This is a genomic window from Clostridium sp. chh4-2 (assembly GCF_002899675.1).
GTDB lineage: Bacteria > Bacillota > Clostridia > Lachnospirales > Lachnospiraceae > CHH4-2.
In genome coordinates this window covers 230,686-288,356 of the sequence record NZ_PKUU01000003.1, presented here as the reverse complement: position 1 = coordinate 288,356, position 57,671 = coordinate 230,686, and the positions used below count along the sequence as shown (strand labels likewise).

The 57,671-nt window shown below is 46.4% G+C and carries 51 protein-coding genes, 1 pseudogene and 1 riboswitch (2 of these 53 only partly in view); of the genes and pseudogenes, 10 read left to right on the top strand and 42 right to left on the bottom strand.

Translation table 11 applies throughout. The annotated features are described in order from the left end of the window. The 3 genes in view from C0033_RS04740 to C0033_RS04730 are tightly spaced (at most 40 nt apart) and all read right to left on the bottom strand, a layout consistent with a single transcriptional unit that may run on beyond the window. Positions 1-1,812 carry the 5' portion of a CocE/NonD family hydrolase gene (locus tag C0033_RS04740; protein WP_103226717.1) on the bottom strand. Its footprint begins 12 nt before the window's first position, so only the first 1,812 of its 1,824 coding nucleotides appear in the window; its start codon is at positions 1,810-1,812; its stop codon lies beyond the left edge, outside the window. 40 nt (positions 1,813-1,852) lie between these two features. Then, positions 1,853-3,379, bottom strand: coding sequence for a carboxylesterase family protein (locus C0033_RS04735; RefSeq protein ID WP_103226716.1), 1,527 nt, complete (start codon positions 3,377-3,379; stop codon positions 1,853-1,855). 24 nt (positions 3,380-3,403) lie between these two features. Next, positions 3,404-4,705: an SLC13 family permease gene (locus C0033_RS04730; RefSeq protein WP_103226715.1), complete on the bottom strand. Its 1,302-nt coding sequence runs from the start codon at positions 4,703-4,705 to the stop codon at positions 3,404-3,406. Positions 4,706-4,937: 232 nt separating this feature from the next. Here C0033_RS04730 and C0033_RS04725 point away from each other — a divergent pair, with 232 nt between their 5' ends. After that, a complete protein-coding gene (locus C0033_RS04725; protein WP_103226714.1) occupies positions 4,938-5,924 on the top strand; it encodes a LacI family DNA-binding transcriptional regulator in 987 nt (328 codons plus the stop codon). A 77-nt stretch (positions 5,925-6,001) separates the two neighbouring features. Here the strand turns inward: C0033_RS04725 and C0033_RS04720 are convergent, their stop codons facing one another. From C0033_RS04720 to C0033_RS04705, 4 genes are all read right to left on the bottom strand, one after another. Further along, a complete protein-coding gene (locus tag C0033_RS04720; protein ID WP_103226713.1) occupies positions 6,002-7,123 on the bottom strand; it encodes an aliphatic sulfonate ABC transporter substrate-binding protein in 1,122 nt (373 codons plus the stop codon). A 61-nt stretch (positions 7,124-7,184) separates the two neighbouring features. Further along, positions 7,185-7,973 carry an ABC transporter ATP-binding protein gene (locus tag C0033_RS04715; protein WP_103226712.1) on the bottom strand — a complete coding sequence of 263 codons (789 nt, stop codon included), beginning with the start codon at positions 7,971-7,973 and terminating at the stop codon, positions 7,185-7,187. After that, positions 7,952-8,740, bottom strand: a complete 789-nt coding sequence (locus tag C0033_RS04710) for an ABC transporter permease (RefSeq protein ID WP_103226711.1) — start codon at positions 8,738-8,740, stop codon at positions 7,952-7,954. The genes C0033_RS04715 and C0033_RS04710 overlap by 22 nt, the downstream gene beginning before the upstream one ends. A gap of 98 nt (positions 8,741-8,838) precedes the next feature. Continuing rightward, the gene (locus tag C0033_RS04705; RefSeq protein WP_103226710.1) at positions 8,839-9,708 is read right to left on the bottom strand and encodes a LysR family transcriptional regulator; all 870 of its coding nucleotides are present in this window, start codon (positions 9,706-9,708) and stop codon (positions 8,839-8,841) included. A gap of 121 nt (positions 9,709-9,829) precedes the next feature. On the opposite strand from C0033_RS04705, the gene C0033_RS04700 reads away from it, so the two are divergent. The 4 genes from C0033_RS04700 (at position 9,830) to C0033_RS04685 (ending at position 11,838) form a co-directional block, all read left to right on the top strand. Continuing rightward, positions 9,830-10,552: an AzlC family ABC transporter permease gene (locus C0033_RS04700; protein WP_103226709.1), complete on the top strand. Its 723-nt coding sequence runs from the start codon at positions 9,830-9,832 to the stop codon at positions 10,550-10,552. Then, positions 10,542-10,853: an AzlD domain-containing protein gene (locus C0033_RS04695; protein WP_103226708.1), complete on the top strand. Its 312-nt coding sequence runs from the start codon at positions 10,542-10,544 to the stop codon at positions 10,851-10,853. The genes C0033_RS04700 and C0033_RS04695 overlap by 11 nt, the downstream gene beginning before the upstream one ends. Positions 10,854-10,919: 66 nt before the next feature. Next, the gene (locus tag C0033_RS04690) at positions 10,920-11,279 is read left to right on the top strand and encodes a molecular chaperone Hsp90 (RefSeq protein ID WP_103226777.1); all 360 of its coding nucleotides are present in this window, start codon (positions 10,920-10,922) and stop codon (positions 11,277-11,279) included. A gap of 103 nt (positions 11,280-11,382) precedes the next feature. Next, complete coding sequence (locus tag C0033_RS04685) at positions 11,383-11,838, top strand: GNAT family N-acetyltransferase (RefSeq protein WP_103226776.1); 456 nt, start codon at positions 11,383-11,385, stop codon at positions 11,836-11,838. A 24-nt stretch (positions 11,839-11,862) separates the two neighbouring features. Here the strand turns inward: C0033_RS04685 and C0033_RS26860 are convergent, their stop codons facing one another. The 3 genes from C0033_RS26860 to C0033_RS04675 are packed head-to-tail and all read right to left on the bottom strand — an operon-like array spanning position 11,863 to position 14,468. Then, positions 11,863-12,015 (bottom strand): hypothetical protein, encoded by a 153-nt coding sequence (locus C0033_RS26860; protein WP_180994570.1) that lies wholly within the window; start codon positions 12,013-12,015, stop codon positions 11,863-11,865. A gap of 20 nt (positions 12,016-12,035) precedes the next feature. Then, positions 12,036-13,100, bottom strand: a complete 1,065-nt coding sequence (locus C0033_RS04680) for a C45 family peptidase (RefSeq protein ID WP_103226707.1) — start codon at positions 13,098-13,100, stop codon at positions 12,036-12,038. Between the two features lie 57 nt (positions 13,101-13,157). Then, complete coding sequence (locus tag C0033_RS04675; RefSeq protein ID WP_180994569.1) at positions 13,158-14,468, bottom strand: SLC13 family permease; 1,311 nt, start codon at positions 14,466-14,468, stop codon at positions 13,158-13,160. A gap of 365 nt (positions 14,469-14,833) precedes the next feature. Between C0033_RS04675 and C0033_RS04670 the strand changes: the two genes are divergently transcribed. Both C0033_RS04670 and C0033_RS04665 read left to right on the top strand, forming a co-directional pair. Next, positions 14,834-15,778: a LysR family transcriptional regulator gene (locus C0033_RS04670; protein WP_180994568.1), complete on the top strand. Its 945-nt coding sequence runs from the start codon at positions 14,834-14,836 to the stop codon at positions 15,776-15,778. 85 nt (positions 15,779-15,863) lie between these two features. Beyond that, on the top strand, positions 15,864-16,754 hold the full coding sequence (locus tag C0033_RS04665) for a GyrI-like domain-containing protein (RefSeq protein WP_103226704.1): 891 nt from the start codon (positions 15,864-15,866) through the stop codon (positions 16,752-16,754). 120 nt (positions 16,755-16,874) lie between these two features. Here the strand turns inward: C0033_RS04665 and C0033_RS04660 are convergent, their stop codons facing one another. Both C0033_RS04660 and C0033_RS04655 read right to left on the bottom strand, forming a co-directional pair. Beyond that, on the bottom strand, positions 16,875-18,134 hold the full coding sequence (locus tag C0033_RS04660) for a glucose-6-phosphate isomerase (RefSeq protein ID WP_103226703.1): 1,260 nt from the start codon (positions 18,132-18,134) through the stop codon (positions 16,875-16,877). Positions 18,135-18,375: 241 nt separating this feature from the next. Continuing rightward, entirely contained in the window at positions 18,376-19,143 is a 768-nt protein-coding gene (locus tag C0033_RS04655) for an enhanced serine sensitivity protein SseB C-terminal domain-containing protein (RefSeq protein WP_103226702.1), read from the bottom strand. 168 nt (positions 19,144-19,311) lie between these two features. Further along, positions 19,312-19,388, top strand: a riboswitch (Fluoride riboswitch). Positions 19,389-19,432: 44 nt separating this feature from the next. Here C0033_RS04655 and C0033_RS04650 point away from each other — a divergent pair. Next, the gene (locus C0033_RS04650; protein ID WP_103226701.1) at positions 19,433-20,605 is read left to right on the top strand and encodes a cation:proton antiporter; all 1,173 of its coding nucleotides are present in this window, start codon (positions 19,433-19,435) and stop codon (positions 20,603-20,605) included. Between the two features lie 6 nt (positions 20,606-20,611). On the opposite strand, the gene C0033_RS04645 is transcribed toward C0033_RS04650, so the two are convergent. From C0033_RS04645 to C0033_RS04570, 16 genes are all read right to left on the bottom strand, one after another. Beyond that, positions 20,612-21,508: a carbohydrate ABC transporter permease gene (locus C0033_RS04645; protein ID WP_103226700.1), complete on the bottom strand. Its 897-nt coding sequence runs from the start codon at positions 21,506-21,508 to the stop codon at positions 20,612-20,614. 1 nt (position 21,509) lies between these two features. Continuing rightward, the gene (locus tag C0033_RS04640) at positions 21,510-22,469 is read right to left on the bottom strand and encodes an ABC transporter permease subunit (RefSeq protein ID WP_103226699.1); all 960 of its coding nucleotides are present in this window, start codon (positions 22,467-22,469) and stop codon (positions 21,510-21,512) included. A 24-nt stretch (positions 22,470-22,493) separates the two neighbouring features. Further along, positions 22,494-24,134, bottom strand: a complete 1,641-nt coding sequence (locus tag C0033_RS04635; RefSeq protein ID WP_180994567.1) for an extracellular solute-binding protein — start codon at positions 24,132-24,134, stop codon at positions 22,494-22,496. Between the two features lie 32 nt (positions 24,135-24,166). Then, complete coding sequence (locus C0033_RS04630) at positions 24,167-25,228, bottom strand: sialidase family protein (RefSeq protein WP_103226775.1); 1,062 nt, start codon at positions 25,226-25,228, stop codon at positions 24,167-24,169. A gap of 16 nt (positions 25,229-25,244) precedes the next feature. Then, on the bottom strand, positions 25,245-26,111 hold the full coding sequence (locus C0033_RS04625; RefSeq protein WP_180994566.1) for an N-acetylneuraminate lyase: 867 nt from the start codon (positions 26,109-26,111) through the stop codon (positions 25,245-25,247). Positions 26,112-26,170: 59 nt separating this feature from the next. Next, positions 26,171-27,229: a substrate-binding domain-containing protein gene (locus C0033_RS04620; RefSeq protein ID WP_180994565.1), complete on the bottom strand. Its 1,059-nt coding sequence runs from the start codon at positions 27,227-27,229 to the stop codon at positions 26,171-26,173. Between the two features lie 308 nt (positions 27,230-27,537). Next, the gene (locus C0033_RS04615) at positions 27,538-28,245 is read right to left on the bottom strand and encodes an ABC transporter ATP-binding protein (protein ID WP_103226695.1); all 708 of its coding nucleotides are present in this window, start codon (positions 28,243-28,245) and stop codon (positions 27,538-27,540) included. Positions 28,246-28,269: 24 nt separating this feature from the next. Continuing rightward, a complete protein-coding gene (locus C0033_RS04610; RefSeq protein ID WP_180994564.1) occupies positions 28,270-30,744 on the bottom strand; it encodes an FtsX-like permease family protein in 2,475 nt (824 codons plus the stop codon). Positions 30,745-30,887: 143 nt separating this feature from the next. Next, positions 30,888-32,300 carry a HAMP domain-containing sensor histidine kinase gene (locus C0033_RS04605; RefSeq protein WP_103226694.1) on the bottom strand — a complete coding sequence of 471 codons (1,413 nt, stop codon included), beginning with the start codon at positions 32,298-32,300 and terminating at the stop codon, positions 30,888-30,890. Then, positions 32,301-33,005: a response regulator transcription factor gene (locus C0033_RS04600; protein WP_180994563.1), complete on the bottom strand. Its 705-nt coding sequence runs from the start codon at positions 33,003-33,005 to the stop codon at positions 32,301-32,303. 1,069 nt (positions 33,006-34,074) lie between these two features. Beyond that, positions 34,075-35,232 carry a class II fructose-bisphosphate aldolase gene (locus C0033_RS04595; RefSeq protein WP_103226692.1) on the bottom strand — a complete coding sequence of 386 codons (1,158 nt, stop codon included), beginning with the start codon at positions 35,230-35,232 and terminating at the stop codon, positions 34,075-34,077. 16 nt (positions 35,233-35,248) lie between these two features. Continuing rightward, positions 35,249-36,070 carry a glucosamine-6-phosphate isomerase gene (locus tag C0033_RS04590; RefSeq protein ID WP_103226691.1) on the bottom strand — a complete coding sequence of 274 codons (822 nt, stop codon included), beginning with the start codon at positions 36,068-36,070 and terminating at the stop codon, positions 35,249-35,251. Positions 36,071-36,083: 13 nt separating this feature from the next. After that, entirely contained in the window at positions 36,084-37,583 is a 1,500-nt protein-coding gene (locus C0033_RS04585; RefSeq protein ID WP_103226690.1) for a lactate racemase domain-containing protein, read from the bottom strand. Between the two features lie 77 nt (positions 37,584-37,660). Then, complete coding sequence (locus C0033_RS04580; RefSeq protein ID WP_103226689.1) at positions 37,661-38,494, bottom strand: triose-phosphate isomerase family protein; 834 nt, start codon at positions 38,492-38,494, stop codon at positions 37,661-37,663. A gap of 33 nt (positions 38,495-38,527) precedes the next feature. Continuing rightward, a complete protein-coding gene (locus C0033_RS04575) occupies positions 38,528-39,703 on the bottom strand; it encodes a diphosphate--fructose-6-phosphate 1-phosphotransferase (RefSeq protein ID WP_103226688.1) in 1,176 nt (391 codons plus the stop codon). A gap of 101 nt (positions 39,704-39,804) precedes the next feature. Then, positions 39,805-40,893 carry a type I phosphomannose isomerase catalytic subunit gene (locus C0033_RS04570; protein WP_180994562.1) on the bottom strand — a complete coding sequence of 363 codons (1,089 nt, stop codon included), beginning with the start codon at positions 40,891-40,893 and terminating at the stop codon, positions 39,805-39,807. Between the two features lie 375 nt (positions 40,894-41,268). On the opposite strand from C0033_RS04570, the gene C0033_RS04560 reads away from it, so the two are divergent. Beyond that, the gene (locus C0033_RS04560; RefSeq protein ID WP_103226685.1) at positions 41,269-42,297 is read left to right on the top strand and encodes a LacI family DNA-binding transcriptional regulator; all 1,029 of its coding nucleotides are present in this window, start codon (positions 41,269-41,271) and stop codon (positions 42,295-42,297) included. Positions 42,298-42,349: 52 nt separating this feature from the next. Further along, entirely contained in the window at positions 42,350-43,231 is an 882-nt protein-coding gene (locus tag C0033_RS04555; RefSeq protein WP_103226684.1) for an aldose 1-epimerase family protein, read from the top strand. Positions 43,232-43,448: 217 nt separating this feature from the next. Here the strand turns inward: C0033_RS04555 and C0033_RS27370 are convergent. The 14 genes and pseudogenes from C0033_RS27370 to C0033_RS04485 all read right to left on the bottom strand — a co-directional run. Beyond that, positions 43,449-43,538 (bottom strand): annotated as a pseudogene (locus C0033_RS27370) (phosphoribosylaminoimidazolesuccinocarboxamide synthase); the annotation flags it as partial. 118 nt (positions 43,539-43,656) lie between these two features. Beyond that, positions 43,657-45,321: a PTS system mannose/fructose/sorbose family transporter subunit IID gene (locus C0033_RS27755; protein WP_347501032.1), complete on the bottom strand. Its 1,665-nt coding sequence runs from the start codon at positions 45,319-45,321 to the stop codon at positions 43,657-43,659. Between the two features lie 119 nt (positions 45,322-45,440). After that, on the bottom strand, positions 45,441-46,958 hold the full coding sequence (locus C0033_RS04540; protein WP_103226683.1) for a tripartite tricarboxylate transporter permease: 1,518 nt from the start codon (positions 46,956-46,958) through the stop codon (positions 45,441-45,443). 12 nt (positions 46,959-46,970) lie between these two features. After that, the gene (locus C0033_RS04535; RefSeq protein WP_103226682.1) at positions 46,971-47,414 is read right to left on the bottom strand and encodes a tripartite tricarboxylate transporter TctB family protein; all 444 of its coding nucleotides are present in this window, start codon (positions 47,412-47,414) and stop codon (positions 46,971-46,973) included. 39 nt (positions 47,415-47,453) lie between these two features. Further along, complete coding sequence (locus C0033_RS04530) at positions 47,454-48,563, bottom strand: tripartite tricarboxylate transporter substrate binding protein (protein WP_103226681.1); 1,110 nt, start codon at positions 48,561-48,563, stop codon at positions 47,454-47,456. Between the two features lie 118 nt (positions 48,564-48,681). Further along, the gene (locus C0033_RS04525) at positions 48,682-50,211 is read right to left on the bottom strand and encodes a hypothetical protein (RefSeq protein ID WP_180994561.1); all 1,530 of its coding nucleotides are present in this window, start codon (positions 50,209-50,211) and stop codon (positions 48,682-48,684) included. A gap of 162 nt (positions 50,212-50,373) precedes the next feature. Further along, complete coding sequence (locus C0033_RS04520) at positions 50,374-51,546, bottom strand: ROK family transcriptional regulator (protein WP_103226680.1); 1,173 nt, start codon at positions 51,544-51,546, stop codon at positions 50,374-50,376. Between the two features lie 78 nt (positions 51,547-51,624). Further along, complete coding sequence (locus tag C0033_RS04515) at positions 51,625-52,173, bottom strand: GNAT family N-acetyltransferase (RefSeq protein WP_180994560.1); 549 nt, start codon at positions 52,171-52,173, stop codon at positions 51,625-51,627. A gap of 2 nt (positions 52,174-52,175) precedes the next feature. After that, complete coding sequence (locus C0033_RS04510) at positions 52,176-53,573, bottom strand: MATE family efflux transporter (protein ID WP_103226678.1); 1,398 nt, start codon at positions 53,571-53,573, stop codon at positions 52,176-52,178. After that, on the bottom strand, positions 53,563-54,549 hold the full coding sequence (locus tag C0033_RS04505; RefSeq protein WP_180994559.1) for a glycerophosphodiester phosphodiesterase family protein: 987 nt from the start codon (positions 54,547-54,549) through the stop codon (positions 53,563-53,565). The genes C0033_RS04510 and C0033_RS04505 overlap by 11 nt, the downstream gene beginning before the upstream one ends. After that, positions 54,549-55,391, bottom strand: coding sequence for an ABC transporter permease subunit (locus C0033_RS04500; protein WP_103226676.1), 843 nt, complete (start codon positions 55,389-55,391; stop codon positions 54,549-54,551). The genes C0033_RS04505 and C0033_RS04500 overlap by 1 nt, the downstream gene beginning before the upstream one ends. A 14-nt stretch (positions 55,392-55,405) precedes the next feature. Then, the gene (locus C0033_RS04495; protein ID WP_103226675.1) at positions 55,406-56,560 is read right to left on the bottom strand and encodes an extracellular solute-binding protein; all 1,155 of its coding nucleotides are present in this window, start codon (positions 56,558-56,560) and stop codon (positions 55,406-55,408) included. Between the two features lie 34 nt (positions 56,561-56,594). Next, positions 56,595-57,536, bottom strand: coding sequence for an ABC transporter ATP-binding protein (locus tag C0033_RS04490; protein WP_242984414.1), 942 nt, complete (start codon positions 57,534-57,536; stop codon positions 56,595-56,597). A gap of 34 nt (positions 57,537-57,570) precedes the next feature. Next, a protein-coding gene (locus C0033_RS04485; RefSeq protein ID WP_103226673.1) for an ABC transporter permease subunit crosses the window boundary here: on the bottom strand, positions 57,571-57,671 show its 3' portion. Its footprint extends 739 nt past the window's final position; only the last 101 of its 840 coding nucleotides appear in the window; its start codon lies beyond the right edge, outside the window — the gene reads right to left on this strand; it ends in the stop codon at positions 57,571-57,573.

Genomic DNA, 57,671 nt, shown 5'->3' with positions numbered 1-57,671 from the left:
GATATTCGGAAGGATGATCCTGGAAGGATTTTCTCCTCCGATCTTTAAGCGGATTTGGGGAGGAACGCAATCCTTATCTTTTTCGTATACGTTTCTTCCATAATAATAGGTGCGGTCCAGGGAATTGGTAATGGTTACCATTAAGCGGTGACCTTTTTTTATTCGGTAAAATACGGGTACCAGATCGATACAGAGATGGTATTCCTGGCCTGGTATCAGGTATTCGTTGCTGTTTAACTTGTTTTCATGCCAGGGGAGTCCCAGGAAATTATAGGGGCAGTTGGGGGATTCCCGGCGTAATGAGGAGCGGAGCCAGCCATTGCCGAACTGGAAACTGTCTCCTGTTCTGCTGTCGTAATCGGAAAGCATTATAAAAAAATCAAGATCATATGGTTTTGGCATTGTGCCGGTGTCTTCTAATATAAAGTTTAGATAGGCAAACGGGTGGCCGATGTATTCCTCGTCTTTTTCAAACGGGCAGCTGAGAAAATTCAGCCCTTTCTGCTCTGCGCCCATTCCGTCCTGGCTGTTCAAACACCAGCTTTCCACTCCGGAGCTGATTCCGTATACGGAACGGTATGAAATTTCTCCGATCGGAGGAGCTTCGGAGCCGAGAAGATAATAGTTTTCCATACTGAGATCTGTGGAAACGTCCTTGGAAAGGTAAAAGCTGTCTCTTCTTCCTTCCATCAGGGGCCAGCTGTCTTCCCGGCGGTAATATCCGGTGTTTTCTCCCTGATATGTTTTATTTTCAAAATTGTATTCCATCACTCTCAGCGTTATGGGCTTTTCATCCATGATGCCATTGTCGATTCCTTTAAGCCAATAGTCGCCCCATCTCAGAATCTCGGTCCAGGGCTCCGGCGTCGTTTTGGGGCCTACGTGGTCCCATGGGCCGATAATCAGCTTTCTTTTAAGAGTCAGGTTCTCATAGAGCATGATCGTATCCCGTTTAAATACATCAATCACGCCGCCGTCCAGATAGACCGCCGCTCTCGATTCATTAATCGCATCCAGATACGTGCTGGCGCTTAAAACCTCCCATAAGTTTCCCTTACAGTCCTCTGAATAACTGTCTCTCCAGTTTAAATCCCTAAGCGCCGGGATCTGAAGTCCATTTTCCACATGCTCTGAAACTGCCTGTCTTAAAAGCACCTTGTCTTCGTCGCCATCCACCGGGACCGTATCTTCCACCACATTCGTTATCGTTGTCTCTATCTCTTTTGGGTTTTCGCCCCAATCGATATCCGGTTTGCTGCCAAATGCCCTGGGAATGCCGTTGCGTACCCATCCGTCATACCGGTTAAAATCAGTCTTTCCGATGTAAGCGGCAATTAAATGCTCCGGCTTCTGCGATAAAATTTCCAGCTGGGTCTGGCCATTATATGACTGTCCGGCTGTCATAACCTTACCGTTACAGAATTTTTGTTTTGCCAGCCATTCCACCAGCCAGGCTCCGTCTTCGGCTTCCTGTCGTGAACACACTACTTTTCTCACACCGAACGAAGCGCCGCAGCCCCTGACATGGGCGAATACCACCACATAACCGTACGGGATCAGACTGCAAATTTTGAGACCATCATTGGCGGCAATGCATTTATTTCCTTGGGCATCCTTCTCATAGACCAGATGATCATATGGGGTATACTGCATAACCACCGGAAGCGGTTCCTGTTCACAGATTCCATTTTGGGACGGTATGTAGATTACAACAGAAAGCCGCACGCCGTCTCTGACCGGGACGTAAATGTGTCTGCGCAGATACCCGTCATACCGTTTGGCCTGAATATCTGCTGAATTGATTTGTTTCATCTTCACGAAAACCTCCCTTCTTTCCAATCGCCGCAACCGCTCATGTATTTAATTCCTCATATTCCTGGAAAAATGGGGCAACCAGCTCAAAATCTGCTTTCTTCCAGTCCGTTTCCCTATGCCAATCTCTGTCAATCATCATGCAGCAGGGATCTTCTTTAGTATATGGATTCCATTCACAGATCAAATCATTCTGAGGACTTCCAGTCTCCATAAATTGTTTCCAGGTTCTCTGAATCTGCCTTTTTAGCTGGGGCGGCGCATTCGGAGGGATCAGGCTGTTTCCGAAAACAAAGGCGTTTGGCGCTCCATGAGGGGCCCGTCTTTTATACTGGTCCTCCCACCATTTAAAGCAGTACATATAGCAGGTCCCGCCGCCTTTTACAAATGCATCGGCCATAAAAAGCATTGCCGAATGCATAAATATTTCATTGTAAAGATCCAGATATGCCTGTTTTTTGGTCCGTTCCGGCATATTTTTCACAAAGCCTTTTATGATTTCATCCGTTATGGAAAATTCTTTTGGAATCCTGGATAGAATGTTTTGGAGCATCACCTCTTCATCCGGTTCTCTCATAAACATCTGGTCGTACTCTCCGTCGCTGTAACCGAACATCACCGGTTTATCCGCTAATTTCCCATTCAAAATTTCCTGCATCGGATTCATAGGTATGGTTATTCCATCGGTTACCGGTGAGAACAGCTTGCCGGTAAAGCCCTCAAACGGTATGGTAAACAGCTTCTGCTGGGCTTTCAGAATTTCAGATACCGGAATCCGCTTCATCTCATCCATACTCTTTGCGCCCAAAAGCTCAATCACTTTCCGCCCGATGATCCCGCTCCACTCAAACGGCGTGTGGCCGCAGCCTGTAAAAAATGAGCTCTGGCAGATTGCTTTGGAAAAATACTTTCTGGCTTCTTCAAAGAGCAAAAGGTGGGTCACTGAATTCGATCCTGAAGAATGCCCGTAAATGGTAATATTATCTTTATCTCCACCAAAAGCTTCGATATTCTCATAGCACCATTTAAGAGCCTGTATCTGATCCAGTAAATACAGATTATTGCTGCAGCGATATTCCCCGGACGGATCCAAGGAGGATAAGTTTAGGGTCGCCAAAAGTCCTTCCCTGTGATTTATGGTCACTAAAATAATGTCTTCGCTTGCAGCCAGATCCTCTCCATCGAACAACGGGCTGCTTCCAAAGCCTTGAACAAAAGCCCCGCCATAAATCCAGAACAGCACCGGTTTATTCTTAATCCCATTATCCATTTCCCATATGTTTAAGGTCAGGCAGTCTTCCGACATGTTCTTCGAAAGCTCATACGTTTCAAAATTCATGGGATCGTATACCATATTTTCAGTTTGGCACGGAATTGCGCCGAACTGGTAAGCAGGAAAATCGTTTAATTTGTGCTGCAGCGGAACCGGCGGCTTCCAGCGGAGATCATTAACCGGGGGACAGGCATATGGGATTCCTTTAAAGCAGGCCACTCCGGAACAGAGTTTTTTTCCCAATATTGTTCCTGCGCCGCATGATATTTTCAAAATTTTATTCTGTTCATCCATATTATTCTTCTTTCTTGTTTCATTCTATAGCGGCAAAATACCCGAAACCATCATAAAAATTACAATTAAAATTGAAAATCCCCACGCAGGGAAAAAGGAGTATTTTAAATGGTCTTTCATCTCAACTCCGGCCAGTCCCAAAGCCAGATATGGACTTGCATTAAACAGAGACAGGTTGGCCGCAACCATGCCTGCTGCCCATGTTACCGGCATAACCTGTACGGCTGACAGACCTGTATTGGCTAATACAGCCACCAAGGCCGGAACAATAACAGAACCTTGTGCATTTCCAAATATCATGGTGAACGGAAGGGCAAAAATACAGTAAATCGGAAGTACCCAGCCAATCGATCCGTTTGGAAGATTATTGACGATCAGGTTAGCCAGATCATTCATGGCGCCTGTGGCGGAATTAACTCCAACCAAAACTCCCACCCCTAACATGGTAAAGGCCATATTAAATGCTACAGGAGCATTCCTCTTTATGTATTCCCCCTGATCTTTTGCCTTAGGATAATTCACAAACAGCAGAATAACAAAGCCGATTCCAAAGGCCATATTTGTAGGAAGAATTCCTGCTAAAATGAGGGCGATTAAAATCAATGTAAAAATACCGTCGAAAACAGCTATATTTTTACCAAAAGGAAATTCAACTTCCTTATTTAACTCTGCCTTAATCGACTGAAATTCTGCCTCTGTCATACCTGCTCCATGGCGTTTTTCAACAATAGAAATCGGTATACACATGAGTAAAAATGCGATGATCGCGAAAATCAACACTGGTTTCATATAATTATAAGCTTCATAAACATCTAAATTAACATATGCTGTGCCTTCTACAAAGCCGGGCATATAGGGAAGCAAAAGCAAAACGCCGGAACCCAGTGATTCTACCAGCAGCAAAGCCTCCACCCGAATATGCTGCCGTTCAAAAATAGGGCGCATACTGGGAATGGTGCAAAGAGCCGTGGTAGCTCCCGAACTATCCAGCTGTGTCAGCATAGAAATAATCTGAGCTGTAAAAATCGTACTTGGCACACTATTTTTTAAGAATTTTGTCACAAACCGGATCAGGCTTTTAAACACGCCCGCATCATGCAGCATTCCAAAAAACATCACTGCAAACACCATCAAAAAAATGGTTCCCGAGATGGACTGCAGTCCGCTGCCGATGAATCCGTTAATTTCTTTAGGCGAAAATCCCATCAGAAGAGCCGCAATAATCGGAACTCCTGTAAAGATAATGCCGGGACTGCTGACTCCTTTTAACAGTAAAACGATAATTAGCAAAAACATGAGAAGTGTGATAATAATATTAAATGACATCTCTCAATCCCCCTTTTTTATTTTCTAAACGTTTAGATAATTATAATGTACAATTTATTGATATATTTGTCAATTATAATATTTTAAAATTATATTTTTTATCTATTGTGTATATTTATTTATTTGTTTTTAATGTTATAAATATAAACGTTTATCACTTTTGCTGATTGATCATTCCTTTAATAACGTATATAATAAAATTATTAATTTTTAACTTCCGGAGGAATGCAGAATGAAAGTCAAGATGAAGGATGTTGCCAGGCGGGCCGGTGTTTCCATAGCCACCGTCTCTTATGTTATAAATGGTACGCGCAATGTAAAGGAGGAAACGAGGAAAAAGGTGGAACAGGCCATCGATGAGCTCAACTACTCTCCCGACGTATCCGCCCAAAAGCTGAAATCCGGTCAAAACCGGCTGATCGGCCTGATCACTCCCAGCTGTGCTGGAGCATTCACTTCCGAGATTATTGACGCCTGCGAAAACCGGTTATCCGAAGACGGATATCAGCTCCTGATTCTGAATACGTCATTTAAACCGGAAAGCGAGCGGAATGCGCTTCATACTCTGAGCAGCGGTATTGTGGATGGAATTATTCTGATCAGCCTGTGCGACAGTTCCTATAAAATTCAAAAAGAACTGCCCCTTAACTTTCCCTGCGTCATCGCCAACTGTTCTTACCCGGATTCGCCGGTGGACAGCGTTGGTTTCACAACTTACCGCACCATGCAGGACGCGGTCAGGTATTTTAAAGAGAGAGGACATGAAAAGATCGGGATTTTTACCGGCCCCTCCTATCTGAGCTCTGCCCAGGAACAAAAAATCTCCTTTCAGCATGCCTTAAAAGTCAATCAGATGAATTTTGATTCCGCTTATTATCTTCCTACTACAAGGGCTGAACATAATATCAGGCAGGTCACCAAACAGATGACTGACAAGGGCTGCCGGGCATTTTTTTTCTCTAACTTTAACATGCTGCTGGATACATTTCAGGATACCGACACCGGCTCCTTTGCCATACCTCCTGATTTCGATGTTATTACCTTTTGCGAAGCCCGTAATGACCAGAATTATTTTAAATGGGTCTCTAAAGTTTTATGCCCCACCCATGAACTTGGCAAACTGGCCTGTGAACGGCTGTTGTCCCGTCTGCGGGGCGATCTTGGCCCTGTTCAGAGGATTCTGCTGGATTGTGAATTCAAAGCTATTGATTCCGTTTAAAACAGAATGAAGAGTATAGCAAAAAAATCCCGAAAGGAGCTGTTTCCTTCCGGGATTTTAACATTCAGAATTTAATTTTATTTGTTGTTTGCGTCATATGCTTCCTGCATAATATCGAATAAAACGTATTTATCTACATCCACTTTTTCAGTCAGTCTTCCGCCGTCAATGAATACCTGCTGCTGGTTCTCATAGTATTTCTTAACGGTTCCGTCTGCCAGACCTTTTCCTACGAAATCGCTGGTAAGCCAGTTTCCTTCTCCGGTACATGCCAGCATGGTAGCTTCGTCAACTTCACACTGTTTTGCAACGAACTTAGCAACTTCATCGATGTTGGCTGCTCTGTAATCAGATGCTTTCTGTAATGCGCGTGAAAAACGAACTAACAGGTCATGGTTTGCGTCTGCGTATTTCTGAGTTGTGATAAAGCTGGATGGGAACGTAACTTCGTTAACAAAATCCTGGTTGGTTGCCAGCCAGATCGCTTTGTCGCCTAAAGCGTCTGCGATTGTGGTTGTTCCTGGTGACCAGCTTGCACATGCGTCTACGGCGCCGCTTACCATTGCGGATACGATACCATTGGCATCCATCTCTACGATTTCAAGATCATCGGCTGTTATGCCCTCTTTCTGTAATGCCAGATTTAAGATGATCTCTGCGGAAGTTCCGCTGGTTGCTGCAACTTTTTTACCCTTTAAATCTGCTACGGAATTGATTCCTTTATCCTTGTTTCCGATTACTGCATCTGCAAGGCTGGTACAGTCAATCTGGAAAATTACTGCTTCACCCTCTGCACAAAGTGCATGAGCGCCATGTCCGATCTGGGAGATATCGATGTCACCGGAAGCCATAGCTGCGATTTCAGCAGGGCCGCCCTGGAATTCAACCATCTCTACCGTAAGTCCCATCTCATCGAAATATCCTTTTTCGCGTGCGGTAACTGCCAGAGAACAGCTTCCCATATTCGGCATATAAGCCACGCGGAGTGTTGCAGGCTCAAATGTCTCTGCTTCGGATGCAGCTTCCGTAGAAGCAGCTTCTGTCTTCGCTTCTGCCGCTGTGGTTGTTTCAGCTGCCGCTGCCGTAGTTGGAGCTTCTGTTGGAGCCGCTGTGGTTGGAGCAGGTTTACTGCCGCTGCAGCCTGCCAGCATTGTTGCCACCATCGCTGATGCCAATAATACGCTCATTCTTTTTTTCATATAATTTCCTCCTTCTTGCCGCTGTTATATTTTGATTTTAGGCGGCATTAAAAATTATTTATTATTTACGAACTTCCAGATACTCTTTGTATACTTCGCCCCAGATGTAGCTCTTGAGATCCAGGAACGGAAGTTCCATCTTCATCTCCTGAGTACGCGGATAGGGGAGATCGATATCCACAATCTTTTTAATACGGCCTGGTCTAGCGCTCATGATGATGACCTTAGTTGCCAGGATAACCGCCTCTTCCACATCGTGTGTGATGAAGAAACATGTCTTTTTCTGTTCCTGCCAGGTTTTGATTAACTCTGACTGAAGCTGCGTTCTGGTCTGGGCATCCAGCGCTCCGAACGGCTCATCCATTAAGAGAACCTGAGGGTTAACTGCGTAGGCTCTGGCGATTGCAACACGCTGTTTCATACCGCCTGACAGTTCTTTGGGGTAAGAATCCGCAAACTGATCCAGATCCACCATTTTCAAATATTTCATAGCGGTTTCTTTGGATTCCGCTTCTCCCATTCCCTGAAGCTTTAAACCAAACTGTACATTTTTAAGAACGGTCAGCCATGGGAACAGCGCATACTGCTGAAATACGACGCCGCGCTCCGGGCCCGGGCCTTTTACTTCTTTTCCTTCTACATAAACATGGCCTGAAGTCGGTTCCAGCAAACCTGCGATGATATTTAACAGGGTTGATTTTCCACAGCCGGAAGGTCCTACCACACATACGAACTCATTTTCCATGATATCAAGGCTGACGCCGTTTAAAGCTACCATGTCGCCGTTACGGCCGTTATATATCTTTTCGACTTTGTCGATCTTTACCTTTACTGCATTGTTTCCTGCCATCCTGTCAGCCTCCTCTCTAAGAATTTAACAAGCTGTTCCATCAGCATTCCGATAATACCGATAATCAGAATTCCTAAAAGCACAGTCGCCATATCGTAATATCCCTGGGCTTTCTGAATCATCATACCAAGACCTTTGGATGCGCCAGTAAGCTCTGCGGCCACCAACGTGGTCAGGGAAGCGGAAAGTCCCAGTCTGGCGCCAACCAGGATAAATGGTGTGGAAGCCGGAATTACTACCTTAAAGAAAATATCTCTGTCAGTAGCTCCTAACACTCTGGCCGCTTTAATCAGAGTTACATCTACATTGCATACGCCCTGATAGATGGTAACGACCAACACGAGGAAGGAAGCGATGAAAATTACGATTACTTTTGCCTTTTCGCCAACACCTGCTCCGGTGATTACAAGCGGTATGTAAGCTAACGGCGGAATATTACGAACAAACTGAATCCATGGTGCCACCAGGTTCCTGAACGGTGCATACCAGCCCATCAGAAATGCAATCGGTATTGAGATTACAAACCCCAGTGAAAAACCTGCAATAACACGGAACAAACTGATATAGACATGAGGCCATAACGTTCCGTCTGAAACTTTAGCGACCAACTTTGAAAAAACTTCCCACGGCTCTGCAAAAACAACTCCGCCGGATTCTGTTGACGCGATGACAATCCAAAGGACAAACGCCGATACCAATGATAAAAGCATCCAGGCGCTGTTAGGTATCTGTGCCCAAAAAGACTTTTTCTTTATCCCTGTCTCCATAAGATAAACCTCCTCAAATTTTTGATTCCTGTTTGAATCATTTCTTATCTGTCTTTAGTTTACCTCCATTGGAACAGGAAAAACAGTATGAAATATTATCATACTTTTTTGTGGAAACTCTCCAGGATAAAGTCGATAAAATAGCGGCTGGCCACCGGCAGAACCCTCTTATCTTTATAGGCCAGGCTCAGAGTTCTCACGATAGGCGGAGAGATCTCTTTCAGCACAATGTCGTATCTGCACCTGCTGAGCACCAGTTTTGGAAGAATCGCAACGCCCAGCCCCTTTTCGATCATCGCCATTATGGCATAATCGTCAAATACCCGGTACTGGATTCTGGGATGGATGTTGTAATTGCGGAAAATGTTCAGCGGTTCGCTGAGTTCCCCTTCATCCAAAAGGATATATGGTTCGTTTTCCATCTCTTTTAAGGATACCCTCTCCTTGCCGGCCAGCGGATGCCCCACCGGCAGAACGGCCAGCATCTCATCGTCTTCCAGCGCGATGGTGGTCAGGCCGGAAACCGCTTCCGGATTGACAAATCCGAAATCCACGCTCCCCTCCTTAATCCATCCCGCAATGCTGGTATACTCCCCCTGCTGAAGGTCAAAATAGATGTCCGGATAGCTCTTTTTAAATTCCTTTATCAAACCGGGAAGCCAGTTGCAGGATACGCTTGAAAATGTGCCGATCCGGATAATGCCGCCTTGCAGCCCCTGAAGTTCCTTCTGTTTTTCCAAAAGCTCCCTGTGGGAATGGTATACGCTTTTAATATAAGGAAGAAATTCTTCCCCGTCCGGGGTCAGGGATATCCCCTTTCTGGAACGGGAGATCAAAGTGGTGCACAATTCTTCCTCCAGGGAATGAACCATCTGGCTGACAGCCGACTGGGTATATCCCAGTTCTTCCGCCGCTTTGGAAAAGCTTCCCGTCTCAATTACCTTAATAAATGCATCATAACGTGTCATCCTGTTCCCCCTTTTCTTTATATTAGAAAATCTAATATTTCAATTATAAATATTCGTTTTACTACTGTCAATTGGAATGGTAAACTAATACAAGCATAATAACTCAGGAGGGCTTTTACTGATGGTACAAACGAATTCCGCCTGTTACCGCCGCGGATTAAAGGACGGCATACCGATCGCATTGGGATATATAGCCGTGGCATTTACGCTGGGCATTGCGGCTAAAAACTCAGGTATGACTGCATTTCAGGCAACTTTGATGAGCTTAACCAATAACACTTCCGCCGGAGAATTCGCCGCACTGGGAATCATAGGCGCCGCGTCTCCCTACATAGAGATGGCTATATCGCAGGCGATCATCAATCTGCGGTATCTGCTGATGTCCTGCTCCCTTTCACAGAAACTGGACCCGTCCTTTCCCCTCATCCACCGGTTTTTGATCGGCTATGGGGTGACAGACGAGATTTTCGGCGTTTCCATCGGACAGCCGGGTAATCTGAATCCGTTCTATACTTACGGCGTTATCAGCATGGCCGCCCCGGGATGGGCGCTAGGCACTTGCCTTGGCGTGGTCATGGGAGGCGTTCTCCCGGCCCGGATCGTCAGGGCGCTGAGCGTGGCTTTGTACGGCATGTTCTTAGCAGTGGTCATTCCCCCAGCAAAAAAGAGCCGTATATTGGCAGGTGTGGTGGCAGCTTCCATGGCGGCCAGCTTTCTGTTTGCCAATATTCCCATTTTCAGTTTCATCTCTTCCGGTATGAAAATCATTATTCTAACCGTGGTCATCGCCGGAATTGCAGCCATTTTATTTCCATTAAAGGAGAATCACGCCGATGAAGAATAACGTCTATCTCTATATCCTGGTTATGGCAGGAGTCACTTATCTGATCCGTGTTCTGCCTCTGACCCTGATTCGAAAACAGATTAAAAATGTAACCATACGGTCATTCCTCTTCTACGTCCCCTATGTGACGCTGTCCGTAATGACCTTTCCTGCTATTTTAAGCGCCACCGGAAGCATATGGTCGGCTGTGGCCGGACTGGCTGTGGCCGTAATTCTGGCCTGGAGAGGAAAAAGCCTGTTTTATGTGTCCATCGCAGCCTGTGCAGTGGTATTTCTCGCCGAGCTGGTTCTGTGCAGATAAAATTTGCAAAGACTTCCTAATTATGGTAAAGTATAATTATTCCGGAAGAAAGAAGGTATGTCGATTATGGACAAACATGTATTGGATTTTGCTGTTGAAAAAACACACGAACTGGTGAACGCTCCAACATGCAGCAGTGAGACAAAGGCAGCGGCTCAGGCCTGGCTGGAAGCAGTAAACACGGAGAACGAAGCCGCAGAAACAAGAAAATACATTGAAGAGCTGGAAGCAGATATCATGCCGATTGACAATTTAATCGGATTTGCGGAGTCAGATGCCGGAGCTCAGGTTTTTGGCGCAGAGAAAGCGAAAGATGTTGCAGCTCACGCAAAAGAGATCAAGGCCGCAGGCGCTAAATACTGTGACTGTCCTGCATGCGCAGCCGTAGAGGCGATTCTCAGTAAAAAGGATGACTTACTTAAATAATCATATTCACATAGCATCAGCCGGAAAGGCTGATGCTTTTTTTCAGAAGGTTCGCCGGGAATGCCTAGGAATGGAAACTAAGAAAAGAAAGCAGGAAGATAAAATGAAATTGACTGAAATAACGCTCAGGGAAGAAAAAACTATCAATGATTTGTTTGAAATATGGAAAGAATCGGTTAAAGCAACCCACAATTTCCTGTCTAAACAGGAGATCGATAGAATTGCAGCTTATGTCCCCATGGCTTTACGGGAAGTTCCCCGCTTAATTGCCGCCGTAAATCCTGACGGGATTCCCGTTGCCTTCATGGGGATAGACCAAAATCGGCTGGAAATGCTTTTTATCTCTCCGGCAGAGCGGGGAAAGGGAATTGGGAAACTGCTGCTGAAACACGGAATCGAAGCTTATTCCGTGGACGAATTATGCGTGAATGAGCAGAATCCACAGGCACGTGGATTTTATGAACACATGGGGTTTGAAGTTTATAAAAGAACGGATGTGGATGAGCAGGGAGGGCCTTATCCGCTCTTGTATATGAGATTGTCCGGATTAAATCAGTAAGAATTTCTTCTACCGTTAAATTAATCATTTTGCCAGCTCCTGAAATGCTTCCAGATTTTCATCAATTAATTGATCCGCTGTTTTTTCTATTAAACTTTTTCTATATTCTTGAAAACCATAATAAATCAAGGGGCCGTTTTCCACCCCCGGCCCCTTGATATGCGCACTCTGTCTCATTAAACAATACTCATTTTTTCTTACAATTCATATTTCTCATACTCATTTTCACACGGATTCCCCCATGCGATCCAGGCATATCCTTTATTCAGGCAGTACAGCATGGATGCGATGGTCTGAAGATTTTGATCCCCCGCATGGTTGCACACAGAGGCCGGATATCCGTAATGATCCTTCAGATGTTCCATAAGATCCTCTTCCGTAATCCGCCCCGCCTTTTTCTGGAGCAGATAGTTAAGGCGCTGTCCCCTGAAATGATGGGTGTGGTCCCGGTCTGCCGGAACAAAGCGGTCGATGGTGGGATCTGCCTGAATATCATTTGCCTGTGTCACAATTCCTCTGCATGGATAAACGGTAAAATTCTCCACCGGCGTCGATTCATATACAATCGCTTCTCCTGAAGCCGATCCGATCACATAGTTGATGGAAATACACGGTTTCAGCGCTTCTACCACTCCCCGGGCTTCTTCAAAAGACCGGCTCTGCAGCACTCTGCGTCGTATAAAATTGGTTGGAACGGCAATTCCTCTCACATCTTTTGTGGACAAAAGCGTGCTGCAGTTTACCGAGATTCCATGGCTGTTCATTCCGCTGCGGATCAGCTGGGCAGGCTCGCTGAGGCCCACGATCTTCGTTCCGTTCTCCTCGTCGATATGGAGAACGTACAGATTTTCCCCCATAAATGGAGCATTGTCCCAGTTCTGGCCTGCGATGGTCACTTTATCTCTAGTCGCTTCCGGCAGCACCGCATAGCAGGTGCATTCATTGTGCTCGTGATTGTCCACGCCTTTTTTGAATTTTAAGAGCTCATACCGGGTATTTAATACCATTACAACTGCTAAATCAATCTCTGCTCCGGCTGCAATCCCTCTGGCCTCTTCCATCAGCTCCGGCATCTCTTTTTCCAGATACGGCACATATTCCATTGCCATATCCTTTGTCTCCTCCCACGTATATCCTTTTTTTTCAAATGATTTCTGATACCCCTGGCAGACTCTCTGAATCTCCTCTTTTACCTGGGCTCCGTGCTGGCGGCCGCGCTCAAACGGATCGGCCGATTTTATATAAATTTCTCTAAGTCTCATATGTAATCCTTTCCTCTTTTACAGCATTTTTTAATTACCCGGTTCCTTTCCTGCTCTTTAGAAAAACGGGAAAACAATCGGCAGAATCAGCATACAGCATACGAAGTTAATGATTAACAGCGGCCAGCCGTATTTGGCAAAATCCTGGAATTTCAAATTGGTGAACGGCATGATCAGCTGGTTGGTTCCTGAAGCCATAGGGGTCAGATAAGAGCTGGTTGCCGCCATCGCAATTGCCATAACCATGGCCCTGGGATCTGCGCCCAGATGTTCGGCCAAACCGATTGCCACCGGAGCCAGCACGCCGGCGCATGCCATATTGTTCATAAACTGGGTCATTACAACCGTACCCACCCATAAAATCGCAGTAATCACATAGAGATTGGTGCTTCCGCCAATGGCATTGATAAAAAATGCGCTGAATACGTCGCCTAACGGCGTCACCTTGATAATTGCGATTGCCAGGTTAATACCTGCGCAGAACAGAACCAACTGGGAACTGATGCTGGTAAAAAACTGTTTTGATTTTGCAACTTTTAAGAAATATAATACTGTGATAATAAAATATCCGAAGAAATAAGGGCTGAATCCAGGAATGTCCGCAATGCTGTCCATAGCCAGGCCTACTAAAAATGCGGCAAATCCAACGCATACAAACATCTGCTTTCTCTTCATTTCAGGGGTTGCCGTATCTTTTGCTTCCATCAAAACGGATGCGCTTCCCGGAACTTCTTCCACATAAGACGGGCACATCTTGTTGCAGAGAATCAGATAAATGCCGCCCAATATCATAACCGGAACGCCGACCCATGCGAAATCAAACATGCCCAGCCCCTGAAGGCCGCTGTCCAAAAGGGCTGTGTTTGCATATACGTTGGAAGTGGTTCCAACCAGAGTACATGCGCCTCCGATGGTGGTTGAGAAGATTACAAACAGACACATTTTGGAATAGCTCAGTTTTGTCTTTTTGGCAATGCCGTAAATAACGGGAACTAATGCCATCGCCACATGGTTGTTTGCCAGAAAGAATGAAAAAATATTTCCGAATATGAACAGCACGATCAGAACCATCATTTCCGTTTTGCTGTCGTCGCCGTGAGTTACCTTGTTGGCTGCCGTAACCACCGTATTGCCTATGATGCTGTCCAAGCCCGTGGCGGTCATCAGCCCCATGAAAATACATATGATGTACATGAGCTGCAGGCCGGAACTGGAAAATACCGCGTAAACTTCTTTTGTTGTCATACTTCCTGTGAATACTACAATCGGCGCCACCGCCACAAACGTCAGCCAGTTCGGCAGACGGAACATCAATATTAATATAAATACCGCAACACCTAAAATCGCCCCAAATAGTTCTAATGTCATGCTCATTTCTCCTTGTCGTAATTGATTGTTTTCCCGGCCGAAAAAACAAATAATAGAATGTTTGTTTCTATGCTTTCATTATAGTAAAATAGTCCGCGGCTGACCAATAGTTACCTCATTAATTATTTATAATCATTTTCTTATAGACGGGGAAAATCCTTTATTTATCGGTGTTTTTTAAGGGGCATAACCATTTTCTTATAACTTCTTTATCATTTTCTAATACGTTTGATCTTTGCTGAGATATCAGGCAGATGCAGGAAAACGTAACAGTACAGCGTAAACTCCGTTGCATTTTCTTATTTTATTATGATATGATGGAAATACTTAAACGCCTGGATTTGTCCAAAAAAGGGGGATCTTATATGTTAAATGAACGCAAAATGGATTATTTGCTGAAAATCGCGGAAACACAGTCCATTACCAATGCGGCAAAAGAGCTCTACGTATCCCAGCCGGCTTTAAGCCAGCTGATCACATCCTTGGAAAAGACCTATAACACCAAGATATTTGAATACAAAGGGGGAAAGCTGGTTCCTACCTATACGGGCGAGATCATTCTGGAGACCTTTCAAAAGCAGAAATTTCTGGAAAACTCCCTGCAAAGGGCATTGGATGACGCCAGGGAATCTAAAACCGGACGGATCGCCATCGGAATCTCCAGCGGACGGGCTCCCATGTTCCTGCCCATCATCCTGCCTGACTTTCAAAAAAAATATCCCAACATCCAGCTGACCATTAATACCCGGTCCCACGAGGGGTTTGAAAGCATGGTTTCGGCCGGAAACCTGGATCTGGCTTTTGTTATGGACAAAGCGGATGTGCCCAGCGACGTGCGGCAGTCCCTCACTTATATTCCTCTGTTTGACTATTACTGCCTGCTGGCGGCTCCGCCCACCCATCCGGTCGCCAGGGAGGCCGAAAAAGAGCCGGACTGGCGGCTGCGTCCTCCTGTTGATCTGAATGATTTCCAGAACGAGGTATTTATTAAAACCATTACGCTGGACCGCCACCGCAGCTGGGAGGAATCCATCTACAGCCCGTATCATTTCCAGCCGAAAAATACGATCCTTCTGACGGAAGAAGCGGCCGTATTCAATCTGGTTCAGGCGGGCCTCGGCTTTGCGCTTTTACAGGATTATGTGGCATTTTCCCACCATCACGGCGCATTTTTCCGGTTGAAACGGGATAATTCAAAAGCTACGCTCTGCGTCATTTACCGGAAGAACTTCTATATAACGGAAGCTATGAGATATTTTATCGATCTGGTAAAAGAGCATACGGAAAAGGAATCTTTTTTCAAATTTTAACAAAAGAGAACGGACAGTTTTACGCATAAAATGACAGGATTGTTTTCCTTTTAACTATTATACTGGCATCAGGAGGTAAGGAAATATGGACTGGACACACGACTTACAGAAAGCAATCAGGTATATCGAAGCTCATCTTCTGGATGACATCACTTCCAATGACATTGCGGATGAAGTGCACATATCGCCCTTCTATTTTCAAAAAGGGTTCAAGATCATGACCGGCTACTCCATCGCAGAGTATATCAGAAACAGAAGGCTGTATCTCGCGGCCTTAGAAGCTGCATCAGGAGATGAAAAGATCATCGATCTGGCATACAAATACGGCTACGATACACCGGAAAGCTTCACAAAAGCATACAGCCGGTTCCACGGCATCTCCCCGCTGCGCACCCAAAGCCACACGGAGAAGATTAAGCCCTTCCTGCCCCTGAAAATAACAATATCAATTCAAGGAGGACATGACATGGACTATGTAACAGAGAACGTAAAAGGATTTCAGATAATCGGATTTGAGAAAGAAATTTCATATGATACATCCTACAAGGATATCCCGGAATTCTGGGATGAATTCTGCAAAAAGTATATGAAACCGATGATGGACCAGAAGAAGCCGGAAGGAGAAATCCAGCAGGCAATTCATGACAATGGGATCGGTGAATACGGAATCTGCTATGATACATCAAGCAAAGACGGAGTTTTCCGCTATCTGATCGCAGGAGCTTACCGCGGGGGAACAGTTCCGGAAGGATTGACTCTTTACACATTTCCCGATATGGAATGGGTCAAATTCAGCTGCACCGGGCCTCTGCCGGGAGCTTTGCAGTCGGTCAACACAAAGATCTTCCATGAATGGCTGCCGAATAACCAGGATTTTGAGATCGCGATGGATGCAAATATTGAATGGTATTCTGAGGGAGATACCTCTTCCCAGGATTATAAGAGCGAGATTTGGATTCCTGTAAAGAGAAAATAGATTTTTCTCTAACTCAGAGATAACCAGCACAAAAGATGAAAGCCGGAACAGTCACCCGTTCCGGCTTTCATCTTTTATTCATGCTTTCATTTTTTATTCATGCTTTCATTAAAAACCCGGTTATTTTTTACCTAACGCTTTAAACATACTTCTCTTATACTCTTCCACGCCTTCCTGGTCAAACGGATTCACTCCCATCAGTTTTCCGGAAACGGCACAGGACATCATAAAGAAATAGTACAATTCTCCAAAGGTCTCTTCTGTAATCTCATCGATTAAAAACTGAATGCACGGCACTCCGCCCTCTGCGTGGGCATCGATGGTTGCCTTTTCCGCAATGTGGTTGATCTCCTTAAAATCCATGCCGTCCAGATAATCAAACCGGTCGCCAAAGGACGGATCTTTTTCAATAATCACGCTGGCCTTAGGGTCTTCTACGGTTAAAAATGTCTCGATCAGATTTCTTCTTCCATCCTGCATGTACTGTCCCATGGAATGCAGGTCTTCAGAATAGATGGCTCCTGACGGGAAAATGCCCTTTTTCTCTTTTCCTTCACTCTCTCCGAACAACTGAATCCACCATTTATTGAAAAATGCAAACTGTGGTTCAAAGGAAACCAGCATCTCCACGTCAAATCCCTGCTGGTACAAAAGATTTCTCACCGCCGCATATTCCACTGCCGGGTTCTCAGCGGTCTGGTTTATGCACATCTCTTCCGCAGACTTCACTCCCGCTAAAAATCCGTCCAGGTCTAAGCCTGCTGCCGCCACCGGGAACAGTCCGACCGGTGAAAATGCGGAATATCTTCCGCCGATCGGAACCGGAAACTGAAGGAAGGTATAGCCGTTTTCCACAGCGATTTCTTCCAGTCTGGAACCGATGGTTCCTGTAAGAATCACCCGTTTTGCCATCTCTTCTTTTGAATATCTGCTGTTCATGTACTGGCGCAGAATCCTGAAATGGCTTCCCGGCTCCAACGTCTCAAAGTTCTTGGCGATCACATTAATATATACGCTTTTGCCTTCCAGCCGCTTCATCATCTGAGCGATATAATGAGGCGATAAGCTGTTGCCCAGATAAACCACTTCCGGACCTTTTCTGTCCGCTAACGCCTCGATCATGGCTCTGGCCGCCTGATTGGAACCGCCTACTCCCACGATCACAAATACATCCGCCTGCTCGCGGACCTCTTTTGCTTTTTCCTTAATCAATTCCAGCTGGACCGCCGCTGTCTCAGTATGGAGCCATCCTAAAACCTGATCCGGATCGCCGTCTTCATACAAATGTTTTGCGATTTCAGCTCCCTTTTTTAAGTTTTCCCTGAACGCATCCTGATTGATAAATGCCATGGATTTTTCCGTGTTAACTCTAACTTTCATCTGATAACCTCCCGATTCCGTCGCTATATTTTCATCTGACTATATTCTATCACAGGCCAGGACAAATTTTCCTTTTTTTTAGTCAAACGTTTGAGTGATATGAAAAAGATATATATATTTGTAAGCCAGGTTCAGCCTAAATAAAAAAACAGAAGAAAGAACGTCCGGCCTGTTCTTTGGCCGGCTCATTCTCTCTCTGCTCCCTATTTTCAATCGTTCCATTATAAAAACACATTCAAATCTATCTCTTATAAAAAGCTTCCTGATCCTTCACCGCAGCCTGTCCAAACCCTGAGCTGATCGGCTCCACATTCAGGTACATTCCATTCAGGTGATCTTTGGCCGCCTGGGCGATTCCATCATAAACGGCGTCCACATCTCCTTCGCCGCCTTCCATATCCACGACGATTAAGTACCCGCTCTTCTGGCCTTCCGGCTGCATCATGGTGAGGTAAGCGGCCTCCACAAGCTCCTGGCCCTTCAGATACTCAGAAACTGCCAATACCAGCTCTGATGGCATATTTTTCGGACGTCCCAAGCGGATTCTCTGGCCTTCGCCTTCCACGTGTTTTCCTGCCATATGGCCGATCCAGTGCATCACCATATCCCTGTCGCAGACCAGATTGTCGCTGTACGGATTTATAACAAAACCGCCTGCCGACTGGTCATCCATGATGATCTTGGCATAGTCCTCAAATGTTAAATGAGACACCTGCTGTCCCCGCTCCAGCTCGAATTTTTCCAGTTCCTTATCATCCGTAAACGCTGGGAAAAAGCGGTTTCCCTTTCCGTCATGGATGCTTAAAAACTTCATTCTGCATCTGTCTCTGAAGGATGTACGGTTGGAACCAACGGTAAACGGCATAGCTTCCAGCACTACAGGTGCAAGGAAACGCGCTTTCATTATCTCTTCAACAACTCTTGCCTGAGTCTCCTGAGTTGGGTCTTCTCTCATCACCCGGATTGCCATAATCAGCCCCGGATTCTTTATCGGTTTATTATCTGACATTCTATACTCCTTTCACGGATTGCTATCATCCGTAAGCAATTTCCTGCGCTTCTTCGCCATTATACCATTATTCAATGAAAGCTTCCACTTATTTTCATGGAAAGGCCAGAAAAATATTCTTGATCTTCCAAAATAATCTTGATTTTTTCCGCTCTCTGGGCTATAATTTTACCCATCGGGAATGAGGTTCTCCCCAAGTCATATGACTTAAACCGCTTTTATAAGCTGATGACTTCTGCGAATACACGCAGAAATTGTCAGCTTTTTCTGCGTCATAAGGAGGATATGTATGTTAACAAGTTTTGCTCTTATTTTTTTGCTGGGATTGGCTCTCGGCACCCTGTTTTCCCATTTGAAACTCCCCAGCCTGCTGGGCATGGTGATCACTGGCATGATCCTGGGGCCTTCCGTATTAAACGCCCTGTCTCCAGCCGTAATTTCCATCTCGCCGGACCTTAGAAAAGCCGCATTGGTCATCATTTTAACGCGGGCCGGGCTGTCTTTGGACCTCAGGGACTTAAAACGGGTGGGACGCCCTGCCGTCCTCATGTGCTTTCTCCCCGCATGTTTTGAGATTGCCGGAGTTATGCTGCTGGCTCCGCGGATATTTGGCATTTCCATCCTGGATGCGGCCATCATCGGTTCCGTCATCGCGGCCGTCTCTCCGGCTGTGATCGTTCCGAGAATGATCCGAATTATGGAAGAAGGATATGGACAGGCCCACAGCATTCCCCAGCTGATTCTGGCCGGGGCTTCGGTTGACGATGTGTTTGTTATCGTTTTATTCACCGCATTCACCGCTTTGGCACAGGGAGGCCGGATAGACGCATTCAGCTTTTTTCAGATTCCCATCTCCATTCTGACCGGAATTTCAGCCGGTTTTTTGGCAGGTTTTCTGCTGATTGTATTTTTTAAGAGATTTCATATGAGGGATTCCGTGAAAATTCTGATCATTATCAGCATTTCTTTCCTGCTGTTGGAATGTGAGACGCGCTTGGAAGGGATTCTTCCATTATCAGGGCTTTTGGCCATTATGAGCATGGGAATTATGCTGAAACAAAAATATGAGAAATTGGCGGTCCGCCTGTCCTCCAAATACAACAAGCTTTGGGTGGCCGCGGAAGTGCTTTTATTTGTGCTGGTAGGCGCTACGGTGGATATTTCCTATATTGCAAGAGCCGGTATTCTGTCAGTACTCTTGGTTGCAGGCGCCCTTATCATGCGCATGGCAGGCGTTTTTATCTGCCTGTTAAAAACCTCCCTCTCTCCCAAAGAGCGGCTTTTCTGCATGATGGCCTACACGCCAAAAGCCACAGTTCAGGCTGCCATCGGAGGAATACCTCTGTCGATGGGCCTGTCCTGCGGCCATTTAGTGCTGACGGTGGCGGTAATCTCCATACTCTTAACCGCACCGTTCGGCGCATTATGTGTGGATCACAGCTATAAAAAACTGCTTTCCTGACCGAAACTATCCTTTTACCGATCCAACCATTACGCCTTTAACGAAATATTTCTGTATAAACGGATATACCATTACAATCGGCAATGTGGTGACGATTATGGCGGCTGCACGCAATGATTGGGTGGGCGGCAGCACGTCCAAAGAGTTATAAGCTTCCGAACTCAAATCGCCGAGGGAGGAGGCCGATGTAATGATATTTCTCAGAATGTTCTGCATGGGCAGGAGGGACGTTTTATTGATATAAAGCATCGCGTCAAACCATGCATTCCAGTGATGAACCGCATAGAACAGGCCAATGGTTGCGATTGACGCCTTTGACAGCGGCAGCACCACTTTGGTTAAAATCTGAATCTGGTTGGCGCCGTCCAAAACCGCCGCCTCTTCCAGGCTGTCGGGAATTCCGTAAAAGAAATTCCTCATGACGAACAGATTCCACGTATTGACCAGACACGGCAGTACCATGGCCCACCGGCTGTCCATCAGCCCCACTGCCTTTACAAGCATAAAGGTGGGGATCATGCCGCCGGAAAACAGCATGGTGAAAAAGATAAGCCCGGTCAGAACCATTCGTCCCTTCAAATCGCGTTTGGACAGAGCATATGCCAGGGTAATCGTAAAAAACAGGTTTAAAGCAGTTCCTACCACCACACGGAAGATGGTGTTGCCATAAGCGCGTATAATATTGCTGGAACTCCCCCATAAAAGTTTATAGGCGGTAAAATCAAATTTTTCCGGAACAATGATGAAGGAACCCCTTCTGGCAATCTCCGCTTCGCTGACAAACGATGTCATAATTACAGTCAGGATGGGGACCATGATGATAACCATAAATATTATCATCAAAAGTACGTTAATCAATTGAAACAGATTTTCGCTGGTGAACAGATTCTTTTTGCGTTTCATATTACCAAACCCCCTCCTGCCCCATTTTCTTAGTGATATAATTGGTACCCAGCACCATAACCAGGGAAACCACAGAAGTGAACATGTTCACAGCCGTCGCGAAGGAATAGTTCTGGTTTATCAAACCTTCCCGGTATACATAGGTGCTTATGATATCCGATACGGAATAAATCTGCGGGGAATATAAAAGCAGAACTTTTTCATATCCCACGTTCAGAATATTTCCCACTCTCATGATCAGCATAATGGTTACGACCGGCATAATTCCAGGAAGCGTTATATACCACATTCTCTTTAACACACCGGCCCCGTCCACTTTGGCCGCTTCATACAAGGCCTTGTCAATTCCGGACATGGCTGCGATAAACACGATGCTGTTCCATCCGATTGTCTGCCACACATCCGACACGGTATAGATCGTTCTGAACCATTGGGTTTCTCCCAGGAAATAGATGGGTTCCCCTCCGAAATGTACAATAAGCGCATTGAGCAGGCCCCCATCCGTACCGGTCATGGTACGGATGATGCCGCAGATAATAACGGCGGATAAAAAATGGGGCAGATAGGAGACGGTTTGCACCACCTTTTTGAACCGGTTAAACCGGATCTCATTAATAAACAACGCCAGCACGATGGACAGCGGAAATCCCCATATCAGAGTATATAAGCTGAGCAGCAGCGTATTTTTAATCAGTCTTAAACAGTAAGCCGACTGGAAAAACTTTATGAAATGTTTAAGTCCCACCCATTTTGAAGTGAAAATGCCTTCAATTCCAAAAAACGGCTTATAATCTTCAAATGCTATGATAATCCCGAACATGGGTATGTACTTGAATATCAAATAATAGAGCAAACCCGGCAATAACAGCAGATAAATGAACCGGTCCCTTTTTAAATAATATTTTAACGGTTTCGTCTGGCTGTACTGCCCTGTTTTCTGTTTTCCATGCTGCCTGGACATACCCATCGCTCCTCTCTGATTCCTTTACTTGCTCTCATTATACTGTCTCGTATATTCCGTGATCCAGTCTTCAAGTCCCATTCCATATAATTCCTGGACAAAATCATCCCATGTATCCAAAGAACGGTTTCCATTTACAAACTTAACCAGTTCTTCATCACGGTATGTCCGGATATCTGTATAAGCCGGGATATTTTCTGTTAATTTGTCATTCTGCCAGGTGATTCCATACTCACAGCCCGGCTCATGGGTTACGTCAAAATCATTCAGATGTTCCTGAAGCCAGAGATTATGCATAGTCTGTCTTCCCCACTCATCATATTCCGTGGACTGTATTTCCATAGGAGTTCCTAAAGATACCAGGAAATCTCTGCAGTATTTCGGTCCGCCTTCAATAGCCACTACGGAACGGTTCTTCTCGGCATCCGGGTCATTCGGATCATATTTCCAATACTCGTCTTTAATGCCCATAGCTGCTGTCTGGTAATTTTCCCAATGATATGACCACTCTACAAACTTCATAACAGCATCCGGGTTTTTACACTTGCTGCTGATCATTAAGCCTTCCGGCGAAACATTGGTACGGGTCTGAACAAATTTGCCGTTGGGGCCTGTAATTCCTTTTTCGTTAATGCCAAATGCATAATCGTATTTTTCCAAATCCAGATCCGGCAGGTTTTTGGTTAACGTTCCGTCGTTCAAAGTGATTCTGGAATACCAGGCCGCCGTAGCGCCTACCGCGCCTTTGGTGATGCTCTGTATAAATGTATCCTTATCCATACTGAAACACTCTTTATGAAGGATTCCGTCTTTATACCAGGTATTTAACTGAGCCAGGAAATCTTTATATCCGTCTGCAATCCAGACAGGCTTTACCTTTCCATCCTCATCAAGCCAGCTTCCGTTTCCGGTATCCACAAAGCCGCCTAACAGCGAATATTCCAGATATGCCATAACTTCGCCGCCCTTTTGTGTTCCTAAAGGAATGGTTTCTCCGTTTCCATATGGATCTAATTCTTTAATTTTATATAAATACTCATTCAGCTCATCCAATGTGGAAGGCTGTTCCATCCCCACCAGATCCAGCCAGTCCTGTCTCACAAAAATCGGATACGGAGTGGTGGAAGTATTTCTCGGCACAGACCAGATGGTTCCGTCCGTATCGGTCGTTCCTATCCAGGAGCCCCATGGTTCCCATGCATCCTTGATTGCCTTATATTCGTCGTTTTCGATATAAGTATTCAAAGGAAGGATCATGCCGCTGGGCGCATAATCATGCCAGTTTCCCCACCATGCGTCAATCTGATCCCCTCCTGCCAACAGCAGGTTTAATTTTTCCTTGGCTGCCCCAGAATCGGAAGGAGGCATGATGATCTCCACCTTAACGCCTGTCTGCTCCAGAATATAATTCTGCATTTTTTCATAAGCTGCGGCTTCGCTGCCCGCCTCTGCTCCTGCCACATTAAATGCGCCGGAGTTATTATAAATCACAATGACCGGAGCTTCTTTCGGAGCCTCTGCCTCTGTTGTCTTCGCAGTTGTTTCCCCCTGTGCGCTGCTGCCTGCCGAAGCAGATGACGGCTGTTCGCTTTTTCCGCCGCATCCGGCCAATAATGATGCGCACATAACACATGCCATAGTTAACGCTGTGATCCGTTTTTTCATATTACCCTCCAATTCCGCTGCCCAAAACAGCTTTACAATCCATACACTTTCAGGATTAAATGGTTCACCCGTTTCAATTCTTCCTTCCATACACATTGTTCATAAAATACATAGAGGTGCTTTTCGTCCCATGCCAGATCCGCATATCCTCCAAACGTGTCCACATAAATTAGGGGATTCCAATCTTTTCCGCTGCGGCTTTCAGATACGGTTAAAAAGATCCGTTTGCCGGACGGATGGTCCAGGTCCCGGTTCGCACAGTTGACGAATCCAATACCCGATTCCCCCATCTTTACCATGCTGCCGAAACATTTTGGATCGGGAAGTTCTTCTTCCTTCCACCACTCGTCTATCTGAGTAAGCCCGTCTGATGAAACCGCCAGAACCCGGCATTTTTCCGGTTCCCCGTTACGGATATTAAAAAGTATCCGTCCATCCGGCAGTTCTGCGATGGAAGTTTCATTGGCATTGGTAATCCCGGATGCCAAAGCTCCGGCATGCCAGGTTTTTCCTCTGTCTTTGCTGTAGATCAAACCCGATGTGGACGGATTATGGGCTTTTCTTCTTCCCGCCTCATCCAGCACCTCTCCGTCTGCGATCCACACGGGAACCATTAAGGTTTTGTCCCGTGTCACGATTCCGTGTCCCGGCCCCGATGCGCACACATTCCATCCATAGTCAAATTCCCGGAAGGCTCCGGTTATCTCCACCGGACCGGAAAATGTGATTCCATCGTCTTCGCTGACACAGTAATAAGCCGTTTCATAATTCTTGTGGTAAATGAGATGAATCAGTTCCCCATCCGCAATCAGCACCGGATTATTCCAGGTGACCGGCTGTCCGCCTTCTTCCCCTTTCGAATCCGCTATCACGGTCCGGCTCACTGTTTTTCCATGATCTTCGCTTCTCAATACGACGATATCGATCTGCGCCCAGTCATTATGAGATTCCATCCGGCCTTCATAACAAAAGAGCAGCGTCCCTTTTTCCGTAACCACAATTCCCGGAATCCTGTACTCCTTATAAGGCCCCATTCCAAATGATTCGATCTTATGCACCGCAGCCGGTTCCGTTTCTTTTATAAAAATACTCATCCGCTTCCCCTTTTAACTAATTCAAATCGCCAATCTGATCCAACAGCTGCATTTCCTCTGCAGTCAAATCGCGGAACGGCTTTCTGCAGCCATTGCATTCAATTCCTTTTTTGGACAGAAGATATTTCACTCCCCGGAAGATTCCTACCTTAGCCAATAATTCCACAATCGAACTGGCTTCATGCTGCAGCCGTGACGCTTCTTCCAGATTTCCGGCGTAGTATGCGTCCACTACTCTCTTATATTTAGGCGTCATCGCATTGAATGTGCTTCCGATTGCTCCGCTGATTCCGATAGGGAGAGCATTGAGCAGCACCTCGTCGTGTCCGTACATGATGGTAAGTTCCGGGAATTTTCTCCTTATTTTTTCCAGTTCAAACAGGTTGTGGTCCGTATACTTTAAACCGCCCACGCGGCAGTTTTTTATGATCTCTCCGATGTTCTGTGAGTTAATGGACACCCCTGAAAATGCGGGGAAATTATAAATTACAACCGGGAGATCGGTGGAATCCGATAAGATTTTATAATAGTCCACAATCTCCTGAAACGTAAACTTATAATAAAACGGAGGAACGCTGGAAACGGCTGTCACCCCACAGGACGCCGCATGTTTTGCAAGATCGGCCGCCTGATCCGCCCAGATCGTTCCCACATGGGCGATGACCGGAACACGTCCGTTGACCTCTTCTGTAACCGCTTCTGCAACCGCTTTTCTCTCATCGTCTTTCAGCATGAAGCATTCCGCCGTGCTGCCGCATATATAAAATCCGTTTGCTCCGTCCTCAAGCAATGTCCGTACCAGTTTTTTTACCTCCGGCAGATTAACTTCCCCATTGGTTTTATAAGGGGTTACCAGTGCCGGCATAATACCTGAAATATTCATATAGAACCTCACTTCCGCCATTTTGGCGATGTATTTTCGATCTCAGGGAACTGCTGTCATTATTCCTTTCCCTGGCTGCTGCTTTTCCTGATTTTCAACTCAGGAGTGAAAAGCCGGATTAAACCAGCTTTTTCTTCCACACGCCTCATCACTATGTCCATCAGCACCTTTGCCGCTTCATATCCGACCTCTTCCGCCTTTGGAGATACGGAGGACAGCGGAACTCTCATATTGTCGCAGATAGGGCTGTCATCATAGCCGATAATCTTAACATCCCGTCCCACGGCCAGCCCTTTTTCAGCTAAAATCGGATAAAGGTAGGAAGCCATGGTATCATTGAAGCAGACAACCCCATCGGGATAATCCGGCCTGGAGAAAATCTCCGCCGCCTGATATCTCAATTTTTCCAACGGAACGTTGTCATGAAGAAAATGTTCCAGATTGATCGGCATCCCGTTGTCAAGCATTGCCGTCATGAATCCATAGTAGCGTTCTATGCTGGTGCTGTATTTTCTCGGCGACATATAGGCAATATTTTTACATCCCACGTCTATGATGTGTTTGGTGGCTGCGTATTCCCCATAGTAATTGTTGTTTCCCAAAAACGGAACGTTAAATCCGTCCACAAACCGGTTACAGAATACAAAGGGAATTCCGCGTTCTTCCAAAAGTGAAAAGGAATGATTCATCTCTGAATTAATGCTGGGAATGATAATGCATCCGTCAATCTTGCTCTCGATCATCCTCATCACATAATTGTGCTGTTTCTGGGGAGTATTTTCACTGCTGCATACGATAACGTTGATATTCCGTTTTGATGCATAGCGCTCAATTCCGTTTAAAAGCTTGGGATATCCGCCTTCCATGATGAACGGAAGAATTACTCCAAAATTGGTGATGGTGGACAGCCCTTCCCTCTCTTTAATATAGGTGCCGCTCCCTTTCATGGTATAGAGATGGTTTTCCATAATCAGTTCTGCAATGGCTTTGTCCACCGTGCTGCGGGCCACGCCGCATTTTTTGCACAGCCACTGCCGGGAAGGCACTTTGCTGTTTGGCTTCATTCCTTCTATTAAGCGGAGTATTTCATTTTTCACCTCTATGTAGCGCAGTGCCATCCGGTAACCTCCTGTCAAAACGGGCTGATTATTGGTTAATTTGTATATTTTTTTGTGTTTATTTGGCATTAATATGATATATCATATAATGAATATAGTCTGCTTTTTGATTTACGTCAATATTTCTGCCAATTTACGGGCAAGAAATGATTATTTCAGGCTACTTTTTGCATAATCATCATTTTTTCATGCTGCTTTTTCGAGGTTTATTTTCTGATTTTTAGATAAAACCAGGCCGGAGCCGCTGAATAGTGAAGTCATAAAGAGTTCACTGCTCAGCGGCTCCGGCCTGGTTAAAATAATATGGTTCAGTCAATGCTTGAATGTTCCCAGATAATCATACCGTCCTGAACGGTGATTATCCGGGCGCTGCTTTTTGCAGCTTCCGGGGAATGCGTTACCATAATAATTGTCTGACCAATACTTTGATTAATTTCACGCAGCAGAGCCATGATTCCGGCCCCTGTCCTGCTGTCCAGATTTCCCGTGGGTTCGTCTGCAAACAGAATTTCCGGTTTGCCGATTATAGCCCGGGCAATGGCCACCCGCTGCTGCTGGCCGCCGGATAATTCACGCGGCGTATGCTTGCGGCGGTCAGACAGGCCGACAATTTCCAAAATATGCTCCAGCTGCTTTTTATAGCTGCCCATCTTTTGCCCGTCCAAAAGAAGAGGGAGCAGAATGTTTTCCTCGACACTCAGGTTGGGAATGAGATTGTAAAATTGAAAGACAAAACCAATCTTCTGCCTCCTGATACGGCTCATCTCCTCGTCCCCAAAACGGGATATATCGGCGCCGTCCAGGAAAACATGCCCGCCGGTGGGAGCATCCAGTCCCCCAAGAATATAGAGCAACGTGCTTTTTCCGGAACCTGACGGTCCCATGATCGATACAAATTCTCCCCGCATAACCTGTAATGAAATGCCTTTGAGCACCTTTGTGGTTGTGCCGCCGACACGATAATCCTTTACAATATGTTTTCCCTCAACGGCAATACTGCCAATTCCCTGTTTCACGGAAAAGACCTCCCATCCTTTTATCTATTCAAATTTGATTTCTTCCACCAGTTTCATGTTACGGCTTTTAAAGACAGGGACAACGGAACCAATCAGAGTAATGATAATTCCTATGGCTCCGGCAGCTAAAAAAGTGACGGCATCCAGTTCCGGCGTCATCGCGATTTTAGGACCGGCGACGAGAAAGATTGCCTGAATTTCCATATAGGAAACAAAAACAGCAATGACCGCGCCAATCAGCCCGGCGGAAAACCCTTCAATCATGGTTATCTTTACATTTTGCCGGTTGGACAGCCCCACAGACTTATACATGGCAATGCTGCGGCGTTTTTGCATGTAGTTGATCAGAAGATTATTGATTACTCCCACGGCTGCCAGCAGCAGAATGAAATAGGTCATACTGTGCATGGGCTGCAAAAAAGCCCCTACCGTTGACAGTGCGTCCGCATTAAATTCCTCTACTGTCCGGCTCCAATTTGCATTTTCTCCAAATAGACTGCGGATTTGTACCATAATGGAATCCGGATCGGCGGCAGTGTAGGCAAGAAAGCCATAATCAGATGCGTTAAAATCGGAAACCGCATAAGCGGAAGAAATCACTGCTTCCACGTCCGTGGCCCTTGATTTAAAACTGCCGACGATCCGGTAATTCTTTTGCCCGCTGCCGCCGGTCAAAGTGATCGTATCCCCTACGGAACGGCCGATGCGCTCCAAACAGCTTTCGCTGAATAGAATAGCCCGTTCTTCTGAAAAAGCCGAAACAGCATTTTCCTCCATGTTTTTTTCCGTATAATGAAGCGCCATCATGGAGCCGTACCAATCCAGATTGTCGGTCGCCTCTAAACGGCTAAGCACCGTGTCATCCGCCTGCATCTCGTTTTTGTAAACATAAAGCGGCAGCACCTTTTCAATGCCCTCCATATCTTTTACCCGCTCCACAAATTCCGGCTCCATCATTCCGTCCGCAAACCCCTGCAGCTTTGCATCCCTGAATACGTCGCCTACATAGGCAGTTACAAAATTGCCGACCACGGTAATGACGATCACGGCGGAAATACTGATAAACAGCAACGTTATATTTTGTGCAGTATTTTTGTTATCCCGCATATTCCGGGCGGCAAGCCTGCCCTCGTTTCCCAGAATTACCCCATAGACCCTTTCCAGCCCTCCAGAGAACAGATTGGTCAGCAGTGGGATGATCAAAATTGCGGCGGCAATCAATCCCAGCAGGGAGAATCCGCCGGCCAAATAAAGCGCCTTTCCGGATACCAGCTTTGGAAGGATCATTGAAACCACAAAAAGTACGGTTCCGGCGCCGACGATCAAACGCCCTGGAATATGGTTTTCTTCCACACCGCCCAGCACCACCTCCTTAATCGGCAGCCTGCTGGCCCGGCGCACCGGAAGCCATGCGGAGAGCAGGGAGACAATGACCGCCACAGCAAAGGAAAATAAGATGCCAAACCCAGAGATTACCACAGGAATCTCAATTCCCTGCGAAAGAGACTGCCCCATCCCCCGTAAGATTCGTTTCAGAACCAAAACTCCGGCTGGAATTCCGATCAGGCCGCCAGTCACCCCATACAGACCACTTTCCAGCAGCAGAATGCGGGTCACAGCTTTTTGTGTCGCGCCAATGCTCCGGAATGTGCCAATTACCGGCAAACGTTCTAAGGTGATAACTTTATAGCTGCCGTAAATGATATAAATGCTCATTGTCAGGGAGAAGAAGCTAATCAGGAAAAACGGCATGGTTTTTTGTCTTGCATCTTCGGCAATCTGTGCCTCGCTGACCACTTCAAAAACCCGGTATTCCCCGGCTGGAAGCACTTCTTCCAACTCATTTTTCAATTCAGCAGAGGAAATTCCTTCAGCTGGCTCTATTAAAATTTCTGAATAGCGGTCAGCCTGACCTGATAATTGGGATAGTGTGGAAAGAGGCAATAAGGCAGTGGCTCCTCTCGTATGCCGCAGAAAAACCGTATCATAAGCGGCAACTTCCGCTACCTGGAAGGAAGCCGGCTCCCCGCCAATTTGCAGCGTGACGGCATCGCCTTTTTTTACTCCGTATTTTGATGTAAAGCGGTCCGGCAATATGATCTGATTCCCGGTAAAATTCTCAATTTCACCGCCGTTTACCAAACGGGGAGGATTGATCTTACTCAGTTGGGTCAGATCGGCTGCAATCAAATCAACGGTTTCATAATAGCCGTTCTCATGGTAAAGGGCCGTACCCTCCGTAATTCCAACAACAGCCTGAATGGTGGGCAGCCCCGGAATGATACCCGAATCAATCCCTCCGTTTACTGCGGTTACTGAGAGCGTTGCACTGCCGGCCATCCCCCGCGCCATTTTTCGCTGTGCACTTTCATAGGATGCTCCTATGGAAAACGACACGAACAGCAGGGCAGTGGAAAGCAATATGGACAGCAGCATGACAAAAGTTCTCGTTTTTCTTTCTTTGACATTGGTAAAAATGTACTTAAAAATGATTTTCATGTGAACACCTGCTTTCTATCGGACAGCCTCTTCCCGTTTTTTTCGTCTTGTCGCCTCTTCAAATCAAAAAAGGTTGGCAGCTATCACTAACATCATGATAGCCTGCCAACCTTAATCTAATTTTCAGATATCCTTAATTAACCTTAACCGGTCAAAAATTCAATTTGAAATGTCGTCCCAACATTAGGAACGCTTGCAACAGCAATTGTGCCGCCGTGCAGCTCGATAATTCCCTTAGCGATCGCCAATCCCAATCCGCTCCCCTCCTGCTTATGTTCTGTATTCGTTCCCCGGTAATAGCGGTCAAAAAGATGCCCGGCTACTTCCGGCCTCATACCCTTTCCATTATCAGACACATCTATTTTCAATCCAATGTTAGAAAATGACATGCGTAAGGTAATTTCTGTAGCCTCATCCCCATGCACAAAGGCATTGATGAGTAAATTGCGAAAAGCTCTTGTAAAAAGCATTTTATCAAATGAAAAGAGCCGTGACTCTTCTGTGCCTTCAAAATGAATGGTACGATTTTCATATTCCGGGGTATTTAAAATGTCGATCGCCAGTTCTTTCAGAAAGCGGACAATATTCTGCTCTTCCTTATTTACCGGAATCATCCCATTTTCCAATTGATAAGTCAGCTTGAGATCGTTTATAAGCGATTCCATATAAGACACATTTTTCAGCATAATTTCCGCGTAATGCCTGCATTGTTCTTCGCCTTTTTCTCCCGGCTCCTCAAGCATTTCCGCATAACCTTTGATGGGAGAAAGGGGCGTTTTCAAATCATGGGTAATGTTGGCAATCCATTCCTCCCGCGTTTTTTCTGTTTGCGCCTGCATCTGATCGCTGGCCTTGATCTCCTCATCCAGCGTGTTCAGGCTGTGATATAAATCACGGAATGCGCCTGAATCTTTAACAGGAAGATAGCGGCGCTCTGAAATTTCCCGAACCGCAGTGGTCAGCCGTTTCATCGCTCTTGTTGTAAAAAAGCCATAGAGAACGCCTGATATCAGCACAAGCAAAAACAGCGCTGACAGAATTGGCAGAATCATCGTCTTGCCGCCTGTAAAACGCTCTCCGTTTAGATACATTGTGATCTTTGAGACATTCACAGGAAAATATAGTATATAAGCATACTCATTTTCATCATCAGAAAAGGTGCCGATAAAAGCGGTTGTTCCATCGCCTTCCACCCGGCCAGCCTGATAGAGCTGAAGCAAATCCATACCGGAATAAGATGTATTTACCTGTTCCAGCTTCTGATAGCTGAATACTTCATGACCGGAAGCGTCTAAAAGCTGAACGCCGATTCCATTATCCTGCAAAGCTGTAATCCCCGCCTGTTTAATCTGGGGGTTTTTATCGATAAAGATGATTTGTTCCTTAAATTCCTCCGTAAATCGTTTCGGCCAGTCGCTCCTTGCAATCCGGCCATCCGCCTTTTGAACGGTAATTGCTAAAAAGAAAAGACTTCCCGCCAACAAAACAGCGCCTAACAGCGACAAAAAGAAGATCAAATATATGTGAAATATTGTACGATAGCCGGACCGTTTCATCTACCCAATCCTCTTTTTGAGCTTGTAGCCCAATCCTTTCACGGTAATAAGCTGTTGCGGATGAGAGGGGAAATCTTCTATTTTTTCCCGTAAATGCCGTATGTGCACCATAATCGTGTTATCACAAATAGAGCTGTATTCTCCCCAAACCTGCTCGTATAGCCGCTCCTTGCTGATAATTTTATCAGCATTTTCCATGAGGTAAGAAAGCAGAAGATATTCACGGCCTGTCAGTCCAATCTCCCGCCCTTCTTTATAGGCCCGGCAGCTTTCTTTATCAATTGAAAGCGGGCCAACAGTCAAACAGGCTCCCGTTTCTAAGGGAAGGTCCGTTTGATACTGTTGACGGCGGAGCTGTGCCTTGGCGCGGAATGCCACCTCGCGCGGACTGAAGGGTTTGGTAATATAATCGTCACCGCCGCAGGAAAGACCGAGGATTTTATCCACATCATCATTCCTTGAGGACAAGAATAGGATCGAACAGTAAGAAAACTCTCGAATTTGCTTACAGACTTCCAGCCCGTCAATGTCGGGAAGCATAATATCCAGGACAATCACATCAGGCTGAAATTCCCGGCAGATTTTCAGCGCATCCGTCCCGGTATAGGCCTTTTGAATCACATGAAATCCCTCTTTTTTCAGCACTTCCTCCATCAAATCAACAATGTCCTTTTCATCGTCAACCAGCAAAATTTTATTCTCCATTTTCACCACCCGCTCTCTTCACTCTGCGTCTTTTAATATTAAACATTCCATTCTGCAGCTTCTTTGAATACATTATAATTCGGCCGCCCCAACAATACAAGCAATGAAAAATTGTTATTTAACGGGGGTGGCGGAAGGTACGCACGGAATCGGGAGGCGGAGCCGGAAGACAAAGGTCGGAGGGGCTGTCCGGGCCGGGGAAGGAAGATGCAGCCAAATGGGATTCGGGATTCGCCCCTAAGAGCTACTAAGGCCCGTAAGGACAGAATGAGGCAGGTCAGCGCCATTCGCAGTGAACTCTTGATGACTTCGCTGCTCAGTGGCGCTTTAAAAACTGAGACGGAAATCAGTTTTTACCTGCCTCGTTCTGTCCTTACGGACCTAAGTAGCACTACAGGGGTTCCATACGATCCCATTTGGCTGCATCTTCCTTCCCCGGCCCGGACAGCCCCTCCGACCTTTGTCTTCCGGCTCCGCCTCCCGATTCCGTGCTGGTTTTCGCTGGCCTGGTTAAAAACAATGTTATTGAATTAGTATTTACGTAATGCCAAATTTATATAGATCGTGAAGGCATTTTCAGAAATGACTTCGGGTTTTAACTTTAAACGTCAAGGCATTTCACAAAATGACCTCACCCTTTACATTAAATCGTGAAAGCATTTCTTAAAAAGCCTTCACCCTTGATGTAAAAATTTACTCTTATATCCACCAAATCTTTTTATACTCAGCTAGCCAAGCAACAGCCGGAAAGAAGGGGAAACCTGGGCGGGCGGCGGTAATGATAAGAGATAGGGGATCGTTTGCAGACCCTTAGAGGTACTTGGTCGGCAGAAACGGAAAAAGGCAGACAAATACTGAATACCGAATCAGTATTTGAGGCGCCACTGAACGATGAAGTCATAAAGAGTTCATCGTGAATGGCGCCGCGCTGCCTTTTTCCGTTTCTGGCGGCCTTAGTACCTCTTAGGGTCGAAACTCGAATCCCCTATCTCTTATCATTACCGCCGCCCGCCCAGGTTTCCCCTTCTTTCCGGCGTATCTTAGTTAAATAGAGATTTATGCACTAAGATTAAATTCCTGCTTTTTTATAGCGGTCGGCCATCTCGTCTAATGTTACGCATTCAACGAGAGGAGCTTTTCCATAGGAACCAAACTGAACAATCAGAGTTCCCACAACTTCTTTCACTCCGCGTTCTACGCAGTCCACAATTGCGGCCACGTCGTCGTCCGGAATATTGCCGTACATAACGGTATCCATAATCGGCGGAAGGAATACGCGAGGGTCAAACTGGTTTTTCTTAGCTTCCAGGAGCTCATAAATCGCTCCGATGGAGGCGCTGGTTCTCTTCTCCGGATATTTTGCAAACAGTTCTTTCATATTTCTTGTAACTGCCAGACGGATGTCCGTATCCACGTTGATCTTGCTGATTCCGCATGGGATTGCAGCCTTTAATTCTTCGATGGAAATACCGTATGTATTGGTCAGTTCTCCGCCCAGTGCGTTGATCTCATCCACGATATATTTCGGAACGGTGGAAGAACCGTGGGAAACGAGAGCGCCGAAAATGCCGGTATGGTTCATGCATTCTCTGATTGCCACTGCGATCTCTTTTCTCAGCTTAACGTCTTTGCCCTTAGAAGCGCCGTGCATGGTGCCGTAAGAGATTGCCAGAGCGTCAACTCCGGTCTGTTTGAAGAATTCAACTGCATCCAGAGGGTTGGTGTAAGTGGAGCTTGCGGAGAATACGTGGTCTTCCACTCCTGCCAAAACGCCCAGTTCGCCTTCTACGCTCACGCCTCTTGCATGCGCATATTTTACAACTTCTCTTGTCAGTTCGATGTTCTCCTTAAACGGAAGGGAAGAACCGTCGATCATAACGGACGTATAACCGCCTTCAATTGCAGCCACGCAGGAATCGAAATCTCTGCCGTGGTCCAGATGAAGTACAATCGGGATTTCAGAATCTGCGCCGTATTTTTTAACAGCGTCGGCAATATTTTTAGCGCCGATTTTCTTATCTTCCAGTGTGGCGTTCATAAAATCGGTTCTGCCGCCCATAAATCCATTGGCTAAATCTGCGCCCTGCAAAATAGCAGGGGAGCGGAACATCTCGTGAACTTCTATTACGGCTTTTGCCTGGGCAACTGCGTTAACATTGAATCCACCCTGTCCGAAGCCATGTTTAATGGTTGCCTCCATAAGAGGTCTTAATGGTATCATTGGCATAATAATTTATCTCCTTTTAATCTTCCAGATTTGCGACAAAATCAGTAAATGTCAGGGTCAGGTCAGGATGGGACTGTAAAAGGCTTACCGGGAATTCTGAAGTCGGCTCGCCGTATCCAGCTCTTCTAACCACCGCTCTGTGCCAGTTTCTAAAGCATCCTAAACGAATCTTTCTGGCATGGGCGATCTCATAGATACCGATGGTCACACAATAATGAGGCATATCCTCAAGGGCTCCGTTAAAATCGCCGATGGCATTGGCAGCTCTTGTCTCAGGAGAAATGCTCAGAACTCTTGTCTTCTGGTTTAAAAACTCTTCATTGCTTAAAGACGGGTCCGCTTCATTAAAAGCCACATGGCCGTTGATGCCGATGCCGCCAAATGCGATATCCACGCCTCCCAGCTTTTCAATCAGTTCCGGAATATATCCCTCGTTCTGGGGATCCGGGAATATACGCTGCTCTTTCGGCATAACCAGTTCAGGTTTGATCTTGGAATATACGGTGCGCTCCATAAACCCGCGGAAGCTGAGCGGGTGATCCATTGGCACCCACTGCTTCTCATCGTCTAAATATTCATCCATATTGATGAACCAGACATTTTTCAGACTGATATTTTTTGAATTTACCAGTTCCACAAAATATGGATACTGTCCCACCGGGCCTACCGGGCAGATAAACACGGTCTTTTCGCCCTTTGCATTGTGGGCTTCAATCTCTTCTGCCATCTGGTCTGCCATGGTCTTGAAAACCTGGCTGTTGTCTTCCATGCAGATCATCTTGATCTTTGGATTTGCCAGCAGCTGCTCTTTATCATAACTATAATACTCGTGTCTCATTATACAAAGCCCCCTATTTGTGATGCATCATATGTGCTGCACAGCCACAGTCTTCCGCGCCTTTTCCTTCATAAACCTCATCCTTCATCATCAGATGAACGGCTCCCAGCTTAAAGGTCTGAGGAAGTGCAAGGATGTTCGGATTTGGTCCTACATATTTCTTCTTAGCATCCTCTAATGCTTCTTCGATAGTCGCTCTTGTCTTCAGTCCCATTCCTCTTGCATATCCGGGTTCCTGAGCGCCGCAAAGGTAGATGGCGGAAGTGTTCATTTCCGCAATGTGTCCGCAGCTGATCATGGAGAAACCGTGGAACGGATGGAATGCGTTGCAGTAACGGTATTTGCGGATATATTCCTCATTGGTTGCAAAATACTCGCCGTAACGGTTCATATCAGGCAGGGTATTCATGTAATCTTTCTGGAACATATCGTACATTTCTCTTAAATATGGCCATAATTCGTCATGGAAATAACCGTTGCAGATGGATGCGCAGATGATAACGCAGTTGTCGCTCATGATTCTCTTATGGCGGATCACCTGTGCGGATAATGCCTGCATCAGCATGATCGGGTTGGTTCCCATTCCTTCGCCATAATGGAAGAACTGAGGCATACCGAAAATCATCACATCATATTTCTTCTCAGCCCACGGAACATAAGTACGTTTGTCCGCTGTGATCCAGGACTTTGGCTGCATAACGGCCGCATAACCGCTGTTGATTTCGATCTGTCTTGATTTTGTATCCAGAACGGCATCACAGCAGAAAAATTTCTTGCCCATGCATTTTTCCATATGCTGTCCGATTTCATCGAATTTTGTTCTCATCAGAGACTTTCCGTTTACAGGAGTGAAGTCTTTTCTGTGCATAACTTCAGGAACGTGATGAGATGCGATGGAACGCCAATGGGTAATGCCGGTTGCGCAGTGTTTGTAACCGCCTGAATATCCGCCGTATGGGTTGCCCTGTGTATGGCCGATCAGAATCGCAACATCGCTGTCATAAACGTATTTGTTCATGATAACCGGGTCGCCGCGGTCGGTTGTTCCCAAGTCTACCAGATGGTCATAATCTTCGCTGTCATGGTTGATGATCTGGTGTGTATACCAGAATTCGTTGAACAGTTCATTGCCCAACACGCCGCGGATCTCGGCTTCCGTATTCTTTCTGTGAAGTCCGTTGGAACAGATCAGAAGGATATCCTTTTTCTCAACGCCTGCATCATATAATTCCTGTAAGATCAGTTTGATGGAAATCTTTCTGTGAGAGGTAGGCTGCTCGCCTCCTTTTACGCGGTCCGGGAATATGATTGTAACTTTTGATCCCTTATGAGCCAGCTTGGATAACGGCTCCATGCCCATAGGATTTCTGATGGATTCCAATGTTTTTTCTACCAACTGGTCTTCCGGAATATAGGCCGGATCAGGAACTGTCTCTCCTGGGATAAAGATATCGGTGCTGTCTGGTAAATCTGCTGTCATAAGGCCCTGGCCGTATTCAAATGATAACTTCATGTGTTCTTCTCCTTTAAATTTTTTACATCAGGGGTGAAGGCATTTTCGAAAATGCCTTCACCCTTTACATAAATGAGTTACGAAAAATAGGTTTTAATGATCTCTAAGTATTCATCCGGATAATATCCGATCTCACCCTGGAATCTTGTCAATGCGATCAAGCCGCCGTCCATCACGGGAATGGAAGCCAGCATTTTGGCATTGTCAACTTTTAATCCGCCGCCGTATACAACATCCAGGCCGCCGGTCACTTCTTTAATGAAGCTTCCGATCATGGTGATATATTCCTGATCCGGCGGAATCTTGCCAGGCCCGATGGCCCAGATCGGCTCGTAAGCGATGGTCACTTTTGAAGTATCCACGCCTTCTAATCCTGTGCTCAGCTGCTCTTTTAACACTTCCTGCCATCTCGGCTGCTCTTCTGAGGATTCGCCGATGCAGTATAATACGGAAAGTCCTGCTTTGATCGCCGCTTTGATCTCTTTGTTCAGCAGGCGGTTTACGGCCGCCGTATCGGTCACTCCGGCTTCTGCCAGAATACCCGCTTTATCTTTTCTCTCTTCACAATGTCCGATGATTGTGGAGGTGCATCCCATCGCCTTTACAGCGTTTGCCGTGCGGTTTGTGGTAAATGCTCCGAAATTGCCGCCCACAGCCGTATCCTCACGGTATACGCTCTGGCAGCCTACGGAAACCATGCTGTCTTCATCCAATGCTCCGGCAGCTGATATTAAATGGGCTTCCGGAAAATACATTACGAATTCCACATCTTTCCCTGCATATTCTTTTAACTGCTTCTGAGTGCTGGATACAATATAGCTTCCCCATTCCTGGATGGGAGCAATGCTGTTTACGCCGCCCATCTCTTTGGGAATATCAAATCTCTTTAAATTCAAAAAAATGTGTTTCATGTCAACCTCTATTCCGCTGTTTCGACAGCATCATTATTTATCCATGTATTCCTGGAAATCGATAAAGTCTCTCAGTTCCGGTCCGATTAATGGACGGCACCATTTTGCAAATTCTTCTGTCACGTCATTTCCGCGCTCGTTGATGTATTCTTTTGGAAGCACTTTTTCGTACATCATGACTTCTGAAATCGGAATCATACGGAGCTGGATCTTATAGGAACCGTCTTCTGTTTCCTCACGGATGAAGCCCACCATCACGCCGCTTTCTCCGTTTAATGCAGCCTGCAGCGCTTTTCTTCCTGCCAAAACCGCTTCGTCCCGGTCTACCGGAGACTGCCATGCGATCGAAGAACGGCCGCAGATTCCAGGTTTTTCGCTTCTGGCCTTGATGCCCAGCTTCTGAATCACAAGGTTTGCCAGATAGGAGCTTACGTCTCCATAGTAAGTCGCGCGTCCTGATTTAAAAATCGGAGGTACGATCGGTTCCCCGTCTTCTCCGCGCAGGCCTTCGCTGGCAACTACAACGACTCCGCCCAGTTCGTCATAAAGGCGTTTTACATCCTCTAAAAATTCCTCTTCATTAAATGCACGCTCCGGCAGATAGATCAGATGAGGTGCGTCGCCCGGTTTCTTTCTAGCTAATACGGAAGCGGCTGTAATCCATCCGGCATTTCTTCCCATGGCCTCGATGACGCAAACGTGAATCGGCAGTGATTTGATATCCGCGCCGATTTCTTCTGTGGTAGCGGCTATGTATCTTGCGGCGCTTCCGAATCCCGGCGTGTGATCGGTAATGGCAATGTCGTTATCCACTGTTTTCGGAATGCCTACCACGCAGATTCCCTCATTTTTACAAACTTCATAGATCTTGCCGCATGTGTCCATGGTTCCGTTTCCACCGTTTAAAAGCACGTATTTGATCTCATGCTTTTTAAAGATTTCCACCATGGCTTCATAGTCTTCCTGCTCCAGAGCATATCTGGAAGAACCGATGGCTGTTGCCGGTGTCTCCAGCAAAAGTTTTAATTTCTCTTCCGGAAACTGCATCAGATCCAGGAACCGTTCTTTAAAAATGGCTTCGCTGCCTCCGATTGCGCCGTATACCTTATCGATCCGGCCGCTTTTCTTCGCTTCCTCTATAACACCATACAGGGAAGAGTTAATGACTGCTGTTGGTCCCCCGCCGTGGACAACCAATACATTCTCCATTGTGCTTACCGCCTTTCTTCTCCTACTTTTTATATTTTCTCATGTCCCTATCTTAACACAAAAAGGCCTGTTTTGGATAACTTTTTACTCAAACGTTTGACTTATATTTGCGGAGGATAGCATTCCACGATTTCCAGGCTGTTTTCCGTTTCATAGCGGTAGGTTTTCACCCCGTTGGGAATCCAGATTTCCGTACCTTTTAAAAGCGCTTCTTCTCCCGCGTCTGTCACGATCCTGCCGCAGCCGTCCGTAACCAGCACAATGGTAAATGCCCCGTTTTCTTTCTCATAAGTCCTCGTTTCACCCATCCCGTTCATTCTGATCCGGTTCATTCCGAAGCATGTTGTGGTATCCGGCCCGATGAGGACTTCTTCGCTTATCTTACCGTCTTCCCGGAGAATGCGCGGAGAGATGAAGATCCGTTTTCTGGTCTCTTCCTCGCTTCGGATGGTGAAATCAAAGCAGTCCAGCAATGCTTCCAAACCGATTCCGCTGTGCAGGGATTCTTCCGGCAGTTCGCTTCCGTCGGGACGGATGCGCTCCGCCCTCAGGGTGATATCCACCGGCTCCTGAATCTCGATCATCAGGCTTCCCGCCCCCAGGGTATGAGGCAGACCGGCCGGTATCAGGATCACCTGGCCTTTTTGAATCTCAAACCGGTAGAGGCAGTCCAGAATCTTTTCCGTATCCTGGATTTCAATCAAACGGCGGAAGGATTCCCGGTCCACCCCCGGCTTAAATCCCGCATAAATGCAGGGCGATTCCACATTTTCATCCAAATCCAGCACATACCAGCTTTCCGTCTTCCCATAATCGGAATGAAAATACCGTTTGGCCTTTTCCTGATCGGGGTGGGCCTGCACCAACAGGCGGTCGCAGGAATTCAGCATCTTAATCAGAACCCCCGCAGAACTCCCGAAACGCTCCACATGGTTTTCTCCCAGAATCTGAACCGGCTGTTCTTCAATCATGTCTTTCAGATAGCGGCAGTCCCCGTCCAATTCCACTTGGGACAGCCCTTCATTTCCATTTACGGAAGAAGTTACCGTGGATGCGATCCACACCTGGGAGCACAAATTCCCTTCATCTTCGTAGCCAAAGAAACGTTTTAACAACTCCCCTCCTTTTATCAGATACTGAATTTTGTTGGTTTTTAAACGCCATGGTTTTTCGTATATTTTTGCTTCCAATCCATTCTCCTTTCCGTCCCGGCGCATGATTCCGTCTCCGGTTCCGCCGTGTTAATTCCTCACGTTTTTAATACTTTAATTATACAAAATTTCTCAGTATTTTTCACATTCTTTTACGCAAACGTTTGGGTATATTGCCATAGCATTTTTTGTTGTAATTCTATACAATAAAGGTAACTGTTCAGAGGGCGGGAATATGGATACAAAAATTCGCTTACAAGCAAGCTTGACACGGATTTTTGTATCCATATTCCCATCGAAGGAACCTCCGATGCTTCTTGTATGGCCGCAGGCCATGCAAGAAGATTCCCCCTCTGAACAATTGCCGATAAAGACAGATACTTATTTCGCCGCGGGGAGGTTGATTCCATTACTATGACATTAAAAGAAATTGCGAAAGAAGCCGGGGTTTCCATCTCAACAGTATCCCGGGTAGTGAACAAAAACAGCACAAATGCCGCCAGCAAAGAGGTCCAGGATAAGATCTGGGAAATCGTGCGCCGGACCGGTTACACGCCGAATCCCACGGCCCGGGACTTGAAAAAGGGCCATATTGAGACGGTAGAGCCGCTTTCCCGTTCCATCGCCTGCTTATTCGCCAGAACTCCGGATTCCATGACGGATTCCTTTTTCTCATCTCTGGCAAGGAGCATTGAGCAGGAGGCGTTTAAACACAACTATGTATTAAAATACTCATTTTCTTCCTTTGACATCAATCACCCCAGCACCTTCCGCCTGATTACGGATAATCATGTGGACGGTGTGGTAATTCTGGGACGCTGTGATAAACAGCTGCTTGGCACATTAAAAAAATATTTTAATTACGTGGCCTATACCGGCCTCAACAATCTGGAAGCCAAATACGACCAGATCATCTGCGACGGCCATCAGGCCAGTTTAGCCGCAACCGAGCATCTGATCGGGCTTGGGCATACGCGGATCGCTTACATCGGAGAAACGGAATACGAAGACCGTTATACCGGATACTGCTCCGCTTTGGCCGCGCATAAACTTCCCATTAAAAAGGAATATGTAATCAACGTCCCTCTTTCTTCCGAGGGAGGCTATCAGGGAGCCAAAAAGCTGTTGGAAAAGAAGACGGATGTATCGGCCCTCTTCTGCAGCAACGATATCACCGCTATCGGAGCCATGCACGCGATCCAGGAAGCCGGACTCAATATACCGGGGGATATTTCCATCATCAGCATTGACGATATCGACACCGCCCAATACCTTTCTCCCATGCTGACCACAGTGCACATTCCTGTGGAAGAGATGGGGCAGATGACGGCGAAAATACTGATTGACCGGATTGAGGGAGGCCACCGCCTTCCCATCAAAATGAACCTGCCGTTCTACATTGCCAACCGGGAAAGCTGTGCGGCCTACAGTTCCAAGAAATGACAGCCATCCACTCAGGCGTCCACAATATATAATGAAAAGAGGTAAATTTATTATGTTAGTAACCATTCAGGATTCGAAAGCATCCGCCGTAATCGACAGCTTCGGCGCACAATTGATCTCATTAAAAGACAGCAGCCAAAAAGAGTACATCTGGCAGCGCGATCCGGATATCTGGCCCCGCTGTTCTCCTCTTTTATTTCCCGCTGTTGGAAATTCAAGAAATGACAAAACCATGTTTGAAGGCGTCTGGTACGATCTGCCGAAACACGGCTTCTGTAAGGAAACGGATTTTAAAGTAACGGAACAGTCCTCCGACAGCGCCTCTTTTGAAATCACAGCTACGGAGACCACAAAAACCATGTATCCCTATGATTTCCGTCTCACACTCACCTACCGGCTGGAAGACGGAGTCCTGTCCATGGATTATAAAGTGGATAATATGGACAGCCGCACGATCTATTACTGCATCGGCGCTCATCCTGGTTTCCAGTGCCCGCTGCTGGACGGTGAAAAATTTGAGGATTATGTGTTGGAATTTGAGAAAGAGGAAACGGCTTCCTGTACGGTTTACGATCTGGAAAAACTGGAATATGACCACAGCCGCCATATCCTCATGATGGATCATACCCGCCGTCTTCCTCTGGATTACCATCTGTTTGACGACAATGCGGTATTCTTCGAGTCCATCAATTCCAGAAAAGTTTCTTTAGTGAACCCGGAAACAGGCAAAGGAATCGAAGTGGATTATCCTGATTTCGAAACCATCGCCTTCTGGACGCCGGATCTGGTAAGAGCGCCGTTTATCTGCATCGAACCGTGGAACGGATCGGCGATCTGCAATGATGAAGATGATGAATTTACGAATAAGCATCATGTTCAAAAGCTGGAAGTGGGCGAGAGCAGAGCTTATCATTTGGGAATTCGAGTTTTGTAATAGAAATGGGCTGTTGCTTATGAAATCATTATTTGAGCAACTATCCGAACCGTGCGGAGGAAATCGTTCTGCACGAATTGATGTATGATCTGTAAACAGTATATTAAAACCCCACGCTTCTGATAATAAAAATCAGAGACGTGGGGTTTTCTTCTGTTATTTTGATGTTTCACCGGTTTCTTCAATGCTTGAAACAAGACGGTCAAAGTCACTCTGTGTAATTGGTATTGTATCGTTTGCCGTCTGCCGCAGTTGTTTCCATTTTGGAAACAACTGATTCTTCCCGTAATTCGCCGGATTCAAAGATGCTCAGCTGTGCTGTATTGGTAGGGGTAAGATATAAAGTTCCGTCTACAGCATCCGTAAGTTTAACAGCATGGGGGCAGGGCCTTTATTGTTTCAAAGACCAGTTAAAAGCTATGCTTTTATCCGATTATCCCGAATGCCGACAGCACAATCCCCACCGCAACCGTAAGTCCAACCAGCTTATACACATTCCATTTTCTCACCTTAATCAGATAAAAGACCAAACCTGTATAAAGCGCAGGCAATAAATTAGGAGCCACTGCATCCAGCATGTTCTGGACGGACACGGTGCTCACCTGCCCGTCGGGAAGTGACGCGGTGTAAGCGAGAGGCGTTGTAATTTTCACGAAACTGACGGTGAGACCTGCGATCACGGTAACGCCGATCATACCGGCCACCTCTGAAACCTGTTCCATCTTTGCGTGAAGGCTTTCCACAATGCTGGACCCCAGCCTGTGTCCCCAGGAGCAGCATAAAAGTTTCAGGCTCACAAGGCAGCTGTTCTGCGCCAGCAGAAAGAAAACCGGTCCCAGTATCATTCCATCCTGGGCCAGCGACGCGCCGATTGTGGAAAATAAAGGCGCCAGACAGAACTGAACCAGAGAATCTCCGATTCCGGCCAAAGGCCCCATAAGAGCCCGTTTGAGGCTCTTGATCTCCTCGGGCGGCGTTTCATTTTCCAGCATTACCAGATGGAGGCTTGTTATAATGGGCAGAAAATTGGGATTGGTGCAGAAAAACTCCATATTGTCCTCAAGGGCTTCCTTCAGGCGTTCATCCTCTTTATAGATTTTCCGGAATGCGGGATACATAATATAGGCATATCCGGTTCCTTCATAGTTTCCATAGTTAAATGCGCTTTGCAGAAAATAGGCCCGCAGGGCTGTTTTCCGGTAATCTTTTATGGTCAGCACCTTTGAAGTTTTTTGAGCGGATTCACGTTCATTGGCATACTCACTTCCATGAATACCCCCCTCCTCATCAGCATGATTCTCCGGCCCTTCTTCTCCCGTAATATCCGCCTGTTCCCCATCGCTTCCGTTCTCCCCGGATTCTCTTCTGAAATATTCCAATAAGGCTATGGCAGTTCCCAAAAGCGCCACGCCGATCACAGTCAGATGCAGATACGCAACTGCCAGATAGCCGATCAGCACAAACGGTATGTATTTTTTCTTTACCATTACGCTCAGGATCATTGCAAATCCGATGGCGGGAAGCATGTTTCCGGCCACGCCAAGGCCAGTGCTGAGCCATCCGGGAATCAGGCCGATCAGATGCTGAAGGCCTTCTGCGCTGTAGGCTCCGGCAAATCCGATGCAGAATCCGGATATCACAAAAATAACGAGCGTAATATTGGCCATCAGGCGGAACCGGACGAAATCCCCGGCCTTTACCGCTTTTCCAATCCCGGCAGTCAGAGTGGTGGCAGCCGTATAAATGGCTGTTATCAAAAACTGGATGGCTACTGCGAAAGGAAATGACAGCGCCAGCGCGGAGCCCACATCGATTCCCTGGTTTTTCATGGTGACGGCGATAATTGTTCCTATGATTCCAGGCCCCAGCGGATTGGGAGGCACCGAGCCGCCCTGAGATACGCCAAATCCCAGAAAAGCCAGCTCTCCCACCGCTCCCATGGCCAGAGCTGTGGGCAGATCGCCGAGAATCACACCCACTCCGGCCGATAAAACCAGACACCGGTTTGTAAATGTCCCAAACAGCATTCCGGTAAAACAGATCCCGGACCAAACACCAATTAATATACACTGAATTAACGTAATCTCCACCGATTGTCCTCCATTGATACGATTTTCATTTTGAATATTGGAAAAGCGGTACCTTTCCTACTACCAATGTAGTGGAAAAAGGTACCGCTGTCAAATACGATTCACTCAATCGTTTGGGTTTATTTGGCCCCGTGTTTTTCTAAGAATGCCTGTTCTGCCTTTCTCTGCTTGCTGTCATTCTTTTTAAGAAGAATGATGAGCACAAATGTCAGGATAATGAACGCCAGGCAAATCGGTCTCTGTACGAAAATCTTCCAGGAACCTCCGGACATTACAAGGGAGTTTCTCAGGTTGGATTCCGCCGTTGGCCCCAGCACCATGCCCAGTACGATGGGAACGGGAGGGAGGTCCACCTTCTGCATGAAATAAGCGACAACGCCGAAGATCAGCATCACATAAAGATCAATTTCCGAGTTTGCGATGGCAAATGCTCCTGTACAGCAGATGATTACCAAAAGGGCTGTCAGAAGATCCTGAGGAATATGGGTGATCTTTACAAATAATCCCAGCAGGTATTTTCCCTGTAAAAACATGAAAATCTGTGAAATAACGCATCCGATTAAAACCGCATATACGAGCGGGCCGGAATTCTGGAACAGCTTAGGTCCTACCACCAGGCCGTGCATGGTAAATGCGCCCAATAAGGTTGCCGCCACCACGTCTCCGGGGATTCCCAGTGTCAAAAGAGGGATCAATGTCGCTGCCGTCGCACCATTATTGGCGGATTCAGGAGCTGCAATACCCTTTAATTCTCCTTCGCCGAATTTCTCACCTTGTTTCGCACAGCGTTTTGCTTCGTTATAAGCGATAAAGGAAGCAATCGCTCCGCCCGTACCCGGGATCGCTCCGATAAAAGCGCCGATACAGGAAGATTTCGCCATGGTTGGAAGCGTGCTTTTCGCCTCTTTAAAAGTCAGATGATCCTCAGGATCAGCCTTATGTAATACGGAACTTCCGCCTTCTTCCGTCTTATTAATGCGGGAGATCATCTGTGCGATGGCATATACTCCCAAGAGTACGGCCAGCATCTTGATACCGTTATAAAACTGAAGGTTTCCAAATGTAAAACGGGTAACGCCGCTTACGCTGTCGATTCCCACGGTTGAGATCAGCACGCCGAATGCGCCGCAGATCAATCCTTTGAGAATACTTTTACCGCTGACAGATGCGATGATGGAAAGGCCGAAGATTGCAAGTGAAAAATACTCCGGCGCGCCGAATTTGATCGCCACTTTGCTGATCTGCGGTGCGAAAAACAGAAGACAGAAAGCGCTGACAAGTCCGCCGAATGTAGAAGCTACAAGGGCCATATCGAGAGCTTTTCTGGGCTTTCCCTTTTTGGCAAGGGGATAGCCGTCTAACAACGTCGCCGCCGCCGCATTGGTACCCGGCGTGTTAATAAGAATCGAGCTGATGGAACCGCCGAAATTCGAGCCGAAAAAGATAGCTGTCAGCATTAACAGAGCAGGAACGGTTCCTAATGCAAAGGTAAATGGAAGAAGCACTGTGATCGCAAGGTTTCCATTCATTCCCGGAATCGCGCCGAAAATGATTCCGATAAATATTCCGATATTGATGAAGATCAGATTCTCCACGGTAAACAGCTGCCCAAGAGCAGACATAATTGTTTGACTCATTCTTCCACCTCCCTATGGCAGCCTGACGTGCAGTACCTGTGAAAATAACAGATACAAAATGACTACTGCGGCAATAACAATAACATAGAACAGCTTTTTACGGCATCCGGTAAATGCAAGTGTTACAACACCTAAAAATACGGTAGAGCCGATGAAACTGTGTTTAAACAGCAATGCATAGATCAGCATTACCACCATGTAAGCCAACGCTTTCAGTTCTTTGCTCAGTTCCATGGTCTTTTCCTCGTCCTTTTTAAACACGAGGCTCTGTACAATCAGGGCGATCCCGCAGACCACACAGAGAAGTGCGATCGCATAAGGAACGGTCCTGGATGTAATTCCGTATGAAACGGAAAACTCTGTGCCGATCTGCTTTGGAATAATCACCGCGCAGATGATGCCGAAGATGATGCTGACAACGCCGGCACATAAATTTGATTTGTATTTTATCTTCATTCTAACCTCGATTCCGCTTGCCTAAAGCAAATTCATATCCTATTTTGCATAGTAAGTGTCGTAGATTTCCTGGCAGGTTGCAGCTGCGTCTTCAATTGTCTTACGAACGGTAGCGCCGTCAGAATCGTCTGTTTCCGCATTTGCATTAGCTGCCAGCTCTTTGTATTCGTCAGTTCCGTAATATTCAACGATAGAGTTGTAGATGTCATCCACAATTGCCTGATCCACGTCTGCACGTGTCATAAGGAAGTTGCAGGAACGGAATACGATGTCATATCCAAGGCTTGTTGCAGTAGGAACGGTAAAGCCGTCAAATCCTTTGAATTCGTCTTTTGAAAATACTACTAAAGGAACGATGGTTCCCTCTTCTACATACTGTTTAGCAACGCTGGTAGCTGCGATTGCACAAGTTACGTTTCCGCCTGAAAGAGCCAGTAAATCTTTTGCACTGCCGTCTGATGTAACTGCTTCTGCCTCAATGCCTGCTGCTCCGAATAATGCGGTGCCCAGCATATGAGTTGTACCGCCCGGTGTGTTGGAACCGAACAGAACGCGGTTGCTCTTTGCATATTCAACCAGTTCATCCCATGTGCTGATTCCGCTGTTGCCAGGTGCCGTAAATAACATAAAGTCTTCTGAAACAAGGGCGCTGATGATCTTAAAATCATCCAGGTTAACCTGTACGTCTTTATTGAACAATGGAGCCAGTGTGAATAAGCTGATGCCGGCTGTCATCATCTCGCATGGATCTGCATTTTTAGATAATAAATCTGCTGCTGCAATCGCTCCGTTTGCGCCTGTGATGTTGTTTACCATAACTGTTTTTCCGTATTTTTCCTGTAAGCCCTGTCCTACAATACGGGAAAGCGTATCCATGGTTCCGCCTGCTGCATTCGGTACGCGGATTGTGATATCATGATCCGGAGTCCAGGCTGCTGCCTGAGCTGCTGTGGTATCTTCTGTTTTTGCATCATCTTTTTTCGCTTCTTCTTTTTTCGCTTCTTCTGCTTTTGTCTCCGCTTTTGTCTCTGCTTTCGTTTCCGCCTGTGTTGCTGCTGTTGTGGCTCCTGAACCGCCGCCGGAACATCCCATCATAGAGATTACCATGGTTCCCATAAGTGCCGCTGCCAATAAACGTTTTTTCATCATAATACATTCTCCTTTTCTTTCCTTGCATTTGAAACTGTTTTTAATATTTCAGATACTGTTCTCAGTGAAAACAGCATAATCTGTGATTTTGTGCCGCCGCATCCGGCTGTTTTTCTCTTTACTTTTCAACAAAGATGGGAGATGTCCACGCGGTATCCCCATTTCTCAGCCAGACTCTCAGCCTGTAATTGCTTCCCGGAGTTAAATCCACTTCTTTTTCAAATGTCATCATATAGCCGGCTTCCGGTACGGCCTGGCGGATTCTCGTTTTATATGCGTTATGCCAGTAAAAATCATCCCTGTAATGCTCCACGTTGCCAAATGTTTTTTCGGCCAGCTCCATGCTCTCCTTATACTGAGGCAGGACTCTGGACGTGTGCATTAACTCTTCCAATGTGAAATGGTATTCGTAGTTGTCCACCTTCAGGCAAATGGTATCTTCTTTTGTTCCTTCCACTTCAAAGACAAAGCCTTCTTTCACCACCGTGCTGGGCCCCATCCAATGTCCGGTGGTCGTGGACATGAAGGTGGTCATATCAAACTGACAGGATTTCTCAGTCACATCGTAAAGCTTCTGTCCAAAACTGTTGAAGCATTTTTCTATGCTCACGATTTTTCCCGGAACTTCCAAAGAGCCGTGCCACTTTCTCATCAGCATATTTTTATAAAATCTTCCGTTTGGGCCCCATCCGAACTCAACCGCAAATTTCACTTTAATCTGTCCGGTCAGCTCATTCCGCTCCCATGTGCCCGCGTGAACGGCCATTTCATCCAATATATTATCCTTTAAGATCTCCACACGGTCGATGGCGTCCGCAGCACAGATATCGAATTTCAGTTTTCCTTTTCCAGCAGGTATTACAGATCCCATGGGCTGTCCGTTAATCGTATAATCGATGCCGATGCGGCTCTTGCTCACGCCGTAAACCCTGCGGTTTTTAAGTCCTTCCCAGATGGCTTCCTTGGTGTTGTCCTCAGCCAGGACGCACATCACACCGTGGTTATAGGCGGCCGGTACATTGTGGTTGTCGCCGGAAGCTATGGCTCCTACATGATATCCTTTTTCCAGTCCCCGTTCATAACAGGTTTCTCCTGTTCTGGGGCCCATATGTAAGTGGCGCTCCATGTCCATGTCGCCGGTATCATTTTCACTGCACCCATGGCTGGAATAGATTTCCGCAAACGGGGAAAATGCTTCGTCGTGGGTATCCCAGTTTTTTCCTCTGCTGTTCAGCTGGTATGCCACATGGTGAGGTATGGCGATGGCTTCTACTCCGTCATAATCCTGTTTCAGTTCCTGATATCTCATGGGATGTTTCATATCCTGTTCATTATCCAGGAAAAATACGTTGTGATCGCCGTCGTTGCCCGACCCCTGCCATTCGTATCCCATGAACATGGGAAATCCGGCTTCGTTCTCCTCTTTCACTTTTTTCCTGACCTGTTCCCAATCCTCTTTTATCTCATCCGCATCGTGAAGGTCTTCCAAACCGGCTCCGGTTTCTGTCTTTTTCATATAGAATGGATAGTAGGCGATCGGCCAAAAATCCATCACCTCTTTGGCATGTTCTGTCCACTGGTCCAGTTCAAGCATCTGTTCATGGTGGATATTGCTGTGCATGTCACTCCATAGTTTTTTATAAGCCATAAATTTTACCTCCAGGATACCTTATAATCATTTCATTTTGAAATTAATAGTGCAAAAATAACAGTTACAAAACTTATTTACAGGCTTATTATATCACTTTTAAATATTTTTTCAATATGAAATTAAATATTTTTTATTATATTTTTCAAAATCCCATTTTTCTTACATCGTGCTCGTCTCCAGAGCGCTTTCCACGGCCAGCCGGGCCACGCTGTTTTCAATGCGGACCTTGGATTTCTCGCGGATCACCCAGTTAATGTCGGAAATCTGGCGCGCAAATACAAGATGTCCCACCTTTTCCTTCAGCTTATCGATCACGCCTTCATAAAACTCAAAAATATCCCCGTAAACCACAATGGTTCCAGGATTCAGCACCAACAGAAGCTGGGTCACCGCCACCGCCAGTTTTTCCAGCGCCTGATCCAGAATCTGATGGGCGTCCGGCTCCCCTGCATTGGCCCTTTTACAGATTTCTTCCAGGGAAACAGGCTCCTTCAGTTCCTTTACCAGCTTGTACTCGGCTTCAATGGCCAGTTTGGATATATACCCCTCCAGATGCCCCCGCTTGCCGCAGTTGCACAGGGCTCCGCCCGGCACCACCAGCATGTGAGCGAATTTGCTGGCCATATTGTGCTCTCCGCTCACCACTTCCCCGTTGCAGATAATGCTTCCGCCCACGCCTTCGTCCACATAGATGTAGACCAGGTCATGATTCAGTTCCATCCTGCCTATGTATTCGTATTTCAAGTCTACTGTCACGTTATTCTCCACCAGAATATAGCAGTCGAACCGCTTTTTCAGGTGTTCCCTGACCCCAATCTCTTCCTTGTCCGAAACGTAGCGGATCAAAGATCCCCGCTCCCGCTCCACGGTTCCACGGGAAGCCACGCCTACGGCCAGCACCTGTTTTTCTTCGATTCCGGCCGCTTTCATGGCCTTGTCCACGCATTCGTCCATCACCGCCAGCAGCTGCGCGCCGCTTTTTACCCCGGTGATTTCAGCCTTATCCGCATAGATGGTCTCATCGCCCAGATTCGTAATGCAGATATAGAGTTTCGTTCTGCTCATATTGATTCCAATACTGTAATAAGCATTTTTTTTCACATTCAACAGAATCGGGCGCCGCCCCACAAAGGTTTGTTCCGTCCCCTCTTCGCAAATCAGCCCCGCATTCATCAGATCCTCTACCACCCTGGTGACAGAGGGCGCCGAAAGAGACAGCAGTTTTTCCAGCTGGCTTCTGGAAATCCCGTCCCGTTTCAAAATCTCCCGGAATACCCTGACCCGGTTCTGAGATTTTATTTGTGCCTTCCCCTTTTTTTGGATTTTCAGCATCTCCATCGTTTCCTACAGCCCCTTTATTTTCATTATGAATTTAATATAATTCTACCATACCACAACCATCCTCAGTTTTCAAGTTCTTCTTACCGCCGAAGCAAGAACAGGCACTTTAAGCGCCTCTTCATTCTGGTTTACATATTCCCCGAATGTCTCCTCTGTAAAATCGAACCCGCACCTTAGGTACAGACGAACCGCCTTGTAGCTCCACGGCTGGGTGTGGAGGTATACGGGATATTCTCCCCGGCTTTCAAAAATCTTCATCACCTTTGCAGTCAAAGCCATGCCAATGCCTTTCCCCTGATGGGAAGGCGCAGTGACCAGCCAGTGAAGGGAAGCCACCAGGCTTCCCTCCATTAAAGAACTATTGTCATACCACGCGATACAGGAAGCCGCAGTCTCTCCCGACTCCGTTTTCACAAACACACAGCAGTCTTTTAAGCGTTCCTGCTCTCTCCCGTATTTTTCCATAAAATACTCTCTGGCCGCGCCTAAGCTTTCAAAATCCCCTGTCTCATACTCCAGCTTGGCCCATTCATTTTCATCCCCATTCCGGTACAAAGTGAAATGGTATCCTTCCGGTAATCCGCAGGTAAACCTGCTCTCCCATTTCTCACACTTCATTATTATATTTTTGTAGGGGATTCTTCGATCCAGTCCCTCTGCCATGGTTTTCCCCTCTCTTCTTTTCTAAAGATTACGGCATATCTTGCCAGCAGCAGTAATACAGCGCTTCCCCAGGCCAGAGGAGTCGACAGATAGATCCCCGTATATCCCAAAACCCCTGCCATAGCCGCACATCCGGCCCATCTGGCAGCCAGCTCCACTACGCCTCCCATCATGGGTACTAACGCCTCTCCGATTCCCTGAAGGGAACTGCGGATCACATGGAGGATACCCAAAAGCCAGAAAAATACGGCTACAATAAGCAGGTATCTCTGCCCAAAGTTTACAATATCAGGGTCGTATTCTTTTAAAAACAGTGAAATAAATGATCTTCCGAACAAAATACAAACCGCCGACGCGATTGCCACCGTAATCAGGCAGATGATAAGCCCGCTTTTTATCCCGCGCTTCACCCTCTCCTTGTTCCCCGCCCCATAATTTTGTCCGCAGTAAGTCTCCATCGTAATTTCCAGAGTGGAAAAAGGCTGGGTAACCAGCGCTTCCACCTTTCCGGCCGCCGTATAACCCGCCACCACGGAGGAGCCGAATACATTCAAATACGCCTGTAGAATCATAATTCCAACCGCAGTCACAGAAAATTGAATGGCCATAGGGATGCCAATCTTTATATGATGTACCGCCTCGCTCCATATGAACCGGAAATGCCTGCGCTTCAGTCTGATTAAAGGATACCTCCTGAGCGCATAGATATGGCAGCATACAGCCGATACCAGCTGGGAAATCACGGTTGCCAGAGCCGCGCCCATAATCCCCATATTCAGCACCAGAATGGCCAACAGATCCAGTATAATATTCATTACAGAAGAAAGGATCAGAAAATAAAGGGAAGTCCGGCTGTCTCCTAAAGCGCGGAGAACACCTGATATCATATTATAATATACCGTTGCCCCGATTCCAAGATAGATGACCAGAATATAAATACGCGCATACGGGAAGATATCCTCAGGAGTGTTCATAATTCTAAGAAGTGGTTCGGCTGTCAGAGCTCCAAGCAGGCTTAACATCACGCTCAGCCCTGCGCACAGCATCATGGACATTGCCACTGACTTTTTCACCCCTTCTTCATTGCCGGCGCCAAATTGCTGGGCCGTCAATATGGAAAATCCGCCTGCCGCCCCCATCGCGAATCCAAGCACCAGAAAATTCATGGCTGAAGTAGCTCCTACTCCCGCCAGTTCCTTCACCCCCACCAGTCTACCGATGATGACAGCATCCGCCATGCTGTACATCTGCTGAAATAAATTGCCCGCTAACAAGGGCAGAGAAAACCGGACGATGATCTTCCACGGCACCATGGTTAACATCTCATCCGGCAAATTCGTTTTATTATTTTGCATATTGATTCCACCAATTCATATAGGGCTTACAACAGTTGGTTTTAAATCCCGCCGTACCTTCCGCCGCTCCGCAGGGCTGGATATCCGCCCACCATTTATGGTAATCTCCCAAATTGGAGAATACCCGGATTCCTAAGTCATTTAATAAGTTTACGTCCTTTTTCGTGTAGGCTCCGGCATTTAAGCCCACCTCATACAGATCATACTCTTTTATAGAAGCAAACGTCTCCTCCGTTAAAAACCGGATATTGGCTCCCAGCCTCAATCCTTCCGGTTTTCCATGGACGGCGCAGTATGTCTGGATCTCCCGGTTATATGCTTCCACGCCTGAAAACAGGATGCAGCGGCCGGCTGTTCCCGTTTTTTCAAACAGCGCTAAAAGCTCTTCCATCATGGCTCCCTCTTTATATTCAATTTCTGCAATGAAGTCTTCCGCCTGCTCTTTCAGCCACAAGAGAAACTCCTCCAGCCGCATCACACCTTCGGTTCTGGGATCTTCCTCACAGGCCGCCCGGTATGTGCCGGCATATTCCTCACTCATCATCCGGTAAAATTCCTCTTCCGTCTGCGCAGCTTTGGAAATGCGGTTCATATGGCAGACGGTTTCTCTTGGAGTCTCCCTTTGATTCCAGGGATAATAATACCATTGTTCCTTTTCAAATCCTCTTCGTGGAAAGTGGTTCAGCAGGTGGCCGCCATAAGGAAGTTCCATGGCGCTTAGCTCTTCCCATGTGAGCCCGCTGATTTTTACCCCAGCAGGATAGTCCGGGCGCCCTGCCATAACCCGGGTCAGTGTTTCATCGTGGAAAACCACGATTTCCCGGTCGCGGGTCATGCGGATATCAATTTCAATCCCTTCCGCTTTTCCGTTTACGGCCGCCTTAAAAGCGCTCAATGTATTTTCCGGCGCGACACTCCAATCTCCCCGGTGAGCAATTCGTTTTGGCCCCTGATAATTGTTTTTTCTATTATGCATCAGCTTTTTTCCCATGCGCTTTCTTTCATATTCGTATAGATATATACCACAGCGGAACCCAGAGAAAATGCAAAGATAATCACGGACAGAGCCGCCGCCCTCTCGTAATTTCCATTGTTAAACTGGGTGAATAATGAAATTCCCAGCATCTGCGGATTGTTTCCATCCATCAGATAAGGAGTGGTGAATGATCCGATATTGCTCATGAATACAAATGTGGAAGTGATAAATATATCTCTGTATGTAAGGGGCAGAATCATTTTCATAAGGATGTGGGGCTTATTGGCCCCTGCGTCCCTGGCCGCTTCGATGGCCGAATCCGGTATGGAGGAAAGCGCGGAAGCCAGCAGCATCGTTGCAAAAGGAATATTAAACCACAGGTTCATCAGAATAATTCCTTTTCCGTTGTACATAAGTCCCAGCTTCAGATTCATACCAAACATCTGGGAAATCCGGTTGATCAGACCGGAATCCCTAATGATCGTAATCATGCCGTTTACAGCCACCAATCCGGGGATAAATCTTGGAAGCAGATACAGCCTTCCCACCCATCTGGATACGGCAGAACCGGAAAACCTCAGATAAATGGCTAAAAAATAGGCGATGGCGATGGCTAAAAACACGGTGGCCAGCACGACGAAAAGCGTGTAGATAATGTTGTTTCTCTGAACCTTATCTGTAAAGAAGAACAGGTAATTGTCCAGACCGTATCCGCCCTCCTTTAACTGCATGCTTCTGATAAAGCTGATGATAATCGGATAAAACACAACGCCAATCAGCAAAATCATGGACGGCAGAATCAAAAGATAGGGCAGAAATCTGTATTTCTCTGTATTTTTCATAAGGTCTCTCCGTATTACTCTAATGTGCCGATTTCAGCATCCCACTTTTCATTTAAAGCAGTGCTCAGATCGCCAAGGCTGCTGATGCGGAATGCGTCAATCTTTAAATCGGAAATAGTCTTTGTCAGTTCAGAATCTAACATTCCGAAATCAATGACTGGGATTGCGGCCATGGTATCAAGCGCAATATTCTGCGCTTCCGGGCTCAGCATGTAGTTGAGAAATGCATAAGCGCCTTCTGAATTTTTTCCAATGGACGGAATCCCAAGTACCACGGTGCTGCCCGTAAAGGACGGTTCAATCTGGCAGATTTTTATGGATTCCGGAAGAGTTCCCTGCTTCATCTGGGAGATGGCCATATCCGCCCATGCCGGTATCATATCCACTTCTTTATTAGCCAGAAGATCTAAGGTTCCCTGATTTTTATTGGGATATACAACTTTTCCTGAAGATTTATATAAATATGGATGAATTTCTTTCACCAGGTCAAATCCCTGGCCCCACTGCTCTTCATATGCCGGATCGCTGGATGTAAGGGCGGCTTCATCCAGGAAATTATATACGCAGGTTGTCACAAATGATCCGCCTGCGCCGCCTGAACCGGGCGTATTATAGGCGAAACGGCCTGGGTTGTCCTTGATCCACTGATACAATTCTTCCGTGGTTTTAGGCGGTGTGGGCACAGTTTCTGAATTGTAAGCCAAAACTACCGTAGTTCCTCTGTATGGAAGCACTAAATCATCTCTGAATGTGGCGTCCACTTTCAGGTTCCTTGTGTTTTCGATCTTGGATTTATCCAATTTGATGAAAAGATCTTCTCCGCCTTCGTCCACATAGCGGGTTACCGTATCTCCTCCCATCTCTACCACGTCGAAATCCGTGTTTGTCTGTCCCGCTTTTTTAGCGGCGATGATTCTGTCTCTCAGGCTCTGCGCTCCTGTACCCGACGTGATGAATTCCAGCTTTGCCGTATATCCTGTATTCGCTTTATTAAATTGTTCAATCTGCTTTTCGAATTGTACTCTCACATTGTCCGACCCTTCGGCCCATACGGTAAATGTCTTATTATCCTGTCCTGCATTGGCCGCTTTTGCGCATCCGCTGAGGCCGGTTATTCCCATGGCCGCCGCCAGAACCATTGCTGTCATCTTCTTACAATTCTTAATCATTTTTTCATTCTCCTCATTCTCTTTTTTACACATATTAAGCTGCGTAAATGCATTTTTTATTAAATAAAAGGGACACTTTATCCCTGACTTTTAAACTGTCCGCCAGACTTCTGGTAAGGTAGGTTTTTACCACGTTATCTCCCACATCCACATTTACTTCTACATAATGGCCCAAAACCATGATTGTTCTCACATATCCCTGAACGGCTCCTGACTGCTCTTCTTTGGTAATCACAACGTCCTCCGGACGTACCGCTATGGTAGAACCGTCATTTTCGTGGAAAAAATTCATCTCCCCGATAAACGATGCCACATATTCCGTGGCGGGCCTGTCATAGATCTCCGTAGGGGTTCCGATCTGCTCCACAATTCCTTTATTCATGACCACGATGCGGTGGGACAGAGCCATGGCTTCCTCCTGGTCATGGGTGACAAATACAACCGTGATGTTCAGTTCCTCCTGAATTTTTTTCAGTTCTTCCCTCATCTGGGCTCTGATCTTTGCATCCAGAGCGGAAAACGGCTCATCCAGAAGAAGGACAGACGGTTTCAATAAAAGGGCTCTGGCAATGGCAACTCTCTGCTGCTGACCGCCTGACAGCTGTCCCGGATATTTATTGGCGAAGCTTTCCATCTTGACTAATTTCAAGCCCTTTTCAATCTCTCTTTTTATCTGGTCTTTTGGCATTTTCTTGATTTCCAGGCCAAATGCCAGATTATCGTATACCGTCATATGGGGCCACAGGTTATAGCTTTGGAAAACCATGGCCGTCGGCCTTTTTTCCGGAGGCAGATTCTGTACCGGGAGGCCGTCGATGAGGATTTCACCTTCATCGATATCCAAAAATCCTCCCAAGGTTCTGAGAATCGTGGATTTTCCGCAGCCGGATGGCCCTAACATGGTCAGGAATTCGCCCTCGTATACGTCGATGTTGATATTTTCAACTCCATCCCCATTTTTGTACTTTTTCTTCATATTTTTGATGCTTAATTTCACGTTCTTTTCCATATTATTTCACACCATAACCTTTCGAAATCGTATCCGCATTAATATACTTTCTCATAACAAACAAGATCACCAGCGTCGGTATAATCAGGATCAGGGACAATA

Bases quoted from the DNA above. Each gene is read 5' to 3' on its own strand.
- C0033_RS04515 (WP_180994560.1), bottom strand. From the start codon at position 52,173: ATGAAGTGTGAGAAATGGGAGAGCAGGTTTACCTGCGGATTACCGGAA.
- C0033_RS04590 (WP_103226691.1), bottom strand. From the start codon at position 36,070: ATGAGACACGAGTATTATAGTTATGATAAAGAGCAGCTGCTGGCAAAT.
- C0033_RS04720 (WP_103226713.1), bottom strand. From the start codon at position 7,123: ATGAAAAAAAGAATGAGCGTATTATTGGCATCAGCGATGGTGGCAACA.
- C0033_RS04490 (WP_242984414.1), bottom strand. From the start codon at position 57,536: ATGAAGAAAAAGTACAAAAATGGGGATGGAGTTGAAAATATCAACATC.
- C0033_RS04525 (WP_180994561.1), bottom strand. From the start codon at position 50,211: ATGGCTTATAAAAAACTATGGAGTGACATGCACAGCAATATCCACCAT.
- C0033_RS04560 (WP_103226685.1), top strand. From the start codon at position 41,269: ATGACATTAAAAGAAATTGCGAAAGAAGCCGGGGTTTCCATCTCAACA.
- C0033_RS04540 (WP_103226683.1), bottom strand. From the start codon at position 46,958: ATGAGTCAAACAATTATGTCTGCTCTTGGGCAGCTGTTTACCGTGGAG.
- C0033_RS04650 (WP_103226701.1), top strand. From the start codon at position 19,433: ATGTTAACAAGTTTTGCTCTTATTTTTTTGCTGGGATTGGCTCTCGGC.
- C0033_RS04715 (WP_103226712.1), bottom strand. From the start codon at position 7,973: ATGGCAGGAAACAATGCAGTAAAGGTAAAGATCGACAAAGTCGAAAAG.
- C0033_RS04710 (WP_103226711.1), bottom strand. From the start codon at position 8,740: ATGGAGACAGGGATAAAGAAAAAGTCTTTTTGGGCACAGATACCTAAC.
- C0033_RS04705 (WP_103226710.1), bottom strand. From the start codon at position 9,708: ATGACACGTTATGATGCATTTATTAAGGTAATTGAGACGGGAAGCTTT.
- C0033_RS04665 (WP_103226704.1), top strand. From the start codon at position 15,864: ATGGACTGGACACACGACTTACAGAAAGCAATCAGGTATATCGAAGCT.
- C0033_RS04530 (WP_103226681.1), bottom strand. From the start codon at position 48,563: ATGATGAAAAAACGTTTATTGGCAGCGGCACTTATGGGAACCATGGTA.
- C0033_RS04700 (WP_103226709.1), top strand. From the start codon at position 9,830: ATGGTACAAACGAATTCCGCCTGTTACCGCCGCGGATTAAAGGACGGC.
- C0033_RS04680 (WP_103226707.1), bottom strand. From the start codon at position 13,100: ATGAGACTTAGAGAAATTTATATAAAATCGGCCGATCCGTTTGAGCGC.
- C0033_RS04495 (WP_103226675.1), bottom strand. From the start codon at position 56,560: ATGATTAAGAATTGTAAGAAGATGACAGCAATGGTTCTGGCGGCGGCC.
- C0033_RS04625 (WP_180994566.1), bottom strand. From the start codon at position 26,111: ATGAATATTTCAGGTATTATGCCGGCACTGGTAACCCCTTATAAAACC.
- C0033_RS04555 (WP_103226684.1), top strand. From the start codon at position 42,350: ATGTTAGTAACCATTCAGGATTCGAAAGCATCCGCCGTAATCGACAGC.
- C0033_RS04585 (WP_103226690.1), bottom strand. From the start codon at position 37,583: ATGAAGTTATCATTTGAATACGGCCAGGGCCTTATGACAGCAGATTTA.
- C0033_RS04605 (WP_103226694.1), bottom strand. From the start codon at position 32,300: ATGAAACGGTCCGGCTATCGTACAATATTTCACATATATTTGATCTTC.
- C0033_RS04645 (WP_103226700.1), bottom strand. From the start codon at position 21,508: ATGAAACGCAAAAAGAATCTGTTCACCAGCGAAAATCTGTTTCAATTG.
- C0033_RS04520 (WP_103226680.1), bottom strand. From the start codon at position 51,546: ATGCTGAAAATCCAAAAAAAGGGGAAGGCACAAATAAAATCTCAGAAC.
- C0033_RS04505 (WP_180994559.1), bottom strand. From the start codon at position 54,549: ATGCATAATAGAAAAAACAATTATCAGGGGCCAAAACGAATTGCTCAC.
- C0033_RS04735 (WP_103226716.1), bottom strand. From the start codon at position 3,379: ATGGATGAACAGAATAAAATTTTGAAAATATCATGCGGCGCAGGAACA.
- C0033_RS04675 (WP_180994569.1), bottom strand. From the start codon at position 14,468: ATGACATTAGAACTATTTGGGGCGATTTTAGGTGTTGCGGTATTTATA.
- C0033_RS04620 (WP_180994565.1), bottom strand. From the start codon at position 27,229: ATGGCACTGCGCTACATAGAGGTGAAAAATGAAATACTCCGCTTAATA.
- C0033_RS04690 (WP_103226777.1), top strand. From the start codon at position 10,920: ATGGACAAACATGTATTGGATTTTGCTGTTGAAAAAACACACGAACTG.
- C0033_RS04655 (WP_103226702.1), bottom strand. From the start codon at position 19,143: ATGTCAGATAATAAACCGATAAAGAATCCGGGGCTGATTATGGCAATC.
- C0033_RS26860 (WP_180994570.1), bottom strand. From the start codon at position 12,015: ATGAGACAGAGTGCGCATATCAAGGGGCCGGGGGTGGAAAACGGCCCC.
- C0033_RS04695 (WP_103226708.1), top strand. From the start codon at position 10,542: ATGAAGAATAACGTCTATCTCTATATCCTGGTTATGGCAGGAGTCACT.
- C0033_RS04610 (WP_180994564.1), bottom strand. From the start codon at position 30,744: ATGAAAATCATTTTTAAGTACATTTTTACCAATGTCAAAGAAAGAAAA.
- C0033_RS04670 (WP_180994568.1), top strand. From the start codon at position 14,834: ATGTTAAATGAACGCAAAATGGATTATTTGCTGAAAATCGCGGAAACA.
- C0033_RS04575 (WP_103226688.1), bottom strand. From the start codon at position 39,703: ATGGAGAATGTATTGGTTGTCCACGGCGGGGGACCAACAGCAGTCATT.
- C0033_RS04595 (WP_103226692.1), bottom strand. From the start codon at position 35,232: ATGCCAATGATACCATTAAGACCTCTTATGGAGGCAACCATTAAACAT.
- C0033_RS04500 (WP_103226676.1), bottom strand. From the start codon at position 55,391: ATGAAAAATACAGAGAAATACAGATTTCTGCCCTATCTTTTGATTCTG.
- C0033_RS04600 (WP_180994563.1), bottom strand. From the start codon at position 33,005: ATGGAGAATAAAATTTTGCTGGTTGACGATGAAAAGGACATTGTTGAT.
- C0033_RS04685 (WP_103226776.1), top strand. From the start codon at position 11,383: ATGAAATTGACTGAAATAACGCTCAGGGAAGAAAAAACTATCAATGAT.
- C0033_RS04635 (WP_180994567.1), bottom strand. From the start codon at position 24,134: ATGAAAAAACGGATCACAGCGTTAACTATGGCATGTGTTATGTGCGCA.
- C0033_RS04580 (WP_103226689.1), bottom strand. From the start codon at position 38,494: ATGAAACACATTTTTTTGAATTTAAAGAGATTTGATATTCCCAAAGAG.
- C0033_RS04730 (WP_103226715.1), bottom strand. From the start codon at position 4,705: ATGTCATTTAATATTATTATCACACTTCTCATGTTTTTGCTAATTATC.
- C0033_RS04660 (WP_103226703.1), bottom strand. From the start codon at position 18,134: ATGAAAGTTAGAGTTAACACGGAAAAATCCATGGCATTTATCAATCAG.
- C0033_RS04640 (WP_103226699.1), bottom strand. From the start codon at position 22,469: ATGTCCAGGCAGCATGGAAAACAGAAAACAGGGCAGTACAGCCAGACG.
- C0033_RS04510 (WP_103226678.1), bottom strand. From the start codon at position 53,573: ATGCAAAATAATAAAACGAATTTGCCGGATGAGATGTTAACCATGGTG.
- C0033_RS04535 (WP_103226682.1), bottom strand. From the start codon at position 47,414: ATGAAGATAAAATACAAATCAAATTTATGTGCCGGCGTTGTCAGCATC.
- C0033_RS04630 (WP_103226775.1), bottom strand. From the start codon at position 25,228: ATGAGTATTTTTATAAAAGAAACGGAACCGGCTGCGGTGCATAAGATC.
- C0033_RS04725 (WP_103226714.1), top strand. From the start codon at position 4,938: ATGAAAGTCAAGATGAAGGATGTTGCCAGGCGGGCCGGTGTTTCCATA.